Below are 57671 nucleotides of genomic sequence, written 5' to 3' on the forward strand. Positions count from 1 at the left end.
GTCGCAAACTCGTACTTCCACACCTACGGCGTACCGGTTTGCATCACCCGGTCCACGAACAACTACGGCCCGGGTCAGCACCATGAAAAGATCGTTCCTGCCTTCGTGACGAGCCTGCTCGCCGGAGGCCGCGTCAGCATCCACGGCCATGGTGAGCACATCCGGAACTGGCTACACGTCGAGGACAACTGCCGTGGCATAGAACTGGTGCTCCACAAGGGGATCCCGGGCGAGATCTACAACATCGGCGGCGGCACGGGGCTCACCAACAACGAGTTGGCCCGGACCGTCCTGCGCGCCTGTGGCGCAGACTGGAGTTCGGTCGACTACGTTTCCGACCGCAGGTCCAACGACATCCGATACTCGATGGACTGGACCAAGGCCGCCCGAGACCTCGGTTACCGGCCGATCCGGTCGCTCATCGAGGGCCTGGCCGAGACCGTGCAGTGGTACCGCAGGCACCCCGATCGCTGGGTGACTTCACCGACAGGCTCCGCCCAGGCGGCACAGGACGCCGCCCCCGACGTGGTGTCACCGGTCCCGTGAACGGCCGTCTGCTGATCACCGGCGGCAGCGGAACGCTCGGCCGACAGCTGTTTCGCCGAGCCGTCGCGGCGGGCTGGGACGTGGTGGGCACCTACTTCGCGACACCGACTGAGACCGCCGACCAGCAGCTGGACATCTGCGATCCGGCAGCCGTACGAGAGCTGCTGCGCCGGATCCGGCCGGACGTGGTCATCCACGCCGCGGCTGCCCGCGACCGAAACGACTGGGAAGCCACCGCCGACGGAGCAGCCAACGTAGCCGTCGCAACCGCTGGTGTTCGACTCGTGCACGTGTCCAGCGATTCGATATTCTCCGGGCGGGCGATGCACTACACCGAGGATGCCACACCCGATCCGATATACCGGTACGGTGCTGCGAAAGCAGCCGCCGAGACCGCCGTCCGAGCGGTGCACCGCAACGCCGTCGTCGTCAGGACCTCGCTCATTCTGGGCGACGGACGTGGCGACCACGAGCGGTTGACTCACGACCTGGCGGCTGGTCGTATCCATGGCGGACTGTTCACCGACGAAGTCCGCAGCGCGGTGCACGTCATCGACCTTGCCGAAGCACTGGTCGAACTAGCCGCCAGCAGCTACCGCGGAATTCTGAACGTAGCGGGCGCAGATGCCGTGAGCCGGTATGAGCTCGGCCTGCTGGTGGCGGCGCGGGACGGCCTCGACCCGGCGACAATCCGGCCGATTCGCAGCGCGAATCCCCATCGACCGGCCGAGATTCGATTGACCATCCAACGGGCACAGACGCTACTCGGTACCCGGCTGCGAGGCGCCCATGAGTTCCTCGCCGAACCCCTCGACACACGGCCTGCGGTACTCAGAGCACGCCATACATGATCGCACGAAACCCCAGGCCGGGCTCGCGTCGCCGGTGCGCCCGGCACCACCGTGGTCACCGCGTTTGTTTGCGGTACCGGGCCCGGACCGCCTCGGTGTCGGCGACCGTCATCGTGGTCCCGTCGATCGCGGTCATCAGCATGCCCGCCAGCGCTCGGCGTGCTGCGCTGTGGTGACCGCCGGGCCGCGTAGCAGCTCGAACAACGCCCGCAACAGCGCCGGCCCGAGCCGCTACCGGCACCGGTTCCCCGTACTAACCTCGGTCTTTCGTCCGGGTGGTCTTTCATAGCTGTTGGCGGATGGCTTTGGTTCGGGGGTTGGTCGGTCGGTTCGCTGGCATGCTGATGGTCACCCTGCGGCCAACAGCGTCGCGGTGAGGCGATCGCGACCGCTCAGGGAGCATGGCGTACCGCAGTGACCAGGAATGTGCGGATCTCGGGTGGGATCAGCGGTGACGGTTCGACGGCCACGGTGAAGTCGTACGCCTCGAGCAGGGCGGTGACGGCGGCCAGTCGGCCATCGAGGTCCTGGACCTCCAGGAGGAACTGGTCGATGAGTTTCCAATGATGCTGATCGATGCCACGGAGGACGTCGAGTTCGGCACCTTCGACGTCGATCTTCACCAGTCCGACGTGTTCGTCGGGGGCGAGGTAGTCGGAGAGGCGGTCGACTTGCACGGACACCGGTTCAGCGCGGTAGTGGCTCCGAATGAACGCCTCGGGCGCTTCGTGGGAGAGGACTGCGATCTGCAGTTCCTTGTCAGCCGGATAGCGGGTGGAATTGCCCGGTGCCAGCGGGTAGTACTCGAACAAGGCTCGTTCCTGTTGGGTGCCGAGTGCCCTCTGGTGTACTGACACTGCGCCGAGCTGCTGTTCCTCGATGTTTCGGCGCAACGCCTGCACCAGTTGCGGCATCGGCTCGAATGCGCGTACTCGCGCGTCAGGGAACTTGCGCTTCAGGAAGAGGGTGAAGAGCCCGATGTTGGCGCCGACGTCGATGACGATTCCGTCGGGCTCGATCTGGACGCCGTCGTAGCATCGATGGGAGAAGATCTCGTCGTACTGCCAGCGGGCTTCGGCTTCGTATGGCGCCCATACGGTCAGGCGGTCATCGAGAGTGAATGGGCGAAGCTCGGTCACCGTACCTCCAGGTCACACGTCCGGCCCGACGATAGGGGGACGCTTCGATGAACAGGTGCAGCACCGGCGTAACTTGGGTGGTCACCGTGCCGGGTGGGCGAACTGCGTGACATCGTCGAGATAGTGGGTCGGATCCGGCACACCGGCCTCACGGAACGCTTCCCGTCGCTCGTAGCACGTTCCGCACGTTCCGCAGTGCTGGTCGCCGCCCTTGTAACAGGACCAGCTCAATGACAGTGGGGCACCCAGCCGGACGCCGTGTGCCGCGACCTCCGCCTTGGTCCAGGTCATGAACGGCACCTCTACCCGGGGAGTATGGAATCCCTCGTTGGCGACGGTCACCAGCTCGCAAAGGGCCGTGACGAAGGCAGGACGGCAGTCCGGATACACGAAGTGGTCGCCGGAGTGCATGCCGAGCGCCACCACGCCGGCGCGGTGGGCGACGCCGACGGCGACCGCGACGTTGGCCAGGATCGCGTTGCGGTTCGGGACGACCGTGGCGCGCATGGACGCCTCCGCGTAATGACCGTCCGGGACGGTCATGGTGTCGTCGGTCAGTGCCGATCCAGGGAGCAGCCCGCCCAGACCACTGAGGTCGACCACTTGATGCACGGCGCCGTAGTGATCGGCGACGGCCCGAGCTGAGTCGATCTCGCGGCGATGCCGCTGACCATAGTCCACGGTGACAGCGATCAGGCTGAATCGCAATGCTGAGTAGTACGCCATGAGAGTAGTGGAGTCCATTCCACCGGAAAGGACTATGAGGGCGGAGGAAGAGCCTGATCGATTCTCGTCGTGGGTCATCGGATACCTCCAGGTGCGTCGGCACGAACAGGTGCAGTCGGCCCGAAGGGGCGGGGGCCAGAAAGGTGCTGTCCTGGATCACTGTCGTCCGGGTCGGGTCGGCATGCATCACGGCGGACGACCGAAGTTTTCGAGCCGAGCCACCGAAGCGGCCGAGCCGTCAGCGCCCCGTCGCGTTCTACGGTCGGCCGACCCTCAACCTCTCGGTCAACGCCGTGATGTAACGGGGCGCCCGGGTCGGCCATTGTTGGCGTAGGAGGTTCGACATGACATTCCGCATCAGCAAAGAGTTTCATTTCTCGGCCAGTCACTCGCTCGCCGGCCTGGCGGCAGAGCACCCGTGCGCTCGCATGCATGGACACAATTACGTCGTGGCATTGGAGCTGACCGTTGGCCGGGACGCCTTGAGCGACGTGGGCTTCGTCCGTGACTACGGCGACCTGGCCGACTTCTCCCGATGGCTGGATCAGAAGGTCGACCACCGTCACCTGAACGACGTGGTGGACCGGAACCCGTCGGCCGAGAATCTGTCGCGCTGGATTTACGACCAGTGGCACGAACGCTATCCGGAGTTGTCCGGGGTCCGGGTGTCCGAGACGCCTAAAACCTGGGCGGAGTACCGCCCGTGAACGCCGGTGTAGACGAGAACCGGGAGGCAGGTGATGCCGTGATGGAGCCGATACTCGTTGTGAACGAGATTTTCGGCCCCACCTGAGCACCGTTCAAGGCGAGGGCCCGTCATCAGGTCAGCGGTGCGCCTTCCTCCGATTGGGTGGCTGCAACCTGTCGTGTCACTGGTGCGACACGCCGTACACCTGGGACTGGACCGGTGCCGCCGACTCGGGAACGGCCTACGATCCGCGGGTCGAACTGCACCGGATGCCATGGCGCACGGTGCACGACCGGTTGGCGGCGATGGATGTGCCGCTGGTGGTCATCTCGGGCGGCGAACCGCTCAATCAACAGGCCCGGTTGCGACCGTTGATCGCGGCGTTGACGGCGGACGGCCACCGCCTGGAGATCGAGACGAACGGCACCGTGACCCCGGCCGCCGCGCTGGTCGACCTTGGTGTCCGGTTCAACGTCTCCCCCAAGCTGGCCCATGCAGGCGACCGGGAATCTCGCCGGCTGCGGCCGGAGGCGCTGGCCGCGCTGGCCGCCGTTCCCGGAACCGCCTTCAAGTTTGTTTGCCGCTCGGTGAGTGACCTGGACGAGGTGGCGACCGTGGTGGCAGCCTACGGAACCCGTCCTGTGTGGATCATGCCGGAGGGACGGACGGCGGACGGCGTTGCGCAGGGGCTGCGAGAACTCGGCGACGAAGTGGTCGCCCGAGGCTGGAATCTGACAACTCGGCTGCATATCGCCGTATGGGGCGAACGGAGAGGGAAATGACAACGACGGAAAGTGCATCCGGCGCACAGGATCCGCTGGAGCACATTGCGCGGCAGTTGCTGATCGAGATCGGAGAGGATCCGGACCGCGATGGCCTGAAGGAGACACCGGCACGCTTCGCTCGCTGGTGGCGGGAGTTCAGTAGCTTTCAGGCCGGCGACGTGGGTACGCGCTTCCCGTTGCGGACCGACGGGCAAATCGTCATGGTTTCGGATATCAAGGTGTGGTCGCTGTGTGAGCACCACCTGCTGCCGTTCTCGTGTTCGCTGACCATTGCGTACCGGCCGGACGGCGACGTGTTGGGCTTGTCGAAGTTCGCGCGCATCGCGCACCGCCACGCCCACCGACTACAGGTGCAGGAACGCCTCGTGCAGGACATCGCCACCGAAATCACCGCGATCACGGGTTCCGTCGACATCGCCGTGATCGGTCATGGCGAGCACCTGTGCATGAGCATGCGGGGGGTGCGCACTACCGCCCAGATGACGTCTTCGGTCTTCCGAGGCGTCTTCCAGGAACACGGCCCGGCCCGGCAGGAACTGGTGGCCACGGTCTTTTCGCGGCGCTGAACCCCGCCTGGAACGGAGCGCAGGTGAACATCGCCGGACCACAAATCTCGGTCGTCATCCCTACGTATAACCGGGCGGACCTGTTACGGGGAACCTTGGAGGCGTTGACCGCCCAACGGATGCCGGCGGGCACTGTTGAGGTCATTGTCGCTGATGACGGTTCCTCCGACGGCACTCGCGACGTTGTACAGGACTTCACCCGTAGGCTTCGCCTGCGGTATCACTTCCAGCCGGACCGGGGATTCCGGGCGGCGGCGGCGCGCAACGCGGGCGCCCGGCTGGCGTCGGCACCGGTGCTCGTGTTCGTGGACAGCGGCATTCTGCCCGGCCCGGATTTCCTGTCCTCCCACCTTGAGGCCCACGCCGCGGGGTCCGCCGCAGTTATCGGATACACCTTCGGCTACCGGCCGGGCGATCCGACGCCCGGCCTCGCCGCCGCCCTGCGGACCACACCGGTGGCGGAGGTGGTCCGGCGCTACGGCGACGCGGCGACGTTTCTCGACATCCGGCATCGAGCGTTCGAACGCTTCGCGTTCGATCTGGACCGCACCATCGTGCCGTGGCAGTGGTTCTGGTCGCTGAACTGTTCGGTGCCGGCTGACGCGTTCCGGGCCGTCGGCGGATTCGACGAGAGTTTCCGCAGCTGGGGTGGCGAGGACCTGGAACTAGGTTTCCGGCTCTTCCGGCACGGCCTGCGGTTCCAGGTCAACCGGGACGCGTGGGCGGTCGACGTGCCACACCCGAGGTCCGCCGACGTCGATCAGGCCAGCAACCTGATGAACCTGCTGACGTTCCTGCGGCGTCATCCGGAACCGGTGGTTGAACTTCTGTTCAGCTGGTTCGCCCGGGAACAGCATGGCTTCCAGATCAACCACCAATGGAACGTAGAGGACGAGTACCGGGCCCTGAACGCGGCGACCGTCGAAGCCCGGAGGCGGTCGGTCGTCGATGAACTCGACCAGGAGGTCGCCATGCTGGGGGACGCCACGCGCATCGCGGTATTGGGTTGCGGCCCGGAGATACCGGATCGGCTGGCCGGCGCCGTCCTTTTCGATTTCGATCCGCAGGTGGTCAATGGCATAGCCGGCCGGGGTCGCCGCGTCGGCCATGCTGTCGGACTACACACACTGTTGCCGGACAAGGCCGTGGATCTGGTGATCGTCACGTCGCGGTTGAGTGGTCTGTGGGAACGCTGGCAGCGCGAGATCCGCGCCGAGGCGCACCGCATCGGCCACACGGTCCGGACCCACCTGCCCGGTTGATGCTGTGGCGAGGGCCGCCGGGCCACAACGGCACGGCGGCCGGCTCGTCAGTTCGTCGGGCGCCCGCGCGCCGGCAGGCCATCGGCCAGCAGCGGCCAGAACGCCGGGTCGCGAAACAGTTGCGGCAGGTCGATACGCCCGGTGATACCGAGCTTGCGGTATGCGCTCGACAGGTGCAGTTCGACCGTCCGCCGAGTGATGTGCCGCGTCTGAGCGATTCCGTTGTTGGTGGCGCCCCGGATCGCGTCGATGAGAATTTGCCGCTCCCGGCGGGTCAGTGTGAGCACGCCTCGCAGGGACATCTGCCGTGGCGCTCGCTCGTGCGCGACGAGCAGTTGTTGGCGGGAGCGCAGCGCCAAGGCGCCGGCGGCGCACCGGTCGGCGATATGCACCGCCTGCGTAAGAGCTGTGATCGCTTCCTGGCGGGTCAGCGATCCGCTCAGCGCCGAACCCAGATCGGCGAGCGCATGCGCCGCGTCCAGGCTTTCGGCGGGACTCAGCAGAGCCACTGCCTCGCGTAGCAGACGGTGTTTCTCTGCCGTCCCGCTGGCACATGCCTGGGCCCGCAGTGCCCGGCCGCGCTCCAGGGGCGACCCGACCGCGTCGGCGAACTTGAGCTGGGCACAGGCTACCCGTACGGCCTGCCGTCGACGCCCCACCGCCACCAGCAGGTCGGCGCCGTACCGGCGCCACATGAGACTCCCCGGCAGCCGAATGCCTGCCTGGTACGCGCGGGCTCGCAGGTCGGCGAGGTCTCGGCGGGCTCCGGTGAGGTCACCGTCACCGGCCCGCATCCGGGCCCGGGCCAGCAGTAACTCGCTGTAGTGCCAACCGGGCGGCAGCTCGTCGATCAGCCGGTAGCGACGCAGCAGAGTACGTGCGTCGTCCGGCTCGCCGCGGCTGACGTGTACGTCGGCGAGCAGTCCCACCAGGATCACGGTGATCGGATCGTGCGGTGCTTCCGGCCGCTCTCCCGGCTCCCACAGTGCGTCGTTGAGACATCTGCCGGCCTCTTCCAAGTCTCCGACGGCCAGCGCGATCCGGCCCCGGACCGAGGCCAGCCACCCCTTCGGTGACGACCGGCCCTCGGACTCCGACCGCTCGAACCGGTTCAGCCAGGAGGTTGCCTCGTGATGATCGCCGGCGTCCGCAAGCACCGCCAACGCCGCGGTCCGTGCCAGCGGGTGAAGTTGCAGCCCCGTTCCGTCCTGACCCAATGCCTGCCGGGCTTCCCGCACCGCCTCCCGCGGGTCCGAATCGACGAGATAGCGGAGGAACGCATCCAGAGCAGACCACGCGGTCTGCACGGGTCGCCGGTCGGTGTCGTCGCCCTCGAGCACCGCCATCGCGTCCGGTGGGCTCAGCAGGCCCTGAATCCGCCGGCGCACCTGCGCTGGGCGGCCAAGGAAGGGCCGGTGCAACTTCTGGTACCCCTCGGCCCAGCCCTCGAACACCGTCCCGCGGACGCTCGTATCGATGCGGTCGAGCAGGTCGTGGTGGTGTGCGCCCAGCTCCGTTTCGTACAGGACACGGCCGATCTGCCCGAGCATCCCCGCCACCACGGCGCGGTCGTTGTCCTCCGACAGCACCGCGACGGCCGCGAGCAGCCCGTTTTCCGGATCCCGCCGGATTTCGAGATGAGCGAGCCGCAGCATGGCCTCCCGGTGCTGCGTACCGGTGGCGACGCGGGCCGCCAATTCCAGACAGCGTCCTTCGACGCCGTCCGCGCCGGTCTCCCGGGCGTGATCGGCGGCCTGCAGGAGGACCTGAACCGGCCATGACCCGCTCGGTGCGACCGTCGAGGCGGTCAGGTGTGACGCGATGCGATCCGCCGGAGCGTTCAGGACGAACAGGTACTCGGCGATGCTGAGGTGCGTCGCACTGCGGGCCATCGCCGTCATCGACGCCGCGATCGCGGTGCCCAGGGCCGGGTGCCGCAGGGGAAGACTCTCGGCGTCCCCGATCAACCTCATGCGGATCAGCAGGTCCAGAGCGGTCAGCACCTCGTGGACGTCGAGGCCGGTGAGGTGGGCGACAAGCGCCGCGTCGACACCGCCGTGGCTCTGGGCCACCGCGATGGTCTCCACGATTCGCATCAGCGCGGTCCCCAGCCGGTTCAACCGCCCGCGCACCAGTCGCAAGGCGTCGTGCAGTACGACCTCGTCGACACTATGAGGCAAACCGGAGCCGGCGGAGCGGCTGCGTAGGACCTGGGCGAGTTCCCCGATCATGTACGGGCTGCCGCCGCACCACCTGTGGACCTCGGCGACGAAGCGTCCGGCCGGCCGGGACGGCAACAGGGTGCACAACAGGTCGCCGGTCTCCGCCTCGGTCAGCCCGTCGAGTTCCATCCAGGTCGCGTCGGTCAACATCTCCGCCAAGTGCTCCGGCGCGGTGGGCGGTTCGCCGGCGCGGATCGACACCAGCAGAAGGATCGGTAGTCGCGCGCACGCCTCCAACACCTGCCGCAGCCACTGGAGTGCCGGGCGGCCGGCATACGTGATGTCGTCCACCGCGACGACCAGCGGCCCCCGCTCAGTCAGCGCGGCGACAGCCGCCCGTGCCGCGGACACCTGCCGGTCGCGGTCTGCCCAGTCGTCTGTTCCGGTGGGTTGCCAACCCAGCAGGGGTGGCCGCGTCTGGCAGGTCGACTGCCGCGCATCGGATATCGGTGAGACCTCTTCGGCGAGGCATCGAAGAAGGTCGGTGACCAGCGCGGTCGGCACCTGACGATCCGCCAGCCGGCAGCGGACGCGTACAGCGAACCCGCCTTCCTGGCGGCAGGCTCCCACGAACTCGTCGAGCAGCGCGCTGCGGCCCACTCCGGGTCCGCCGGTGACCGCGACGCGGACGAGCCCCGCATCCGCACTCACTGCCCTTGCCTGCCTCAGCGCCCGCAAGTGGGCCAGTCGTCCCACCAACCGGGGTGGATTGTCCCCGGGCCACAAGCCGCTTCCTCCAGTCTCTGGATCGGCGGTCAAGCGGACTCCCCAGGCCGGGCGACGAGGACCAGCCCTTGATCCCCGATGGCATGCGGTCGTCGGGCGAAATGGCGGTTGAGGGCCGGCACGAGAGCCTCCCGCATGTCGGCGGCACGCGGATGTCCGTCGTACCAGAAATTCACCAGCAGGTCCGCGGCTGCGCGGATCCGCTCAGCCAGACTCGGTTCCGTGAAATGCAGGGCGGCTTCGGTGCGGCTCAGAGAGAGCCGGCCGAAACCATGTTCGGACAGCGTCTGGGCCGCGGTCGCGAGCAGATAGCCCTGGTGATCGTGGGATTCCCCGGCGATCGGCACGCAGACCTCGTTGAGTAGGGCTACCACCTCGTTGTCCGGCGATCCCCCGATGAGCACCACTTTGGCCTCGCCATGCGTGGGGTCGCACACCCGGGCGATCTCCCGCACGGCCTTGACCGGATTGTCGACGTAGGGCAATACCCAGGCGGAGAACACCGCGTCGAAGGTGCCGTCCGAGAAGGGCAGAGCCTCCGCCCGTCCGGGATGGACCTCCAGTTCACCCACGTCGGTGCTGCCCAGGCCCAGTCGCAGCCGCTCGACACGGTTGACGTGCGGCTCGACGGTGACGCATCGACCGAGGTCGCCTGCGACGGCACGGGTGATCTCCCCAGTTCCACCGCCCACGTCGAGGACCTGATGGTTACCCGTCAGGGCCGCTCGGACGACGGCCATCTCCTCCCGGCGCTCCAGCCGATCGACAAAGTTCTGCCAGCCTCCGGCGCTCAACCGATGCGGTCCCCGATAACGCTGTGGTACCCGGTCCAGGGGCCCACACCAGGGGTGTGTCCGAACCTCGGCCGCGCTGAGGGTGTTCGCTGCCGCACGTGCCCCCTGCTGAACATGCATGATCTTCTCCTCACGCGATCCGGAACCTCCGGCTTCGGCCGCGCACCCACTGACCGCCGAGTTCGGTACCTTCACGGAGCCTCCTCAGTTGGCGGTGTTGAGTCTTTCAATCCAGCAGGCGAGAGACATCTGTCAACTGACGCATCCTCCGGTGGCTCGGCGGGCTCACGCCGCCTGCTTTCCCCCGCGATCTCCGCGCGGCTTCGCAGCTCCAGCTTGGTGAGGATGTGCGATACGTGGGTCTGTACCGTGCGGGGGGAGAGAAACATGGCCCGTGCGATGTCGGCTGTCGAATGGGCCTCCGTAACCAGGTGGGCGATCTCGATCTCGGTCGGGGTCAGCGCCCCCCACCCCCGCTGCGGGCGAACAGGTCTGCGGCCACGGACACCACGGCGAATGCCGGCACCACGCAGACGCGACTCTGCCCGGCGGATGTCCCAATGGGCACCGAAACTCGCGAAAAGATCGATCGCCTCACTGGCCGCGCGCCGGGCGCCGGTAGTGTCCCCGCACCTGGCGAGGACCACGGCGAGGTCTTCCAGAGTGCCGGCGAGCTCGATCAATGCGCCCGACGTCCGATAGTGCGACTCCGCTTCGCGCAGCGGAACGGGGTCGACCTCGGCCAGACCGCGACATCGGTCGTAGGCAGCGCCAGCCCGTGCCCTCGGCGCCTCTGCCTCCGCCTCCGATCGGCAGGCGGTGAGGGCTGCGGCGAGCGCCGCGTGGTCGTCGACGGCCAGCGAGAGCCGGACCAGATCGGGTAGCCACTGGTGGCTCAGCGTCATCTCGCCAGGCCGCCGGTCCAGCAACGCGGTGAGAAGTGACGTCGCTCGCTCCAGGTCGCCATCCTGCTCCGCCCGCAACGACTGCGCGGCGACCAGGAAATCCCTGTTCTCCCGGTCGGCAATGGTAGAGACCGGATACTTCAGCCCGGCCTGGATATGCGTCGCCGTGTCCCGCGCGTTGTGCTGGTGGGCGGCGATAAGCGCGGCGACCCCGTGGAGCAACAGGGCGGGGCCGCGCTCTCGCAGACCGTGGTAGGTGGCCGCGGCCAAGCTCCGGTCGCCCTCGCCGAGCTCAGCGAGGGCGTCGTCCCACCGACCGGTCCAGTACATCAGGACCGCTGCGGTGACGCCGGGCGCGACGTGGCCGGCTCTCTCGCCGCCCAGTTCCCGGAGGGTGGTCTCGGCCGCTGACCACCGGCTCAGGCTCTGCAGCGAGAAGATCCGTCCGTGCATCAGCAAGGCGCGCAAGTCGGCGTGTTCGTCGGAAAGCCCGAGAACCTCGATCGCTCGGTCGGCGCACGCGAGGGCGTCCGCATGCTTCCGGCGCACCGAATGGATGATCGACAAACTCGTCAGGGCGTAGGCGATCGTGAAGGCGTCGGCGGCGGCCTCGCCGACGGCCAGAGCCTCGCGGGCGGTGGCCTCAGCCAGTCCGATCGCGCCTACCCCGGCGCGCTGGAACATCGCCAGGGACGCCAGCAGCCGCCCACGCCAGACCGGTGGCAGATCGTGGCCCAGCAGTGCCTGGCTGAGGGCCGCCGCCGCGGCGTCGTTCTGCCCGCCGCTGAACCGGGAGCGGGCGAGGACCCAGAACATGCGACCCTGATCTTCGGGGTCGGGGGCGATGGCCAGTGCCTGACGTGCACATTCCTCCGCCTCCTCATGCTCGCCGAGTCTCATCAGGACCCATGCCAGGGCGACCAGCAGGGCCGGCCGCGCGCCGTCGGCGTCGACGCCGTGGCGCAGCTGTTTACGGAGAAGCTCGGCGGCGAGGCCCGGTGCCTCCACCGTCAGCGCGTTCGCCTCCCGGAACAGCCAGTTCCGAGACCACGGATCATTGGGCAGATCCGCCGTCAGCAGCTGTTGCGCCACCTGTACGGACGTGGCACCGTTCGCCGCCAGTGCCCGTGCCGCGTCGCGATGTAACGCCGTCCGTATCGCCAACGGCAGCCCATGGTAGATCGCCTGGTGAATCAGCGGATGCCGAAACGCCATCCGACGGTCCGCCGGCACAAGGATCCCGGCGTCCATGGCCCGCTCGACGTCCGCGGTCAAATCGATGGCCGGCAGGCCGACGAGCACTGCCAGATCTGTCACCGTGAACTCCGTGCCCAGCAACGCCGCCAGACGCACCAGGTCGGCCGTACCCGCAGGAACGTCAGTCAACCGGCTGCTCAGCGCATTGCCGAGGGTGATTCCCACTGCCGCGTCCGGCACGTCGGCCGTACCGGCCGCCACCCGTATGAGCCCCTCTCGCCGTAACGCGTCGACCAGCTCACAGAGAAACAGAGGGTTACCCAGCGCCTGCGCCGTGACCTTGGTGAGGCCGCGGCCCGGTGGCGCGCCGACCATGCCTGCGACGAGGTCGGCGACCTCTGGCGCCTGCAGCGGGCCAAGCCTCAGCTCGGCCCCACGGTTGTCCCGCATCGCCGTCCGCAACTGTCGCAGCAGCGGCCGGCGGGGATCCGGCCGACTTGCGAAGACAAGCGACAAGGGAAGTTCAGCCGCGATCGACATGAGGCGATGCATCAACATCAACGAGACGTCGTCAGCCCAGTGCAGATCGTCCAGCACCAGAACTGTGTTCTTCGCGGCGCAAGACTCCTCGACCAACTCCATGAGCAACTCGGCGGCGGCCGCTTGGGCAGTGTCCACACCGGCCATCAGGCCCGGACGGCGCAGGAGCACGAGGTCGGCGATCCGCGCCCGGCGTGGGTCTGGCGAGTTGGACCGCACCTGCAAGCAGTCCATCATCAGACGCAGCGGGAGCGACCGTCCGAGAAGATCGGCTGTAGCCCACAGGACCTCGCAACCCCGCTCTCGAGCGATATCCAGCCCCACGGCGAGCAGGGACGACTTGCCGATCCCCGGGTCACCTTCCACCCACAGCATGCCTCCGACGCCGCCGCGCACCTGGTCGATCACGTGGTGCAGCGCCGACAACTCGGCTTTACGCCCCACCCACACATTCGGAGATCGAACCCGCATCGCGATTTCTCCCAAAGATAAGTTCGGTCACGGACAGCCCGGCGGAACGGCCGGTGCATTAGTCGGGCAGCCGGATCGGCGTACGCCACGGAGCAGGGAAAGGGGCGGCCCGGTTGCCGGTGATGAGCAGACAGCGGCGAGTAGCGCGCTGCGGTCCCCCGAAATCAGCCGGTGATCCGCGACAGTGGCACCTCCTTCGATTCAGGACTGTTTCAACCGTGGTTCGCCACATCACCCATTCATGTTGGTGATTTCTGCTGCAGCGTATGGGTGTCGCTGTCCCGTCCGACAAGGTGAGGGTTTCAAGATTGTGGTGTGATCCGAGGATGATGAAGGACCTGATCATGCTCCGGCTGGTCCCTCGGGTGGCTTCGGTGGTGTGACAGTGTCTGGCCAGGCGAAACGCGTAGATTGAGGTTCCCCCTCTGGGTCGGGCACCCTGAGCCCAGACAATGCTCTGGGGGAAGGACGTCCTGGTGCCCCGTCTGTCGAAGTGCCCCGAGCAATTCTGCCGGGACGCGGTCGAGTTGGTCCGCTTGTCACCGGAACGATGGGTGAGATCGACCGAGAGCTAGGCGTGAACCATGAGGCCGTGTGTGGTTGAGTCAACGCTGCCAAGCGTGCCGAGCAGAGCAGCGCGGGCCGCCGTGACAGCAAGGAGGAGGTCGGCGCCAGCGAGCGCGAGGAGCTACGCCGGCTGCGTACGAGGGTGGCCGAACTGGAGATGGAGAAGGACATTCTCCGCAAGGCAGCCGCCTATTGTGCAAAGAGATGGGTCGCTGATCCACCGCCTACCGGTTCAGCTCTGGACGCGGCGTCGCGCGGCTGTGCCGCGTCCTGGCGGTGAAGCGTCGGCAGGGCTACTACGAGTGGCTGGCCGCCCAGCCAGCCCGAGCGCGGCGTGCCGAGGTCGACGACGAGTTGGCCGGCGAAGATCCGCGCCATCCACGCCGAGCGCCGCGGCTCGCACGGCTCACCACTGGTGGCCGACGAGTTGCGTCGCCGTGGCCGGCGCATCAACCGCAGGCGCATCGGGCACCCGAGCGAGGAGATCCCCACCGGCAGCCTCGGCGCTGACCGCATCAGCCATCGCTTCGCCGTGAGCGTTCGTCACGATTGTCATCAGAGAAACCTCCTGTCTGATTTGCGCCGCTAATGTTATAGTCCACGATCCGCGGAGTGAGGTCTACTTCGATGTCGTGCCCGGCGATGGTGGCGACGACGCGTGGCCGATCGCCTGCGGCGGCGAGATCGCTGGCAAGCGTTGAGAGCAGCATGTCAGGCGACTCTCGACGCGGCTGATCTCCGACTGCGCCACCCCCATGGCCTTGGCCGGCTCGACCTGAGCAAGGTCCGCTGCCTTGCGTATGGCCGCCAGGTTTTCGGCGTAAAGCCGGTCGGCTTCGGCCATCTCGGCGCGGATAGCGTCGGCCCGCTGGGCGGCGCGGCGTCGCAATCGTGGGCGTGCGATGCGCGCTCGCGCGGCGTCGGCGCCGACGAATGTGGTGGGTTCGGGCCGGGTGGACTGGCTAGTCAACGTCGCCTCCGTCGGTTCGCCTGAGGTAGGCCGCGATTACCTGGTCGGCGCGGCTGCCGACGCTGTTGTAGAACACATCACCCATCTGGGCCTTGTCGTTGCCGAACAAGACGATCACCGGCGGGGCGTCGGGCGGGAACCACACGATTCAGGCGGTCGGTCGTACCTTTCGGAACGGGTGCGAGACCTGCCAGACCAGGTACATGCGGGACTGCCGCCCACTATTGAGGGTCTGTGTCGTCCGTCGGCGACTCCTTGAGGTCTTGCAGGTAGTCCAACATCGCACTGACAGGGTCGAACTGCCCGTCTGCCCGACCATGCCCGTCGGCTGCTCGGCGTTCGAGTTCAGTCAGCTTCAGCCAGCCAACCGTCGAACTCGCTCGACCAGTCGATCAACACACGCAAATATATCATCAAAGCATGCTCTGTCACCCTCGAGCGACTGTGGTCCCTACGAGCCACCGAACCGGTTGGCGAGGCGATTCAAGCCGTTCGGGAAGCCGGTGGGTGCTCCTCGCGGACGCCGAAGGGCTGCTCGCGCCGGTTGCCGGATTGACTGAGTTCACGGACCGCTGCGTAACCCAAGCATCATGCGGTCTTTGAGGACATACAGATCCTGAAGTCGGCAGCGAGTTTCATCGCGGCGGAGTTGGACCGTCCGTCGCGATGAGGGTCGACTTCGTCGACTCCCGGAAGGCCGAACACGGTGTCCAGCCGGTCCTGCGGGCGCTGCACGACACGCCGGCGCAGATCGCACCGTCGACCTACTACGCCGCCGAGACCCGCCCCGCCAGCACCCGATCGATCCGCGACGAGGAGCTGACCGCGATGACCGTTGACCACCTTGACCTTGACGGCCGGGTACTTCTGCTCGAACAGCGCCACCTCTTGCGCGATGTCCGGAACCCGGGCCCAGAACGTCAGCCCGGTCGCGGCCGACATCGCCTTGTCGATGTCGGTCTGGCTCACCGCCGCGACGGCTGAGGTGCCGCGCCGCCCTTCCCGTCGCCGCCGCACGCGGCCAGCGCGGCACTCAACGACACCGCTCCGGCCGCGGCGAGCAAGGTTCGGTGGCTTACCGGGAACTGTGGGGACGATGTGGCCATGCTGAACTGCCACCCAAAGGGCAGGGGGACCGGCGCGCCGGGGACAGGGGGTATCGAGAGAGGTGCGCGTCCGCGCGGGTGCCACCGCCGCTCGTCAGCGGCGGGCGGTGCGGGCCTCGGCTGACGTGCCGCCTTAGGGGGACAGATCGACCCTGATCAGGGCTGGGTGGAGGGGACTTCGCCCCCGGCGGGCTGACCGTGCGGGCCACCGTGGGCATGGGGGATCGCTCGGCGGCCACGTCCCGGGATCGGCCGGGGCGGTGGTGGCGCCGTCGAGGCGCGGACGACGAGCTCGACCGGTTGGTCGGCCGCCGGTGGAAGCTCGACGTCCGGCTTCTCGATGACCTGTACCAGCAGCGCGAGGCCCTGCCGCGCGACCTGGTCGAACGGCTGCCGCAGGGTGGTGAGCGGGGGAGTGACGTAGGCGGCGACCGGGATGTCGTCGAACCCGACGACGCTGACGTCCTCGGGCACCCGGCGCCCGGCCTCGAGCTGCGCGCGGATGAGACCGATCGCCATGTCGTCGTTCGCGGCGAACACCGCGGTCACGGTGCCGTCGCCGGCCAGTTCCCGGCCCGCCGCGTAGCCGGACGCGGCCGACCAGTCGCCCTCGACGACCGGCGGCTCGTCCGCGCCGTGGGCTCGCAGCGCCTCGCGCCAGCCGGCGAGACGGTCCTGTGCCGAATACCACCGCTGCGGACCGGCCAGGTGATGGACGGTCGCGTGCCCCAACTCCAGCAGGTGCTCGGTCGCGGCCCGCGCGAGCCGGCCCGCGCCGACCCTGGCGGTCACCACCTGCGGCGCGGTGAAGGTGGGCGGCGCGCCGAGGACCAGGACCGGCACGTCCACGCTGATGACGCCGACGCCCTCGTCGATCGGCTCGGAGATGACGACGCCGTCCACGCCCTGGTCCAGCAGCGACGCCAGGGCGCTTGCGATGCCGCCCGGGTCGCCCTCGATCGTGGTGGCCACCCGCAGCGTGTAGCCCACCTTCCGGACCGCGCGCTCGATGCCGATGAGCCACGACGCCGGCCCGTACAAGGCGCTGCCGAGCGTCACCACGCCGATCGACCGGGTCCGCCCGGAGGCCAGCGCCCGGGCCGCCTGGTTGCGCCGGTAGCCGAGCTCCTCGGCGGCGTCCAGGACCCGCCGGCGTACGTCGGCCGAGACATACGGCTCGTCGTTGAGGACCCTGGACACCGTCTTCTGGGAGACGCCGGCCAGCCGCGCGACGTCCACGCTGCGCGGCGTCGGGGGGCTTCCACCCGGCCTCGCCAGTCGCGTCACGGCACCTCCCGTCGCCGGCCATAGTCCTGTATGATTGCGCTGTCATGTCTACGCAATCAGACAATCGCCACCAAGGTCTCGCAACCCGCCCCTGAGGCTGGCGAAGCGCGTTCCTCGCCACACCCTAACCCCACTTTCGAACCGAACAAGTCAGGCCGGGCCGCCCGCCGACTTCGCCGAGGACCGCAGCGCTGTCCATGCCTACGACGTGCCCACGAGGTCGGGCGCCGTAGCGGCGAATCGGTTCGCTGCCCGACCGGTGCAGCGTCGGTGGGCCGGCGACACGGAATGCCCTGAGCGCGATGCCCTGGCACTCCGGAAGGGTCGCACTCACCGGCGGCCGGTCGACACCTGCATGGCGTCAGGAGCAGGAAGTAACCGTCTTGAAACCTTGACTTCACGCCCGCTACACGCATTAATACATATCTATGTATCCGGGCTGCAGCCATCCCTCCCGGGTGGTCGGCGACGCCGGCAGATTTGTCGAATCGGTTCGAGTATCGGCCTTGAAGGCTGCGCCCTGAACCGGTGTTGCGTAGCGGGCGGATGAGTCACAGGAGGTTACCGTGCATCGTAAGAACGTCCACTGGGGTGGCCGGTTGTCGGCGTCGGCCAGGGGGCTTGCCGCGACCGTGGCGCTCGGCCTGACCCTGACGCTGGGCGGCCTGCCCCTGGCGAACCCCCGGCCTGCCCTGGCCGCGCCGGGCGCGCCGGGGGCCGTGGCGGCCGCCGGTGCTGACGGTGTGGCGGCCGGGAACGCCGCGATCGCCTCGGTCGACCTGAGCGGGACCTGGGGCTTCACGCCCGCGGGTCGGGCGGCGACCACGATCGCGGTGCCCGGTGGCGGCTGGTACAAACAGGGCTTCACCACCGTGAACGAGGCGGTGTACTCGCGCAGCATCACCGTGCCGGACTCGGGGCAGCCGCAGTCGGCCTGGATCGAGTTCGGCGCCGTCAACCACCAGGCGACCTTGTCGGTCGACGGCCGGGTGGTCGCCACCCAGACGACGGCGTTCACCCCGTCGAACTTCGACATCAGCGCCTACGCGGCGCCCGGCACCACCCACACGATCACGGTGAACGTGAAGGGCCGCGGCGCGTTGAAGGCATCCAACGGCCGGTACCTGGTGCCCGACGCCGCCACGTGGTCCGAGGCGGTCCCCCAGGGGATCTTCGGGTCCGCGTTCCTTCGGGTGTACCCGGCCGTGTACGTCAGCGACACGTTCGTGCGTACGTCGGTGGCGAACAAGACGCTGACCTACGACGTGACGGTGCGGAACACGTCGGGCAGTTCCCGGTCGGTGACGCTGACCGGGTCGCTGGCGTCCAAGAACGGAACGGCTTTCAGCTACCCGGAACTGCCCAGCCGTACGGTCACCGTGGCGGCCCGCTCGACCGCGACCGTGACCGTCGGGCCGGTCGCGTGGAACCTCGACAGCACCTCGTACTGGTGGCCCAACGTGCCGTACCGGTCGGGGTACCGGGCGCAGCTGCACGGGCTGACGGTGCATGCCGTCACCGACGACGGCCGGACGAGCGACGCCGAGTACCGGTTCGGGTTCCGGGAGGCCACCCAGAACGGTGACTACTACTACCTCAACGGCGTGCGCGTGAACTTCCGCGGCGACAACCTCCAGGGTGCCGACTATGACCGGATCAACAACGGCGGCAAGGGCGACGCGTACCACACCCTGCCCGGCTTCCTGCCCCCGTCGTCCGGCAACGGCGGCTGGCCGCAGGCGGTGGACAACTACCAGCGGCTGAACTACAACGTGGTGCGCATCCACCAGGAGCCCGGAAGCCCGTACATGTTGGATGTCGCCGACGAGATGGGCCTGATGATCATCGACGAGGTCGCGATTCGCGGCTCCCAATCCTCGCAGGAGTGGAAGGAGCCCGTCGGGCACGACAACATGGTCAACCACGCCCGTGCGCTGGTCCTGCGCGACCGCAACCACCCCGCGATCATCCGCTGGAGTCAGAACAACGAGCCGAACCAGAGCGGCCAGGATTCCGAACAGTTCGAGAAGGAGCTGTACGCGGCAATGAACGGCGCCGACGGAACCCGGCCGATCATCGCCGAGGTGGGTGTCGGCGGGAATGTCAGCCTGTATCCCGGGATGACGTACGCCAACTTCGCGGTGATCCCGCACTACGTCGACGGCTTCGGCAGGTACGGGGAGGGCCTGATCACCGTGAACGGGCGGCCCGACGGCGAGGGCGAGTACATCTGGCCGGCATGCAACAACAAGCAGGGCTTCGAGTGGTTCGCCACGGCAACCCTGGCCAAGCGCGGCAAGGGCGCCACCGACCTGCGTCCGTACACGCTGCTGTCCGCCTGGGCCAGCGTCGTGCCCGGCGTGCGGAGCACCGACTTCACCCCGGAGGAGGGCGGTCACCCCATCTACGGCGCGGACAACCTGCCCGACCCCTGGAGCAACCCGCAGATCCAGCGCGTGCAGGCGGCGTTCAACCCGGTGGCCGCGGTCGACCTCCCCTTCTGGTCGGCCTCCGGCAATTCGGACTCGAACGGCACCTTCCCGCTGCCGCAGGCGGTGCCCAGCTATGCCCGCAACGCCACGGTGACCCGCAACATCACCGTGTTCAACGACGACTTCGTCGACACGTCGGTGGGCTTCACCTGGACCGCCCGGCTCGACAGCCCGACCGGCGCGGTCGTCGCGTCCGGCAGCACGACCCTGACCGTCCCGCTCGGCTCACGGGTCACCCAGCCGGTGTCCTTCACCACCCCCGCCACCGGCAGCCGCGTGTACCTGCAGCTGTCGACCACGAAGTCCGGTAGCCCCGTCTTCACCGACGCGGTGGAGTACTTCAACCTCGCCGGAGGCAGCGGGACCGGGCCCGCACCGGGCACCTACCGCATCGTCAACCGCAACAGCGGCAAACCCCTGGCCATCGTCGGTAACTCCACCGCCGACGGCGCCAAGACCGTCCAGCAGAGCGGCACCCCCACCTGGACGATCAGCACCACACAGGACGCCTACACGCTGCGCTACACCACCTCCGGAAAGATGCTCGACGTCAACGGTGGCAGCAGCACGCAGGGCCTGCAACTGCAGCAGTGGTCGGCGAACGGCGGCACCAACCAGATGTGGTACCTGCGGCCCACCGGTGACGGCTACTACACCATCGTCAGCCGCAGCAGCGGACTGGCAGCCGACGTCTCCGGCGCCTCGACCAGTGACGGAGCGCAGGTCGTGCAGTGGACCGCCAACGGCGGCACCAACCAGCAGTGGCAGTTCGTGCCCGCCTGACAGAGAACAGAGGTGGATGTCAAGCCCGACCGGCGGTAACGGGCTGCCGATCGTTGCGCCGACTCGGGGGTGCGGTTCGTACGCCCGAGTCGGCCACGATCCGATCGCGGTGGGACACGAGCCACCGATCCGGACAGACGCCAGCCTGGTCCGCTCGCTACCCGTACGTGAGCCAGGCCCAGGGCGTCGCGGCTGAGCCTCGCCGCCGCTGCTACCCCGGCCCTCGCCGCCGCCCCGGCACCCTCCTGCGAGTCCGGTGCCTCGCAGTTCTACTGCGAGGGCAGCACCGGCACGACGACCTGGGGCATCACCTGGTACTCCGGCAGCGTCGGCACCTTCACGACCGCCGGGTCGACCCTCTTCGCCCCCTGCCCGGCCAGTAACTCAGGACCGCGATCGTGACCTGGATCGAACGGGCCTACCACCACCGCCGACGACGCCGACGACGCCGACGATCCCTGTCCCGGTTGACCCCTATCGAGTACGAGATCATCATGACCCCACCGGCCAGTCAGGCCGCGTGACTGCAACTGTCACCTACCGGTGCAGCAGACCCCGACGACCGGAAGGGCTTGTCGTTCACTGTCCGAGGGGGCGGTAGCGGAGGTGTACGACGCCGTTTCGGAACCGGCGCTCCTCGATGAGCTCAAGCTCGGCGCGCATGCCGGTCGGCAGCCCTGGTCTACCCCCACCGACGACGATGGGCAGGATGAACAGTTCGCACTCGTCGATCAGCCCGGCATCGAAGGCCTGTGCCGCGAGGTTGGCGCCTCCGACCATCAGGTCGCTGCTGGCTGCGGCCTTCAGTCCGCGGACGGCGGACGGGTCGAAACGGCGTTCGATTCGGGTGTCGGCAGTCGACACCGCGGTGAGGGTGGTGGAGTAGACGATTTTGCTCGCCGCCTGCCAGGCGCTGGCGAAGCCGGCCATGAGGTCCGACTTCGCCGCCAGAGCGGGGTCGGTCTCCCAGACAGCCATCGCCTCGTACAGGCGCCGCCCGTAGAGAAACGTGCCTACAGGCCGTACGAGTTCGGTTTGGAACGCGAACACTTCGTCGTCGATGGGGAACCAGGCGAAGGCGCCACGTTCGTCCTCCATGTAGCCATCGAGCGACATGTTGTTCATGTAGATCAGCTTTGCCATACCTCTACCTCTCAGGGATCAGCTGCACATTCAGCAGGTCGGCGTCCAGCTTGGTGAACGCTTGACGCCAGCCCTCCTCGCTCGGCCGCGCCAGATGTTCGGGGAGCCACTGGCGGATCGCGAGTCGCGTCCGACCGTCCGCCTCGTCGTGGAACTCGATCCGCAGTCTCGTCTCGAACGGCTCGACGCCCTCCTGCAGCCGCCCGCTGACGCGCATGATCCCGTCGATCAACTCGCCGTCGACGACGTCGGTGAGGTCGACGTGGACGTGGACGCGAAGGCCGGGGTCGGAGGCGTTGACCTCGGTCCACCGTTGAAAGCCGCCGGGGCGCACGTCGAACTCGATCTCGTCGCGCGGCAGTGAGTTCCCGATCGGGCCCCACCACGCCGCCAGGTGCTCGGGATCGGTGAAGGCGCGGTAGACGAGCTTCCGCGGCGCGTCGAACACACGCGAGATCGCCAGCTGCGGTGTCGTCGTTCTCATTCCATCTCCTTATGGTCGTCGGCCGTCCGGTCCGTCGCCCGCTCAGCGGCCTGCACAGCAGCGAGGTGGGCGTCGAGGCGGGTGAGGGACGAGTCCCACAAACGCCGGTAGCGCTCGATCCAGTCGGCCGCCTCGCGCAGCGGGGCAGCCTCGAGGTGGCTCGCGCGCCACTTACCCGACCGCGACCGCGAGATGAGCGCGGCGCGCTCAAGGACCTTCAGGTGCCGGGACACCGCCGGCATCGAGATCGACAGAGGAGCGGTGAGCTCGGTGACCGTGGCGTCGCGTGCGGCCAACTCGGCGATGATCGCCCGTCGGGTGGGATCGGCGAGCGCCGAGAACACCGCGCTGAGTTGATCGGTGGCTACCATCGAAAGCCCTCTCACTTAACCAACATGTTAAACGTATGGCGTCGCGAACGATACTGTCAACGGAGGAGTCGACCGCCATGCGCGCTCGCCTGTCCGACATCGCCCTGCAGGTCGAAGTCGGCGAGGCCACGGTGTCGCGGGTGCTCAACGACCGCCCCGGCGTGGCCACGGAGACCCGAGGGGCCGTCCTGACCGCCCTCGACGTACTCGGCTACGAGCGCCCCGCCCGGCTACGCAAGCGCAGCGCCGGCCCTGTCGGCCTGGTGGTGCCGGAGCCCAAGAACCCGATCTTCCCCGCCTTCACGCAGGTCATCGAGTCGAACCTGGCGCAGAGCGGGTTCACCCCAGTGCCCTGCACCCAGACCGCAGGCGAAATCACCCAGGACGAGTACGTCGAGATGCTGGCCGTGGCGCACCTGGTGGCGCTCGGCCACCGGCGGATCGGGCTGATCACCGGTCCGGTCCCGCAGGACGGCGAGATAGCCTGCCGGGCGGGTGTGCGTCGTCCCTGGGCGTGGCCCGGCGACGACCCGGCGTCCCACCGCCGGTGACTGATCAGGATCAACATCGGAGCCGTTTACGTCAACGTGGCCAGGAGATAGACGGCCTGAAAGGTGACAAGCCGGGAAGTGTCGACGATCATCCCGGCGATGAGCCCGCCCAGACCGAGACCGAGATTGAGCAACGCGAATTCCAGGCCGAAGACGCGCTGCCTTTGCCCGCCGTCCGTGACTGAGGTGAGGAGGGTGGCCTGCCCCGCCCGGATCGCCGAACTGCCCAGCGCGATCCCCGAGACGGCCAGCAGTGTGGAAACAAACGAGTCGACGAATGCCAGCGAGCCGACGACGGTGGCTTCCACCAGGTAGAAGACAATCAGGGACCGGCGGGAGCCGAGGCGGTCGATCAGGATTCCGCCGACTGGCGCGAGGCAGAGAACGATTGCGCCGTACCAGCCCACCACCAGACCGACGTGGGTGGCCGAGAGACGTGCTTACCCGCCTGCGCTTGGCGTTTACCACTCCTGACTCATGCGCCGACAGCCGAGGACGGAGTTTTCCCCGACCGGGGACATCGTGGATGCGGGCCTGTGCACGGGAGTGTTCGACGCCCAGGGCGTGTCTGACAGAGGTTCAGTGTTCTGGCTTGAACTCTGGCCCCGTCGTTTTTCAGTTGCTCTCGGATGCCCAGTGGGCGTCGTTCGAGGGGATGCTCCTGAAACCGGCGGGACGCTCGGGCCGGAAGGGATTGGTCGGCGACGTATGATCGCGGTGGTGGCGAAGCGTCAGGCTGAGATTCCGGCACCGGTGTGGGGGAGTGGGTCAGGGTGTTCGGTTGGAAGAAGAAGCTCGACGATATGATGGGGCAGCTCAGGCCCGACCTGAGTCGGGAGTCGCTCGGCGTCGGGCCCGACTTCCCCGGCGTCGCCCCGAACCCGCTCCTGAGCGGCGATGCACGGAAGCGCAATGCGGAACTGCGTACGGGGGCGCTTGCGCTCGGTGTTCTCGTCGACTGGCGGGAGGTGAACAGCAACCCTCGCGTGGTCCTGATGTTCGACGTGGAGACCGCCGACGGCATCTCGTTCCGCGGTATCGCCGACGAAGACCTCACGATCACCGAGCTCACCCGACTCGCCCCGGGACAGACGTTGCCCGTGCGCTACCGGCCGGCCGTCATGGACCACTACGTCGCCCTTGCCCGGGACGCGGACCCGGCCCGTGTACAGCAACTCGCTGACGAGATCGCGAGCCGCAAGCGGACCTGACCCGAAGCCCCTGGCCGGGTGCGGCTGTGCCGTGACCAGAAACGTTCACGGTGGTGGTTGACCCGCCGTCCGGCGTGTCGGTCGGGCGGCGTCGTGTCGGTCAGGCTGTGACGGTGGCGGATCTTGTACGCGTGCGGCGGCTTGGTGATCAAGAAGGTCAGCAGCTGCTCAGAGTCACCCGCCGGGGAACCGGCTCACCGATCCGACCGAGGCGGGCGATGGTCGTGCTCGCCTCGGCCGGCGGGAACACTGTGCCGTCCATCGCCCGTCTCGTGCAGGCCGACGAGGACACGGTCCGGCAGGTCGTCCACCGGTTCAACGAGATGGGGATGGCCAGCCTTGGCCGGCCGAACGCGTCCACCCTCGACCCGGCTCGGGTGAAGTGTCTGCCCCAGAGCCGGGTCGTTCAGGTGGGCGATGTCGGGGAGGGCGACAGGTGGGCGCGTTCGCCCTGGGCGCCGAAGAGCGTGAGCAGCTCCGCGGCCTGAGCGCCGGCGCTGCCGATCTGGTGCGGGATACGGGTGTCGAACTCTGCGGCTTCGCCGGGGCCCAGCTGGTATTCCTGGTCACCGAGGACGAGCCTGACGTATCCGTTGAGTACGTAGAACCATTCGTACCCCTCGTGGGTCTGCAAAGTCGTCGTAGCCGACTTCCCGGCCGGCGGATAGATCACTTTGTAGGCCTGGATGCCTCCGGGACGTCTGGTCAGCGGCACGACGGTGAAGCCGGATCGCCGTACCGGCCGTAGGTGGATACGTGGATCGCCGGTGGGCGGGGCCGCGACCAGTTCGTCGAGCGGGACGTCGTGCGCCCACGCCAGCGGCAGCAGTTGCTCCAGTGTCGGGCGCAGTTTCCCGTTCTCTAGACGCGACAGCGTGCTTGCGGTCAGGCCGGTCTCTGCCGCCAGGGCGGCCAGTGAGATGTTCCGGGCCTGGCGTAGTGCGCGCAGGCGCAGTACCTGCACACCCCCTTCGCGCTGGATCGCGCGCGAGCACTGCGTACCGCGGCGCACGCACTGCGCCCCGGCGGTCATCTCCTGATCGTCGACCACGGCTCGACCGCACCCTGGTCGTGGGACAAAGATCCCGACACCCGTTACCCCTCACCCGGCGAGACCGCAGCCGAGCTCGCCCTCGACCCGGCCCGGTGGTCCGTCGTACGCGCCGCGATGGCGGCAGCCGGACCGCTATCCGGGCAAGGACTCCGACGCGAGAAGGGCGAGTAGCTTTTCGATTCGCTCCGTGCCCGGCTGGTGGCCGGTCAGGGCGTGCGACTGTGCCGCCAGCCGCGCGCTGCGCCAGGCGGCGGTCACGTCACCAGCCGAGTACTCGGCTGCGGCGCGGGCGGCGAGCGTCCGGCCTTCGAGCAGCAGATAGCCGCACTGCCGCGTGATGGACAGCGCCGCATGGCACCAGGAAGGTGCCGCAGGCTCGTCGATTTCGGCGAGGCTGACGGTGATATCGGCCTCGATATAACGATCCGCAGTGGTGCGCGCAGTTCTCAAGGCATCCAACAGGATTCCGGTTCTCCCCTCGACGATGCCCAGGACGTGGAGAGCGAGCGCTTCGACCCGGGGCTCGCCCGGGGTACGCGCCATGTCGAGCGCCTGCCGGGCGAGGCTGGCCGCGTGCGGACCGTCGCCACGATCGCAGTGGACCCGAGCCAGCGCACACAGGGTTGTGGCACGGCCCCGGCTGCCCATCTGCTCATGTAGTTCCAGTGCCTCGGTCAGCGTCCGTAGTGCATCGTCGGACCGGCCGAGTAGGTGGTGGACGACGCCCAGGTTACTCAGGATGAGTGCCCGACTGGAGGCTGCCCCGCCCTGGTGTGCCAGGGTGAGCGCCGCGTGATGATGGTCCGCGGCTTCGCGGAGCCGTCCGAGGTCGGCGCAGACCAAACCGAGATTGTTGTGGTTGACGGCGACGCCCGCGGTCCGGCCGTTGCGCCTGTTGAACTCCAACGCCTGCTCCATGACCCGCAGGGCTTCACCCGGCTGGCCGGTCATGCGAAAGACCGGGCCCAGGTTGCCCAGCGCGGCTGCTTCGCCATCGCGCCATCCTGAACGGTTCGCGGAGACCAGCGCCAGCTGATAGTCGTCGATCGCCTCGGGGAACCGTTCCAGCCGCCAGTGCAGGGCGGCGAGACTCAGCCGGGCCGCCGCCTCGGCCTGCTCGTGTCGGTCGGCCCGGGCCGCGGAAAGACCGATCCTCGCGACCTCGGACCATTCCGTGGTGTGCATTCCCAGCCACAGGTATCCGCGCAGCGCGTCCGCCAGCGACCAGGCGACGGTGTGCAGTTCCTGGTGCGCCGCATGGCGTGTAACGGCGACGAGGTTGTGCCGGTGCGCGTCGAGCCAGGCGAGAGCGTCGACATGGGTGGCGAATCGCATCGGTGGCCCAGCGGGCGCGGGTAGCTGCGTGGGCACGCGTAACACTTGTGGATACAGTCGGTCGGCTGCGGCGTACACGCTGAAGAGGTACCAGGACAGCAGGTCACCCAGGCTTTCCCGATTGTCCTCGATCTTCGCCAGCTCGGTCACGTACCGGCCGAGCAGGTCGTGTGTGCCGTAATGACCCGGCGTCCGCTCCTGCGCCAGGTGCGCATCGGCGATACGAGAGAGCATGTCCGCCGCCTCGCCGGCTCCGCATCGCAGCATCGCGGCGGCCGACTCCGCTGTCACGTCGCAGCCGGGCACCAGGCCGAACAGCCGGAAAAGCCGCTGGAGTCGCGGTGGCAGAGTCTGGTACGAAGCGGCGAACGCCGAACGCACCGCAATCTGTTCGTCGTCACGGACGGTCAGCACGGTCAGCGGGTCGCCCGCGCGAAGCCGCGCCAGGTACCCACTGACCATCTCGTGTGGGCGGCCGTGCAGGTCCGCTGCGGCGATACGCAGGGCCAGCGGCAGATGTGCGCAGTCATGGGCCAGTTCCGCGAGAGCGTCCCGCTGCTCGGCGACCCGTTCCGCGCCGATGACGCGGGTCAACAACTCGGTGGCCTCCTGCGGCGCGAGCACGTCCAACGACAGCCGTTGCGCGTCGTGCCGAGCGGCCAGCCCACCGAGGCGGTCACGGCTGGTCACGATCACCAGGCAGCCGGCGCCGCCGGGCAACAGCGGCCGGACGTGCGCGGTGTCGCGGGCGTTGTCGAGCAGGATCAGCACCCGCCGGTCGGCGAGCACGCTGCGGTAGAGATCCGTTGCCTCGTCGACGTCGTCTGGCACCCGTGCGGGCGGCACACCGAGCGCGCGAAGGCAGCGCGACAACGCGTCCAGCGGGGCTATCGCCGCTCCGGGCGAGTAACCGCGCAGGTCCAGGAAGAGCTGACCATCGTCGAAGAGCGGCCGTACCCGGTGCGCCCACCGGATCGCCAGCGCCGTCTTGCCCACCCCGGCCGTCCCGATGATCGCGACGACCGCCAGGGCGCCGCTTTCCCGAGCCTGGCTCAGCATCGTGTCCATCGCGGCGAGTGCGTTGCCACGGCCGGTGAAGGTGGACAGGCCGGCGGGCAGTTGGGCGGGACGCAGAGCAGATCCGGGTTCCCGGACCGGTGGCGCGGGCCTGTTCGGCGGAAACTGTTGCCGCAGCACCCGGACGTGGGCCTCCGCGAGCCGCGCTCCCGGCCCGATGCCCAGCTCGTCGGCGAGTAGGCGGCGGATCCGCTCGAACACCCGCAGCGCCTCGGCCTGGTGCCCCGATCCGGCCAGCGCCGTCATCAGCCGCACGGCGAGACCCTCGTGCCACGGGTTCCCGGTGACCAACTCGCGCAACGGCGCCACCACGGCGGCGTGCCGACCGAGCGCGAACTCGGCGTCGAACAGGTCCTCGGACGCGGCAAGCCGCTTGTCGTGCAGGCTAGCGGCGGCCGCCGGTACGAACGCGGCGGACGCGCCCGCGAGTGCCGGGCCACGCCACAACGCCAACGCCTGCCGCAACAGGGTGGTGGCCCGCTCGTGCTCGCCGGAGTCGGCGTACCGACGCGCAGCTTCGGTCAGTCCGGAGAAGACCACCACATCCAGGTCGTCGCCGGTCAACTCAAGGCGATATCCCCCAGAATCCGAGTAGATTGTTTCGGGCATACCGGCCGCACGGGTCAGTTGTCGCAACCGGGAGACGCAGACCTGGACCTGTGCTCGTGCGCGGGTGGGGAGAGCTCCGCCCCACAGCGCCTCGGTCAACTGCTCCGCCGACACCACCACGTTGGCATTGAGCAACAGATACGCCAGCACAGCGCGTTGTTGGGGTCGCCCCAGCGGCACTCGCTCGCCCCGCACCACGGCCTCAACCGGGCCGAGTAAGCGCCATGTCATCCGGCCCCCACATCGATGTATCGAACTTTATTCTATGTGTCGCCGCCAGGGCGGCTATCGGATGGCTAGCCGATGGCAAGCCGGGCAACGCAGCCTGATGGAGCCGGGCGGATGGCCCGGGAACATGGGTAAAGGAGCTTCAATGAGACGAAGAATCCGCGCGGCTCTCCTCGCGGTGACGACGCTCAGCATGGTCGTCGCGTCGGTCGGGGTCGCGCAGGCCGACGAGTCGTCGCAGCCATCGCAGTCGTCACTGCGCGACGCACGGGCCGCCGCAGCGGCGTCGGGCGGACTGAGCCATGCCGCGAAGGGCGGGATCGGCATCGCCGCGACGTGGTTCACCGGCACCCTCTCGGCCGGCGGCACACAGGGCTGGACCTGGACCAACGCCCCAGCCGACGCCGCCTATGTGGTCGGCTACAACCCGGCCGGCGCCACCACCTCGGCCACGTGCCAGTTCGAGACGATCAACAGCCGGTATGTTCAACTGCCCAGTGGGGAGCGGCAGTACCAGTTCACCCTCAAGAATGTCGGTTCGATCGCCTGTGGTGCGACGGTGCAACTCACGGCGGTGACCAGTTCGGTCCTTGCCTCGACCGGCGGCGTCAGCCCGGGTGGCACCCAGACAAGCCTCTGGAACGTCCCCTGGAACACCATCTGGGTGGCCGCTCTCAATCCGAGCGGCGCCACGAGTTCGGCAGCCTGCCAGTTCCAGGTGACACGCGTCTGGACCGTGCAGCCGGGCAGTTCGCTCCGGCAGATCTGGGTGGAGGTGAAGAACGTGGGGACAATCACCTGCCAGGCCGACATCCGGCTCGGCTCCACCACCATCGGTTCGCAGTTCTCCATGGCAACAGTGGGCCCCGGTGGCACCTGGTCCACGACCTGGAACAACGCGAATCCCGTCACCTCGGCCTACGTGATCGGCCCGTCACCCCAGGGCAGCTTCCCCACCTACTGCCAGTTCGAGGTCACCCGCGTGGTCTACATCCAGCGCATCAACAGTGACGGATCATCTCAGCGCCAGCTCGCGATGTGGTTCAAGAACCTCAGCACGCTGTCCTGTGGAGGGACCGCCTACCTGCAAACCATCGCGGCCTGATCCGCACCCGTCCCCGCGGTCATCGCGCGACAACCATCGTTGTCGCGCGGTGGCCGCGCCCTTTTCGCCGCCACTCTTCCCCGGGACCGCATAGAGATTTCGACACCCTCCCGTGCGAGTGCAATGCGGCGACCGCGCCCGATCGGCCGAGAACCAGGAATTCGCGATATTACGAAATCGCTCCGGATCTCGAATGGCCAGGTTCGTTCGATGTGGTGGGGCGCTGGCCGGCGGCGACGTATTCACGGACCGCGGTCCGGGCTTGGGCTGGGGTCACTCGTGCAATGTCGGCGGCGATGTCCACCAAGCCTGCGCCGGGTGACCCGTACACGGTGATGGGTGTGTCTGCTTCCCTTTCGGCGGCGTTAATCCGCCTGCCCAAACCACGCATCGTGGACAGCGCGCAAGCCGTCGTCCGAGGAGTCGGTCAACCGGAAGAACTTCCACGCATACCCGTACGGGTCCTCAAACTCGACGTACCTTTCCCCCCACGGTGCGTCCATCGGACCGGCACTGATGACGCAGCCAGCAGCCCGGCACCGTAGGGCCGCCTCGTCGATGTCTTCAACTTCGAGCCCGATGACAACGCCAAGCCCACGCGGACCGGCCTTCGTCCGACGTTCCCGCACGCTGTCCGGGAACGGGATGCCTACCAACGCGTCGACCAGCAACTGCACCGGACCCCTGCGGAGGATTGCCATCACGACACCACCATCCGCGCCAGGCACCGTGCCCACCGGGACAAAACCGAAGCTCCGATACAACGTCGTCGCCGCAGTCACGTCACCGACCCGCAACCCCACCCGAACCGACGGCTCACCGCTCATACAGCGACGGTAGCTAATCACCACACCGCATGAGCGCCTCACTCAACCCGTCCCTTCAACCTCTGTATGAAGTGCGCCTCACCCACCTCGCCGGTCGCTCCCGGGGGCGGGCGGCACTCGCGCCTGGAACCGTTCGTACTCCTCGCTGCGGGGTGGCCCGCCGCAGCCGCTCTCGAATCGCGCGGTGCGGTCGGGGGATACCTACCACGCGACTCTCTGATCAGGGAGTTGGCCACAGGCTGCCGCGCTTTCCACGGGCCGGACGCAGACGCGCGCTGGCGGAGGATTCGGCAGACGGATCGAACACCTCGGCGAGGTCGCCGTCCGGCTCTCCGGGATGGCGACGGTCCAGCAGTCACTCCAGGACACACCGGACGAGGTCCCGGAACAGTGGGCGGCCTGCCTGTCGAAGCGGGTGGCCCGGGCCCCGCCCCCACCGGCGACCCCGGGGTGTCCGGCAGGTCCACCGCACTCAGCCGGGCGGCCTGACCGGTGCGGTGCCTGCGGGCGGGGCTCGGTGTGCCCACCGCTCCGCCGTGCAGCAGCACCGACACGCCCTACCAGTTCTTAAAGGACAAAATAGACGAAGATGGTGTGACCCTTGCCTCATCATCGACCAGCCTCTATGGTCGATGGAAAGCGCTTTCCCGTACAAGGTGCTTATGCTCGAAAGGGTGAAATCAGATGAGACGCAAAGTCGCCTCGCGGTGGCTGGCCGGCGGTGCCACCGTGGTCGCCGGTGCCGTCATCGCGCTCGCGCTGCAGATGCCCAGCGCCTCCGCCGCCACGAACCTGAGCCTCGGCGCCGGCGCCGACGGCTCCAGCAAGGCCAGCGGTACCAGCTACGGCAACGTCATCGACGGCAACGCCAGCACCTACTGGTCGCCGAGCGGCTCGACCGGCACGGTCTCGGTCAAGTGGGGCAGCGCCACCACGGTGTCCTCGGCCGTCATCGTGCAGGCCTCGGGCGGCGGCTCGATCAGCGGCTGGCAGCTCAAGAACAACGACACGGGCTCCGTCCTGGCCAGCGGCAGCAGCGCGCCGAGCACCGTCAACTTCTCCTCCACGTCGCTGAAGAAGGTCTCCTTCGTCATCACCAGCGCGTCCGGCACTCCGCGGATCGCCGAGTTCGAGACGTACTCCAGCGGCGGTCCGACCCCGACCACCGGTCCGACCACCGGTCCCACCAGCGGCCCCACGTCCAGCCCGACCAGCAACCCGGGCACGCCGACCGGCGCGTGGCCGTCGTCGGCCGGCTCGGTCAGCATCTCCGGCACGGTCAACGTCTCCGGCACCTTCGACGGCGGGATGAAGACCTACTGCTGCATCGGTGACGGTGGGCAGAGCGAGTCGCAGGACCCGATGTTCAAGATCGCCAACGGTGGCACGCTGCAGAACGTCATCCTCGGCTCGCCCGCCGGCGACGGCGTGCACTGCGAAGGCACCTGCACCCTGCGCAACGTGTGGTGGAACGACATCGGTGAGGACGCCGCCACCTTCAAGCAGACCAACGGCGGTACCTCGTACGTCATCGGTGGTGGCGCGCGTAGCGGCAGCGACAAGACCTTCCAGCACAACGGCAACGGCACGGTCAACATCTCCGGCTTCTACCTGAAGGGGTCCGGCAAGCTGTACCGCGGCTGCGGCAACTGCACCACCTCGTACACCCGCCATGTGCGTATCGACAACGTCCTGGTCGACGACATCGACATGCTCGCCGGCATCAACAGCAACTGGAACGACACCGCGACGATCACCCGCGTGGTCGTGATCGGCTCGGCCACCATCTGCGGCAAGTACAAGGGTGTGCCCAAGGGCAGCGAACCCAGCTACCTCGGTGAGGGCTGGAACGACGCCAACTGCAAGGTCAACAGGAGCGACGTCACCTTCCGGTAGTCACCCCGGACGGGTTCCTTCCCGGAGGGGCACCCGCCGCCGGGCGGGTGCCCCTCCGGGCTGCAGCCGCCCGACGGCTGTCACACCCGGGGCGACAAACCCGAGCGCCGGTGAGAGGCGTCGCGCCGACGTTTCGATGTGGAACGGCCAGCTCAACGAGTGGAAATCGGCGGCACGTGGTCCCCGACCCGGGTCTGCGTAAACTCCACGGGCGGTTCGGCACCGCGGCGCGGTGCCAGTGAATGGCGCTCACCACGGCGACGCCCTTGCATTCCTGAGCGTTGACGAGTTGACTCGACATTGACGGTGAATAATATGTGGGCGGGTTCGGTCCGTCCTGGGCCGATCGACGGCGGGAGTCTTCTGATGGTGCAACGACGGCGCGAGCCACGTTCGGCCACGGTGATCGGGGTGGCCGGATCTCTCGTGGTGGGGCTGTTGACCACCCAGGCGGGCGTCGGTCCGGCGGCAGCCGCCGCCGACGGGCTCACCCTGGCTGTGGACGTGTCCGCCGCCCGGCACCGGATCAGTCCCGACATCTACGGCATGAACGGCGGCGACCCCGCGCTCGTCGCCGAACTCGGCACACCGGTGGCCCGGTGGGGCGGTAACGCGAGCAGTCGCTACAACTTCAAGAACCACACCTACAACACGGGCAGCGACTGGTACTTCGAGAACATCGTGGCCGGCCCCGACAACACGGTCGAGGCGTTCGTCCAGCGCAACCGGGACCAGGGGACCAAACAGGTGGTCGCCGTGCCCTTGATCGGCTGGGTGGCGAAGGACTCGCCCTCGTCGCACCCGTTCGCCTGCGGCTTCCCGGCCACCCGCTTCCCGGAGCAGGACTCGTTCGACCAGTGGGACCCCAACTGCGGCAACGGCCGGCACGCCGACACGAACCTGACCGGGGCGGTCCCCACGGACACCTCGATCCCGGCCGGCGCGTCGTTCGCGGGCGAGATGGTGTCCCATCTCGTGGACCAGTTCGGCCCGGCGGCACGCGGCGGCGTGTCGATCTACGAACTCGACAACGAGCCGGTGCTGTGGAGCTCCACCCACCGCGACGTGCATCCCGACCCGGTGGGCTACGACGAACTGGGCGGCAAGGGCACGGCGACCGCTGCGGCCATCAAGGCCGCCGACCCGCGTGCGGCGGTGCTCGGCCCGTCCGGCTGGGGTTACTGCGAATGGGTGGCGTCGGGTGTGGACGGATGCGCGCCGGGCGCGGACGCGGCGGCGCACGGCGGGCTCAACCTGTCCCAGTGGTACCTGAAGAACATGAAGGACTTCAGTGACGCCCACCGTGGGAAGCGCTTCCTCGACTACTTCGACCAGCACTACTACCCGCAGATCAGCGGGGGTAAGGACCCGGACGCCAACGCGCTGCGGCTGCGGTCCACCCGGTCGTTGTGGGATCCGACGTACGTGGACGAGTCGTGGATCGGTCCCGGTGGGGTGAACGCGCCGCCATTGCAGTTCATCCGCCAGATGAAGGCGTGGGTCGCGCAGTACTACCCTGGCACGAAGATCGCCATCACCGAATACAACTGGGGTGCGCTGGACGACATCAACGGCGCACTCGCGCAGGCCGACGTGCTCGGCATCTTCGGGCGTGAGGGTCTGGACCTGGCCACCATCTGGGGCGAACCGAAACCGACCGACCCCGGCGCGTACGCGTTCCGGATGTACCGGAACTACGACGGAGCCGGGAGCAGGTTCGGGGACGTGAGCGTGTCGGCGGCCAGCAGCGACCAGGGACAGCTCGCGGTCTACGCCGCACAACGCTCGTCCGACAAGGCACTCACCGTCATGGTGGTCAACAAGACGGGCCAGGATCTGACGTCACGGATGGCACTCGCCGGATTCCACGGCAGGGACAAGGCGCAGCGGTTCACCTACGGACCGGCCGACCTCACCTCGATCGTCCGGGGTGAGGATCTCCCGGTGACCCGGGGCGGCGTCAGCGCGACGTACCCGGCGAACTCCGTGACGCTGCTCGTCCTGCCGCAACGCCGGCACTGAGCGGTCGGCGGGGGCGGCCGGGGACGGAGGCGTGGCGGGCTGCCGTGCTGCCGTCCCGGGCCGGACTGCTGCGGTCCGCCGGGCCGGAGGTGGACGACCTCGTGGTCACGCTGCACGACAAGGGCACCGGACCGGACGACAGTTGCGACCTGGGTCGGACGTGCCCCCGCTGCCGGTCCGACAGCGGGGGCACTGCCTGCCTACCGGGTTACGGCAGGGTCCATTTCTGGTTGGCGGCGGCCAGGCAGGTCCACAGGTGGACGGCTTGGCCGTCGGTGGCGCTGTTGTTCGACACGTCCAGGCATTTGTTCGACTGTGGGTTGCGGAGGGTGCCGTCGGCCTGGGCGGACCAGTTCTGTGCGCCGCTGCCGTTGCAGGTCCAGAGTTGGATCTTCGTGCCGTCGGTGGAGCCTCCGCCGGAGATGTCCAGGCATTTGCCCAGTGCCTTCACAGTGCTGTTCGGGGTGACCGACCAGGTCTGGGCGGCGGTGCCGTTGCAGGTGTAGATCTGGATCTGGGTGCCGTCGTCGGTCGCCGCGTTGCGCACGTCCAGGCACTTGCCGCCGAGCCCGACGACCGGCCCGGTGCCCGGGGTACCGGGGATGCCGCCGCCCCGCACCAGGGTGAAGTCGTCCAGGTCGAACAGGCCGGTCCCGGAGCCGGTGAAGGTCAGGTACACGGTCTGCGTACCGGTGGGCACCCCGGCCAGGGCGGCGCTGACGTCGGCGTACGTGGTCCAGCTTCCGGTGTTGGGCACCGCCACCTGGCCGAGCAGCGGGCCGGTGGCCGAGCCGGTCCGGATGCCGATGGTGCCGCCCGATCCACCGGACACCACCCGGGCCCGCAACGAGGTGACCCCGGTCAGGTCGAGACCCGGGTACGCGGCCCAGTCGCCCGGGTCGACGTAGCCGAGGGTCTGCCCGCCGTTGGCCCCGGCCTTGGTGAACGCGCTGACCCCGTTGGCCGAGCTGAACGCCTCGGCCTGCACGGTGGTGGTGCCGCCCGGTGGCGGGGTACCGCCCAACTCCTTGATCCGGACGTTGCGGAACGACACGTCGTCGCCCGTGCCGTGGTTCTGGAGCCCGACGTGGCCGGCGAGCGAGCGGGCCGGGTCGGTGTTGGTGAAGTCGTTGATCTTCCGCCCGTTGAGGAAGACCTGGAGACGTTCCCCCTCGACCAGCAACTCGTAGCTGTTCCACTCTCCTGGCGGGTTCAGGGCGGCGTCCCGGGCGGCCAGGTCGGCTGACTGGAAGGTGTAGACCGCACCGGTGGTGCGGTCGGCCGCGTCGGTGGCGTCGATCTGGATCTCGTACCCGTTGTCCACCGCCGACCAGGGGTCGGTCGACGGTGGGAAGCCGATGAAGACGCCCGAGTTGTCGTCGCCGGGCATCCGCCAGTCCAGTTTGAGGGAGTAGTTGGTGAACTGCTTGGCGCTGTACCAGTACAGGCCCATGCCACCGGCGGAGGTGAGGGTGGCGTCGGAGTTGCTGAAGCTGCCCGGACCGGCCTGCGACCAGCCGGTGGTGGACCCGTTGTAGAGGTTGCTGTAGCCGGTCTCCGGACGGCAGTCGGCCTTCGCCCGACCGGCCGCGTAGCGGATGCCGCCGAGCAGGTGGCTGCGGAACGCTGCCTCCGCGTACGACCCCTGGGTGTGCCCCAGGCCGGTGTAGAACGACCGACCGGAGCTGACCGTCTTGCACCAGGAGATCGGATGGTCACCGCCCATCGAGCCGCCCGAGTACGACGACTCGTCCAGGGTGGCGAGGACCCGGGTGCCCGCGCGCGGGTTGGTCTGGTAGTTGTACCACTCGTCGGTGCGGGTCCAGGTCTGCGGCAGCTGCCCGGTGGCCGGGTGCGCCCGGTTCTCGATGCGGATGTTCGCCTGCTGGATGGCCGGGTGCGAGGCGAAGTAGCCACCCACCAGGCTGCCGTAGTACGACCAGCCGTACTCGGTGTCGGCGGCGGAGTGGACGCCGACGTACCCGCCGCCGCCGTTGACGTACGACTCGAAGGCGGACTGCTGTGCGGCGTCCAGGACGTCCCCGGTGGTGTTGAGGAAGATCACCGCCTCGTACTGGGCCAGATTCGCGGTGGTGAACCGGGACGCGTCCTCGGTCGCGGTCACGGAGAAGCCGTTCGCCGCACCGAGCTCCCGGATCGCCTGGGTGCCGACGGCGATCGAATCGTGCCGGAACCCGGCGGTCTTGGAGAAGACCAGCACGTCGTACGGAGCATCGGCCGCACTGGCCGGAGTCGCCGACGTCGTGCCGGCAAGAACTGCGGCAGCGGCGGTCACCGCGCCGAGGACGGGTCGAAGGAGTCTGCGCATGTCACTCTCCCGAACGGGGTGGAGGGTGGTGCCGGGGCACCCCGTGGGTGCCCCGGCAGGCGGGTTACGGCAGGGTCCACTTCTGGTTGGCGGCGGCCAGGCAGGTCCACAGGTGGACGGCTTGGCCGTCGGTGGCGCTGTTGTTCGACACGTCCAGGCATTTGTTCGACTGTGGGTTGCGGAGGGTGCCGTCGGCCTGGGCGGACCAGTTCTGTGCGCCGCTGCCGTTGCAGGTCCAGAGTTGGATCTTCGTGCCGTCGGTGGAGCCTCCGCCGGAGATGTCCAGGCATTTGCCCAGTGCCTTCACAGTGCTGTTCGGGGTGACCGACCAGGTCTGGGCGGCGGTGCCGTTGCAGGTGTAGATCTGGATCTGGGTGCCGTCGTCGGTCGCCGCGTTGCGCACGTCCAGGCACTTGCCGCCGAGCCCGACGACCGGCCCGGTGCCGGGAGTGGTGCCGCCGGTGACGAACGTGAACGTGTCGAGGTCGAACAGTGCCCCGGTGCCCCCGGCGAAGGTGAGGTAGAGCGTGCCGGTGCTGGCCGGCGCGCCGGAGATGGTGCCGGTGACGGTGGTGAAGGTCTCCCAGCCACCGGTGACCGGGACCGTCGCCTGGCCCAGCACGGTGCCGGTGGGCGAACCCATCCGCACCTGGAGGGTGCCGCCGACGCCGTTGGAGGAGACCCGGGCGCTGAACGAGGTGGCCTTGTCGAGCCGGTACGGCTCGAACGCGATCCAGTCGCCGTTGTCGATGCTGCCGACGGTCCGGCCGCCCTCGGCCGGGGCCTTGTCGTAGAGGGTCACCCCCGAGGACGTCTTGAGGTGTTCGGCCTGGCGCTTGCGCGGCTGGAGGGTGTGCTGCTTGTGGGTGGTCAGCCCACCGGCGTCGGTGTACTCGGCGTCGAAGATCGCGAAGATGTTCGCCGCGTCGTCGTGCTCGCCGTCGACCGGGATGGTGATCGAGCCGGAGCAGCCGTTGACCGAGGTGATCTGGTGACCGTGCTGGTCGTGGCCGAGCACGTAGGTCATTCTGACCTTGGTGCAGTCGATGGTGCCGTCCTCGGGGTCGGTGACGGTGATGCTGAACGGCACCGTGTCGCCGTAGGAGAAGAGCGAGCCGTTCGCCGGGCCGGTGATGGTGACGGTCGGGGCGGTGTTGCCGACGCCGATCTGCACGCCGGCGGTACCGGTCGCGCCCTGCGGGTCCCTGACGGTCAGGGTGACGTTGTAGGTGCCGTTGGCGGTGAACGTCTTGCTGGGGTTGGCCGCCGTGGAGGTGGTGCCGTCGCCGAACGCCCAGGAGTACGTCAACGCTCCGCCCTCCGGGTCCGACGACCCGGCCGACGAGAAGTTCACCGTCAGCGGAGCCGCCCCGGAGGTCCTGTCGGCGGCAGCGGCGGCGGTCGGCGCGCGGTTGCCACCGGCGACGTAGTCGTACCGGTACAGCGCCGAGTTGGCGTCACCGTTGAAGTAGCCGGTGCCGTAGTCGAGGACGTACAGCGCGCCGTCCGGGCCGAACGCCGAGTCCATGACCTGCTTGCCGGTCCAGGGGAACGACGCGTCGATGGCGCCCCGGGAGCCGTCGGCGTTGACGTGGATGGGCTTGATCCAGCCCCGGCCCAGCTCGGTGGCGAAGAACTGGCCGTCGAAGGACTGCGGGAACTTCGTGGTGGACGGGTTCGACGCGCTGTAGCGGTAGACCGGACCGGCCATCGGCGACTCGGAGCCGCCACCGAACTCCGGCGGGCTGCCGGCGTCACCGGCGTACCGGATCCAGGCCGGTTGCGCCCCGGGCAGGGTGGGCAGGCCGGTGTTGCGGAACGAGTTGTTGGTCGGCCCACCGGTGCAGTTGTACTTGGCGCCTGCGGTGCCGGCGGCGAAGTCCCACTCCGCGTACGTCTCGGTGGCGGTGTTGGTGCCGGTGCAGTACGGCCAGCCGTAGTTGCCCGGCCCGGTCACCCGGTTGAACTCGACCTGCCCACTGGGGCCGCGCGTGCTGGTGGTACCGGCGTCCGGGCCGTAGTCGCCGACGTAGACGACCCCGGTGGCCTTGTCCACGCTCATCCGGAACGGGTTACGGAACCCCATCGCGTAGATCTCCGGACGGGTCCGCGCGGTGCCCGGGGCGAACATGTTCCCGGCCGGGACGGAGTAACTTCCGTCCGCGTTCACCTTGATCCGCAGGATCTTGCCGCGCAGGTCGTTGCTGTTGGCCGCGCTGCGCTGCGCGTCGTACGCGGGGTTACGGTTGGTCCGCTCGTCGATCGGCGCATACCCGGCGGAGTCGAACGGGTTGCTGTCGTCGCCGGTCGACAGGTACAGGTTCCCGGCCGCGTCGAAGTCGATGTCCCCGCCGACGTGGCAGCAGATGCCCCGGTCGGCCGGCACGTCCAGGACGTTGACCTGGCTGGACGTGTTCAGCGTCCAGTTGGCGTTGAGGGTGAACCGGGACAGCCGGTTCACGCCCTGCCAGGCGGAGAAGTCCGTGCCGGTGGCCGGAGCGTCCCCGGCGGGGGTGGACAGCGGCGGGGCGTAGTACAGGTAGACGTGCCGGTTGGTGGTGAAGTTCGGGTCCACCCCGACGCCCTGGAGGCCCTCCTCGTCGTGGGTGTAGACGGGGATCGTGCCCACCACGGTGGTGGTGCCGGCCGCGTCGGTGCGACGCAGTGTGCCGTTACGGGCGGTGTGCAACACCGACCGGTCGGGCAGCACCGCGATGGTCATGGGCTCGCCGACCTCGGCTACCCCCTTGGCCAGGGTGACCTGCTGGAAGTCGGTGGGGGTGATGGTGTGGGCCTGGGCGGGTGCCGGGCTGCCGAGGGCGACCAGCCCGGCGGCGGCCACCAGTAGTAGTGCGGAGCTGACCGACGCCATTCGTCGGCCGGTTGCGCCATCGTGTGTGGACACTGGCTGTCCGTCCCTTCCTGACGTGCGAATGCCAGGGCGGGGCGCGTGTCGTCGCGCCGGATGCCGTAGCGGGGGAGGGGTCGATGGATCACCGCGCCGCCGGTTCACCTCGCCGAAACACTTTCGTGATGGCGAAGACATTAAGCCGTTTCGATCCTGCTGTCCATGCCTTCTGTCGAACCACGGCGGACTTTCGCTTGAACCTTGAAAAGTCCCCACCGTTGCAGCACGGGGCCGAGACGACGGCGACGACTGTGGAGCGCAGTAGGACCGGCACCCGTGCCTGCGCAGGGCCGCCGCGTACGCCTGTTCCAGGGCGTGCCGCGCACCTGCCGGGTCACCCCAGCTCCAGGCGCAGCGCGGCCCGGGTCGCGCCGGCCACCGCCCGTACGTGGTGGTGGGGGAACGCGATGTCGCCGGGTGGGCCACGCCCGGCGGCGTCGAGGAGCTCGCTGGCCCGGCTCAGCTGAGGCCGGCCTCCCGAACGGCGACCAGGCCGACGGCCACCCCGTTGTTCCTCGACGGGAAGGACCAGCAGACGATCGACCACCTCGCCTCGCTGTCGCCGCTGCAACGGCTGGGCCGGCCTGACGACGTCGCCTTCGTTGCCGGGCCGGCGCGCTGGATCAACGGTCAGGTCATCTACACCAACGGCGGAATCGTCTGACCGTCGAGACTCAAGTGGAGGTATGCCATGCCCGCCGGAAGGGTGACACATACGCGAGTGTCAACATCACTGTCGAATGTCGATGTCGACCCATCTCTAGGTGAGCAATGAGATGCCATCGGCATTCTCTGAATCGCTCGAGTTCGGGGTCACGGAGTGCCCGGCCGGCGGCGGGTGCGTTTCCGGCCGCAGGTCGCGGCACCCATCCCGGTACGCCGCAGTGGGCACGTCCTCACGGCGTCGGTACGCGCACCGCGTCGTCCTCGGTGCCGCCCTGCCGCGTCACCACAGGGTCTGCGCTGTCGGCCGATCCCGCCCGGGGCCGGACAGGCTCACCAAGGCCCTGGCCGACCGCTTCGACCGCCCTGCGCTGGGCGGCCGATCGCGGATCTCCGATCCGGTCCTGGCCGCCGAGCAGTTCCTCGCGCTGATCACCGGGCCGTTGGAGAGCCGGTCGTGCTACGGCAACCGCAGCGTCTCCGCGCAGAAACAGCGGGTCGTCACACCGTGGCCGCCGTGGATACGTTCCTGCTGGCCTTCGGGTTGGCCAGACGCATCGACAACACCACCGTCAGGGGTGGCCGGGCACTCCTGGCGGAGGCGCTCTGTCGATCAGCGCCGCCAGGTCCGAGCGCGTCAGGCTTGAACCTCCGCCCGGTCACCGCACCCGTGGAAACCAGCTAACCCACTCTCCAAAAAATCGGCGCTTGACGTACGGCCAGGTCGGACGCACCTCAATCGACTACGCAAAGAGCCTGCCGCGATGGACGGCGTTCCAGGCACCCCACCACGAGCTACTCCATACGGCGGTCAAAGCCAACCCGCCGATTGGCCACCTGATCAGTCGGGACACCCAAGGTGAATTCCACATCGTGGGAAGCTGGTTCCGCTGCTGGCAGTAGATCGACAGACTTGATCGCGGAACAGTGCTGTAGAGAATGTACTACTGTGTCTCGGGGGCTCAGGTGGGGTATTCGAACTCCCTCCAGGAAATGGCGGGGGATGCGTCCGATCAGACGGAAGAATCACGTCTCTGACCGTTCTATTCGCCGGACGCGGTGGCACGCGCGCGTCGGCCCGGATCGCAGCCGGAGACCTGTCGGGCACGTACGAGTGAGCCGTCTGGACGTTACCAGCGTCAACCTCGCCTTCGAGGCGCCGATCGCCCGTCTGGTGGAGCGCCTCGGCACCGCGCGACTGCCGGTGGCTGCGACAACCTTCGGCGCACGTGCCGCGCTGCTGATACCGGCCGGCGGCGGGCGGCGCTCCGGTGATCTTCTGTGCCGGCACCACCGGTCTCGCGGCCGGCGTGACGACGCTGAGCGTGCTGTTGCGTCCCCACCGGCAGCAGGAGCCGCCACCGGAGCTGCCGACCCAGGTCAGGGCTTCAGTCCGGTCCATCTCCTGGGGCACCATTCCGCTCGGCTCATTGCTGGCGGGCCTGTTCGCCCAGCTCCGGGAGCCCCGCGCCGGCCTTGTGCTGGGCGCCGGCAGTGCTCTCCCCGCACCGTGGTGCAGCCAGGTGCGGCACTGCGCAACCTCGACGAAGTAAGGATGGCAGCCCATGCCTGAGCCCGGCGGCAACCGCACGATCGTCCTACGCATCGTTTCCGATGTGCTCGAGGTGCCGGGCGTCACGGCGGCCGACAGCTTCTACGACTTCGGTGGGTCCTCCCTGCAGGCCATGCGGATCTGCGCCCGGATCGGCAGAGAACTGGGGATCGAGATCCCGGCGCAGGTTCTCTTCGACAGCGACACGCTCGCCGACGTCATCTCGATGACCGAAGCCTGATCCGTTCCCACCGGCCGAGGGAGCAGTCTCCGTGCCCTGGACCACTCGCCCGCCGTCCCCGCCGATCCACGAAGCGGTCGCGGCCCAGGCCCGATCGCGGCCGAACGCGGTTGCCCTGATCCACCGGGATGAACACGTCAGCTATGCGGCGCTGGACGCCGCCGCGGACAGTTACGCCACCGACCTCTGGTCGAACGGGGTACGGCCGGGGCACAGGGTCCCCGTGCTCCTCCCGCGGACGCCGCGGTTGATCATGGTTCTTCTCGGCATCCTCAAATGCGGCGCGGCCTACGCCGCCATGGACCGTCGCTGGCCGCCGGCCCGCGTCGCCTACCTCGCCACCACCCTGCGGGCCCCGCTGATGGTGTCCGATGTTGACGTGACCGGCAGCCCGGCGAGCTGGACCCCCGCGGACCCGATGCCCGGCCGTGTCGGCGCACGGCACGGCCGGCCACCGAGCGTCCCGGTCAGTGGCACGGACCCCGCCGCGATCTTCTTCACGTCGGGGAGCACCGGCGTCCCCAAGGGCGTGCTGTCACCACATCGCGCGACCACCCGGCTGTTCGGTGGCGGTGGGTTCGCCGACCTCGGCCCGGGCAGGGTCGTCCTGCAGGCCGCACCTCCGTCCTGGGATGCCTTCAGCCTCGAAGTGTGGGGTCCGCTGACGAGCGGCGGGTCGTGCGTCCTCGCCGAGACCGACCACCTGTTGCCCGCGGAGCTCGTCCGCCTGACCAGCCGGGCCGGGTTGGACACGGTCTGGCTCACCTCGTCGCTGCTCAACTTCCTCATCGACGAGGACGATCCCGGCCGGTCCTGCCTGACCGGACTGCGGCACGTCATCACCGGCGGCGAGCGGCTCTCACCGACGCACGTGGCCCGGTTCCTGCTGCGCCACCCCGGCTGCCGGCTGACCAACGGGTACGGCCCGGTGGAGTCCTGTGTCTTCGCCACCACCCACCGCATCACGGCAGCCGACTGCGACCGCCCGGACGGCATTCCGCTCGGCCGGCCGGTGCCCGGGACGACAGTGCACATCCTCGACGGCGACGAGAGCGTCGGCGCCGGAGGAGTCGGCGAGATCTGCCTGGCGGGAGACGGACTCGCCCTCGGCTACCTCGACGACGACCACGCCACCTCGGCCGCGTTCCCGTACCTCACCATCGACGGCGTGCCGCAGCGCGTATACCGCACCGGTGACCTCGGATGCCTGGACTCCGATGGGCTTCTGCACTTCCGCGGCCGGGCGGACCTGCAGATCAAGATATCCGGGCATCGGATCGAGCCGGCGGAGGTCGAGAATGCCGCACGACGGCTGCCCGGAGTCCGGGACGCCGCCGTGCTCCCCGTCCCGGCCGAGGTCACCGGCTATGACCGGCTGGCGCTGTTCTACGTCACCGACGGGGCCGTCGCGACCTCGCCGGCGGTGATCCGGCAAGCGCTGGCCGACGCGCTCCCACCGCATCTCGTACCGCACGTCCTGCGGGCCCGCGACGAACTGCCCACCACGATGACCGGCAAGATCGACCGTGCGGTCCTGCTCCGATCACTCTGAGATCCTCGCGTCCGCACATCGGAAGGGTTCAGTCGTGACTCACCCGGGGGCTACCTACCCGATGTCGTTCGAGCAGGAGTCGATCTGGCTCAACGACCAGATGCAGGAGGACGGCTCCCGGTATGTCGAGTCGTGGTCCTATCGGCTGCGTGGCGTCCGCGTCGACACCGGCGCCGTGAGCCGGGCGCTGAACGGCATCGTTGCGCGCCACGAGGTGCTGCGCAGCCGGTTGTCGTTCACGGGCGGCGAGGCGTCACAGACCGTGATGCCGCCGGACGCGGTGGAGGTGGAGGTGCAGGTGCAGGAGGTGACCCGGCGGGGACTGGCCGAGGCGCTGGCCGCGGCGGCGAGCCGCCGGATAGACCTCGACCGGCCACCGCTGCTGCGCGCCACCCTGCTGCGGCTCTCCGACGACGACGCGATCCTGGTGGTGGCGATCCATCACGCGGTGGTCGACGACTGGAGTTTCCGCGTGCTCAGCACCGAATTCAGCGCGCTCTACCGGGCCGCACCCACCGGCGGGGAGGTCGCGCTGCCGGCCATTCCGCTCCAGCACGGGCCCTATGCACGGGAGCGCCGTCGCGCCTCTCGAAGCACCCTCGACGAGTCCACCGAGCACCTGCGGCGGGCACTGCGCGCCGCGCCGGAGGAGTCCACCTTCCCGGCCGATCGGCCCCGGCCGGAGCGGCTCAGCTGCCGGGGGGATCGCGTCGAGTTCCGGGTGGCCCCGGAGGTCGGTGCTGGTCTGCGTCGTCTTGCCCGGCGGGGCCGGTGCACGCCGTTCACCGTTCTGGCGGCCGCGTTGGTCGTGCTGATCTCGCGACACACCGGAGCCGGTGACGTGGTGATCGGCATCCCCGTGTCGCGCCGCGGCGATGACATCCTCGATCCGATGATCGGCTGCCTCTCAGACGTCATGCCGCTACGTCAGGAGGTGCCGTCCGACATCGCGTTCGCCGATCTGGTCCTCCGGGTCAAGGAACAACTGTGGACGACCATCGCACACCGTGCCGTGCCCTTCGCCCATCTGATCCGCGACCTGAAGCTCTCCCGTACACCGAACCGTTTTCCCCTGTTCCAGGTGGTCCTTGGCTACGAGGACACTCCGGCACCGGACCTCGACCTGCCGGGTCTGACCGCGGAGCGGCTCTACCTGCCCTCCGGTACGGCGAAGTACGACATCTTCCTGCACGTGGCGCCCAGGGACGGCGGTTTCCAGTGCTATCTCGAGTACGCCGTGGATCTCTACGACCGCCGTACCGCCGAGCTCCTGACGGCACGCCTCGGGACGCTGCTCCGGCACGTGGCAGGCGCCCCGGAGACACAGATCGGGCAGCTGGACGTGATCCCGCCGGCCGAGCGGCGGATCATCGACACCTGGTCGCGGGAGGCAGCCGCTCCGGGCGGGCGACCCGTGCCGCGCTCCGCGACCGACGCTTTCGCGGTCCAGGCCCGCAGGACACCTGACGCTCCGGCGATCGTGGACGCGGCCACCAGGTTGACGTACGCCCAGGTCGACGTGGCCGCCACGACGATCGCAGCGCATCTGGCCGCTCGTGGTTTCGCCGGCGAGCCGATCGGCGTGAGCCTGCCCCGCTCGGCGGCGATGGCCGTGGTGGTGCTGGGTGTGCTCCGCGCGGGCAGCGCCTGCCTGCCTCTCGACCCGGCCTACCCGGCCGACCGGATCGCGTACCTGGTGGCCGACAGCGGCATCCGGGTCGCCATCGTCCAGGGCGATCAGACCCGTGCCGCCCTTCCGGCGGAGACGATCACCGTCGAGGAGTTCGGCGATCCACCGGCCATGCCCGGCTCGGCCCGCCCGCCGGTCGGGCCGGACGACATCGCCTATCTCATCTACACATCGGGCTCCACCGGCCGTCCCAAAGGGGTGGCCGTTCCGCATCGGTCTCTGACCAATCTGCTGTCCTGGCAGTCGGCCCGGTCGTCCGCCGGGCCGGGTACCCGGACGCTGCAGTTCGCAGCCCTCAGCTTCGACGTGGCGTTCCAGGAGCTCTTCGGTACGTGGGCCACGGCCGGCACCCTGGTCGTGGCGGACGACGAGGCGAGGCGTAACCCCGCCCGTCTTCTCGACCTGCTTGACCGGGAGCGGATCGACCGGGTGTTCCTGCCCTTCGTGGCGTTGCAGCAGTTGGCCGAGTACGCCTGTGCCACCGGCCGGTCGGTACCCCGGCTGACCGAGGTGATCACCGCCGGCGAGCAGTTGCATGCGACACCGGCGGTGCGTGAGTTCTTCCGCAAGCACGCTCAGAGCGCGTACCTGGAAAACCAGTACGGCCCGTCGGAGACCCACGTGGTCACCGCCGAACGTCTCGGCGCGGACCCGGACCGCTGGCCGAGCCTCCCGCCGATCGGCCGTCCCGTCGGGGGTGCCCGGGTGACCCTGCGCGACGGGCGGCTGCGACTGTGCCCGGTCGGGACGGTCGGGGAGATCTGTGTCGGCGGCTCCCCGGTGGCGCTGGGCTATCTCAGCCGACCTCAGCTGACCGGCGAGAAGTTCGTCCGCGATCCTCTCGACCCCTCCGACGTGATCTACCGGACCGGCGATCTCGCCCGCTACCTCCCGGACGGGAGCATCCAGTGGGTCGGTCGCGGAGACGACCAGATCAAGGTACGCGGCTACCGGGTCGAGCTCGGCGAGGTCACCTCGGCCGTTCAGGGCGTCCCCGGCGTCGCCCATGCCGCGGTCCTGCCCGAGGACCGCGGCCCGGACGGCAAACGCCTGATCGCGTACTACGTCCCGGCCACGGGCCAGGTGCCGACGCCGGAGACACTCCGCACGGCACTGGCCGGCCGGCTGCCGGAGTACCTCGTCCCCTCGGCCTTCGTCCGGTTGACGACCTTCCCGCGGAGGCCGAGCGGCAAGGTGGACCTGGCGGCGCTGCCGCGGATCGTGCCGATCGACCGCGACGCCACGGCATCGGCCGCGACCCCGACCCCGACCGAAGCGAGGATCGCCGACATCTGGCGCGACATGCTCGCCGTGTCCTCGGTGGATCCGGACGACGACTTCTTCGCACTGGGCGGGCATTCGCTGCTGGCGACGCGCCTGCTGCTGCGGGTTCGTGCGGAACTCGGCGTGGAGATCCCGCTGAGCGCGATCCTGACGGCGCCGACCGTCAGCGGCCTTGCGGCGATCGTCGACCGGGTCGAACCGCCCGCCGCAGGTCCGGACGGCGCCCGGCCGGACCTGGCGTCCGAGGCTACGCTGCCGGCCGACATCGTGGCCGCGCCGGAGGTGGTCCGGCACGTGGCTGATGCCGGCCGGGTGCTGCTGACCGGGGCGACCGGATTTCTCGGAGCGTTCACCCTCCACGCCCTTCTCCGGCGTACCCGTGCCACGGTGTGCTGCCTGGTGCGCGGCACCGACCGCGACCAAGCCGCGGCACGTCTGCACAACGCTCTCGAGGGGTACGGCATCCGGCCGGACGACCAGGAACACCGGATCGAGGTCCTTCCCGGCGACCTTGCGCAGCCACGCCTGGGACTGTCCGAGAGTGGTTTCGACGAGCTCGCCCGCCAGGTCGACGCGGTCTACCACGTCGGCGCCGCGGTGCATCTCACCGCGCCCTACCCGCTGCTCAGACCGGCTACGGTCGGCGGAACGACCGAGATTCTCCGGCTTGCCGCCCGGCATCGCAGCGTCCCGGTGCACTACGTCTCCACGGTCGGCGTGTACGCCCCGTCGGCGGGCGGGACGCTCCGACCGGACGACCGGACCGGTCCGCCCGACGCCCTCGTACATGGTTACACCCAGAGCAAATGGGTGGCCGAGCAGCTCGTGGAGGAGGCGCGCCGGCGCGGTCTGCCGGCCACGGTCTACCGGCCGAGTCGGATCACCGGACATAGCCGTACGGGGGCCTGCCAAAGCGGTGATTACCTGTGGCTCATCCTCAAGGGTTGCATTCAGGCGGGGGCCGCGCCGACCGGCGTGGACACTGCTTTCGACCTGGTCCCGGTGAACTACGTCAGCAACGCCATGGTCGCGTTGTCCCTCCGGGAGGACTCGACCGGCCGCAACTTCAACCTGGTTGCGGGCATGCCGGTGCGACTGGGGAAGATGGTCGGCTGGCTCCGCTCGCGGGGCTACGCCCTGCGGCCGGTGCAGCCCGACGAGTGGCTGCGACGCGTCGAGGCCGATACCGGCAATGCCGCTTTCCCGCTGCTCGGGACCCTCGGCATGGAATTCGGGGGAGCCGGTTCGGAAGGCGGGCTGAGCTTCGACACCGCCGCCACCGACAGCGCGTTGTCAGGTTCGGGTGTTCTTCGCATAGAGTACGGAAGGGAATTGTTCGACGCTGTGCTCGACCATTTCCTCCGCCTCCGCTGGCTTCTCGAGCCGACCCTGACAAGCAGCGCGAACGTGCGGGAAGAGCGTTGACGCGGTCGACGCGTTCCCGCCGGTGCGGTTGACGGTCGGTAGGAGCGACGATACGATCAGTTTCATGATCTACTGACACCGCGCCCGCTCGTGCCTGTGGCGACCCTGCCTGATCAGGAGACGCCCGCACGGGAATCCGGATACGAATCGCCTTTCAGGTTCGATCTCTTCTGGTGGCAGGTGTCCAAGTGTCAAAGAGGGTCTTTCTGTATGCCCGTGATGTGGCGAAATCATATGGTGACCGGCAGGTCTTCGATGGGATGTCGTTGTCCGCGTCCCCGGGACAGCGCATCGGTCTGGTGGGGGAGAACGGCGTCGGCAAGTCGACGTTGCTGCGACTGCTGGCCGGGATGGAGGAACCCGACGCCGGTGAGGTGCAGCGCCCCGCCGACAGCGGTTTCCTGCGGCGGGAGTTGCCGTTCGCGCCGGATGCGACGGTGCAGGATGTCGTCGACGACTCGCTCGCCGAGCTGCGGGCCGCCCGGGCCGGGTTTGAGCAGCTCACCGGGGAGCTGGAACGGCGGCCGGACGACGCCGACGTGCTCGCCGCCTACGGCGACCTGCTGGAGTGGGCGCAGGACCACGACCTCTGGGACGCCGACCGCCGAGCCGAACTCGTGCTGGCCGGGCTCGGGCTGGCCGACACGGAGCGGTCGCGACCGCTCGCCACGCTCTCCGGCGGCCAGTGCTCCCGACTGGGTCTCGCCGCCCTGCTGATCCGGCAGCCGCAGGCGATGCTGCTCGACGAACCGACGAACCACCTCGACGACGAGGCGGTCGGTTTCCTGGAGCAGCGGTTACGCGGACTGCCCGGGGTGGTCGTCGTCGCCTCGCACGACCGGATGTTCCTGGACGAGGTCTGCACCGACATCGTCGACCTGGACCCGACCCGCGGCACGGTGACCCGCTCCGGCGGCGCGTACACCGAATACCTGGCGGCCAAGCGTCGGGAGCGGATCCGCTGGGAGGAGCAGTACGCGGCCGAGCAGGAGGAGCTCGAAGAACTCCGCGAGGCCGTGCGGACCACCGCGCGGGCCGTCAACCACGCGCGGACCATCAAGGACAACAACAGGATCGGGTACGACCGGCACGGCGGCCGGGTGCAGCGGCAGATCTCCCGGCGGGTGCGCAACGCCCAGCAACGCCTGGACTTCCCCGATGACGAACAGACCGCGCGGCAGGTGTACGACGCTGCGGCCGGCGCCGACGCGGTGTCGCTGGCGCAGCTCGGTCTGCTGGCTCCGTGTGACGTCGACCGCCCGCTCGGTCACCTCTCCGTCGGGCAGCGGCGGCGGTTGGCGCTCGCGCTGCTGGTGGCCACACCACCGGACGTGCTGTTGCTGGACGAACCGACCAACCATCTCTCCCTGAGCCTGGTCGAGGAGCTGGAGGACGCGCTCCGGACGGCACCCGGCGCGGTGGTCGTGGCCTCGCACGACCGCTGGCTGCGGCGCGGCTGGGGAGGCTCCGAGCTCTCCCTGGTCAGCGGCAAGATCGTCTGAATCGACAACCCTCGCGCGCGGATCACACCCCGGTTCGATCGCTGAACACGGGATGTTCGGTCCTCCGCGCCCGGCGATCGGAGGTTTCCATGTCAGCTCAGCTCACACTCCGGGACGTCAGCAAGTCGTTCGCCCACCGCCGCGTGTTCGACGCCGTCTCGCTCACCATCGCGCCCGGCGAACGGGTCGGCGTCGTGGGGGAGAACGGCTCCGGCAAGTCCACGCTCCTGCGGTTGATCGCGGGCCGGGACCATCCGGACGACGGCGAGGTCATCGTGCTGGCGGACGGCGGGGTGGGGCACCTGGGACAGGTGCTCGACCTGCCGGACGACTCGACCGTCGGCGACGCGATCGATGCCGCGCTCGGCGAGATCCGCGATCTGGAACGGCGGATCGCCGTCGCCGAGCGGGAACTCGGGTCCTCGGCCGAGCGGATGGCCGACTACAGCACACTGCGCACGGCCTTCGAACTGCGTGACGGATATCGTGCCGACGCCAGGGTCGAGGCGGCCATGTCCAAACTCGACATCGGCGACCTCGACCGGGACCGTCGGCTCGGCACGCTCTCCGGCGGTCAGCTCGCCCGGCTCGGCCTGGCCGGAGTGCTCTCCGCCGAGCCGGAACTGCTGCTGCTCGACGAGCCGACGAACGACCTCGACCAGCAGGCGGTGTCCTGGTTGGAGAACCGGTTGCGGCGTCACCACGGTACGGTCGTGGTCGTCACCCACGACCGGTTGCTGCTGGAACGGGTCGCTACCGCGATCGTCGAGGTCGACGGCGACCGGCGGACGGTGCACCGGTACGGCAACGGCTACACCAGCTATCTCGCCGAGAGGCGTGCCGCCCGGCAGCGCTGGGAGCAGGCGTACGCGCAGTGGGTGGGCGAGAGCGCGCACTGGTCGGAGTGGGGTGCGACCACCGCCTACCGGGTGGCGCCCGGCCGGGCGATCAAGGACCACAACAAGTGCAAGTACAACGGCGACGGCAGGCGGGTGCAGGAGTCCATCTCCACCCGGGTCCGGAGCGCAGCCGAGCGGCTCGAACGGCTGCGGGCCGAGCCGGTGCCCGAGCCGCCCGAGCCGTTGCACCTGCACGCTCCGCTGGACGCCGACGACTGCGAGGGGCCGGTGCTGGAACTGCGCGACGTACGGGTCGACGGACGGCTCGACCTGGACGAACTGGTGCTGTACGCCGGCCAGCGACTGCTGGTGTCGGGCCCCAACGGGGCGGGGAAGTCGACAGTGCTCCAGGTGGCGTCGGATCGGCTGCGCCCTGACCGGGGCACGATCGACCGCCACGGTCGGATCGGATACCTGCCCCAGGACGTGCCTTCGCCCCGTGCGGACGTCAGTCTCCTGACCGCTTTCGGCCAGGGACGGGTGGGCACCATGGAGGAGCACGGGGACCGCCTACGGTCACTCGGGCTGTTCCGGCCGGCCGACTTCCGTACCCCGGTCGGCGCGTTGTCGGTGGGGCAACGGCGTCGGCTCGCGCTGGCCCGCCTGCTGGACCACGACGTCGACCTTCTGCTGCTCGACGAGCCGACGAACCATCTGTCCCTGGCGTTGGTCGAGGAGTTCGAGGCCGCCCTCGCGGTCTACACCGGAGCGGCTGTCGTGGTCTCGCACGACCGGATGCTGCGCGAGCGGTGGCGGGGCGGCGAACTCGTCCTGGGGGCCGGGCGGGTCGTGCGGTGGGACGCCGACGATCGGGTCCGCGTCGACGCAGGGAGCGGTCCGGCATGAGCGGTCCGGCATGAGCGGTCCGGCAATGAGCGGTCCGGCATGAGCACGCTGACCACACCGTCGGCCGAGGTGGACTTCGTCGTGTCGGGACCAGGTGCCCTCATACGACGTGCGACGGGCTCGGATATGAGATCAAGACCGTACCTTCCGGATTCTCACCATCCGTCGCGACGGTGCCGAATGCACCTTCTCTCCCGAACTGGCCTCCACACCGAGTCGGGAGGACAGGGGGTCGTGCCGGGCAACGTCATGACCGACACGCCCGCCCGGATCGCGTAGGGCGTCGCGTTCCAGCGGCTGTCTCGGGACATCGCGTCAGGTCGGAACCGGGATGAGCTGTACAGCGAAGCTGTCCATGATGGACGGAATGGGTGTGGTGGTGCGGCCGTGGTGGTCGCGGACCCCCCGACCCGCTGCCTGACCCCCACTCCTACCGCACGGGCGACGGCACGGAACCCCACCGGCATCGCCAACTGCTTGCTGGTGCGGTGTCCGTGGGCGTCCACCGGGCCGCGACACCGCCGACATCGCCGGACGTCGCCCCAGCGGCGGTGGGGCGGTGGGGTTGGTGCCATGCCATCCGGACACCCGGCTTCGAACCCGGGCCGGGACGCGGCGTGACTACCTGCCCGGTCATCGTCACTGGGCTTCCGCGTAGGCGGCGAACTGGTCGAGCAGGCTGTGCGGGGCCCGGTCGTCGAAGCAGAGTTCCAGGTTGCGGGCGGCTTCTTCGGCGGCTTCGGCACTGCGCGGGAACAGGTCTTGTTCGTACGCGGCGAGCGCGACCTCGATGTCGCCGGGATGGGCGGCGATGGCCTTGCCGAGCTCGGCGCCGTCGAGCATCGCGAGGTTGGCACCCTCGCCGGCGAACGGAGACATAACGTGGGCCGCGTCGCCGAGCAGGGTGACGCCGGGGACCCGGTTCCAGCGGTGGTCGACGGGCAGGGCGTTGATGGTCCGCGGGACCAGGGCGCTGTCGGCCTCGCTGATCAGGGCGTGGAACTCCGGCGCCCAGTCGTGAAACTCCTCCCGCAGGACGGCCTTGCCCTTGTCGGTGTCGGTCCAGTCGACGCTGTCGACCCAGTCCGCCGGTTTGGTCAGCGCGGTGTAGATGTGCAGGCTCCCGTCGGTCTCGCTGTGAGCGAGGAAGCCCTGCCCGGCATCGAGCGCGAACAACATGCCCGCGCCGACCGTCTTCGCCGGCCCGGGATGCCGCTCAGCCGCGTCGTGGTGGGCGACCTCGATGAACGACATCCCGGTGTACGCGGGCCTGGCGTCCGACAGCAGCGGCCGGATTCGCGACCAGGCGCCGTCCGCGCCGATGAGCAGGCCGGTGATGACGGTCGAGCCGTCGGCGAAGGTCAGCTCGTGCTTGCCGTCATCCAGGCTCTTCACTGCGGTGACCTTGCTGCCCCAGCGAATCGTGCCCTCGGGCAGCGAGTCGAGCAGCATCTTCCGTAGATCGCCGCGGTCGACCTCCGGCCGGCCGCCGACACCGTCGCCGTCGTCGCCGGGCTCGTCGGTGTACACGGTGCCGTGCTTGTCGAGAATCCGGGTCGCCTGACCGCCCGGGTGGATGATCTTCTGGAACTCGTCGAACAGTCCGGCGGCCTTGACCGCGACCTGGCCGTTGTAGTCGTGGATGTCGAGCATCCCGCCCTGCGTACGCGCTTGCGGTGAAGCGTCAAGCTCGTAGATGGTCGACGGGATACCGTGAACGTGCAGCACACGGGCGAGCGTCAGGCCGCCCAGGCCGGCTCCCACGATCGTGATGGGTGTGGTGGTCATGGCTTCCTCCAAGATCTCTTGCGTGCCGGTTCGTCGGTAGGGCCGAGATGAACGCTGAAGAACTTGTTCCTGACGAACATGTTCTTCGCGGGTGTCGCAATCCTCCCGCCGGTCACGGCAGGAGAGGTTCCCGGGTCAGCTCGCCGCAGGCTCCTGTGCGGGCACCGCGACGGTGGTGATACCGGTGATCAGGGCGTCGAACATCCAAGTCAGGCGTTGCCCTCCAGTGCCGGAGAACAGGTCGTGGCGGGCCCGGGCGATGTTCGGGCAGTCGGCGTCGGCGGCATCGTTCAACGCCTCGACGAACGCGTCCTGCTCGTCCTGCGCCTCAACGGCCTCGTCGCGCACACCCTGCTCGGCGGCCGTGGCCGTGCCGTGCTGGAGGAGCAGGTCCACGCCCCACGCCGCCTGCGCCACCGGCACGCCGCCCTCGTGGAGCAGCCCGAGCAGCGTGTCTATCAGACGCACGTAGTGCGGGCCCGACGGCCGCAGGGCAAGCACCGACCGTGCCAGGCTCGGATAACCGAGCAGCAGTTGCGTGTAGCCGGTAAGCAGCCGGATCAGCTCACCACGCCAGGTCTCGCCCGCGCCGGCCGGGTCGGGCAGGCGAAGGTCGGCGAGCAGTTCATCGAGGATCGCGCCGTGCAACTCGGCCATGTTCTGCACGTAGACGTAGAGCGAGGCCGGGCCGGTGTCGAGTTCGGCGGCCAACCGGCGCATCGTCACCCGCTCCAGGCCCTCCTCCCGCATGATCTGCAACGCCACGGCGACGGCGCCCGCGCGGCTGAGTGGCGGCTTGGCGGGACGGTCGCGGCGGCTGACGGGGGCTCGGCGGGGACTCATAACGTGATCGTAGCGAACGTGTTCGTGATTGCCAAGGGATGGTTGCTGCCGGGTCGCCATCGTGTCGACCGGGAGGGCGACGTGCTTGCCGGGTCGCCGGCCGCCGAGTGGGTCAATCGGTTACGCATCCGCCACGCGGGGTCGCTGCCGAGGAGGACCCCGCCCGGGGTCGTGTCCTTGAGCTTCTGTACGCCCTCGCGCAGATCGCCGGCGATGTGGTGGCTGTTGGCCCACGGGAAGTCCTGACGCGTGGACGACACCACGTAACTGGGTTGGCCTCCAGCTCGACCGCCCACTCGCGCATGGCCGCCGTCGCCGCAGGCGACGGCGGGCCAGTAGCTCTCCCGTCATCTCGTGGGTGACGCGCCCCCACAGCATCGCCCCGCCCTCGTCCATGAGACGGGTATAGAAGGCGCGCGTCTCGTCGTCGGCGATCCCCTCCTGGTGGTCGACACAACCGCCCGGCCACGACGCCGACCTTCTCTCCGTCACGCCCTGATCCTGCGACGGGATCACGCACCCGAGGCACGGGTGCATGCAGACGATGGTTCGACCGCCCTAGGCTGGGATGGTGCGGGAGGACGAGCTGCGGGCCCTGGTCCGGTCCAGCCCGTGGTGGAACCGGGCGCTGGACGTCGTCCGGGGCTGCGGCCTGCCGGCTGCGTGGATCGGCGCGGGTGCCGTGCGGGACCTCGTCTGGGGCGAGCGGTACGGCGACGGCTTCGACCCCTCGTCGGTACGGGACGTCGATGTCGTCTTCTTCGACCCGACGGACCTGACCCGCGCCAACGACGACCGGGCCACCGCCCGGCTGGTGGCGGCCTGGCCGCAGCTGCCGTGGGAGGCGAAGAACCAGGCCGCCGTGCACACCTGGTATCCGGCGAAGTACGGCGGCGACCCGGTGGCCCCGTTCCACACGGTCGCCGACGCGGTCGCGACCTGGCCCGAGTACGCCACCGCCGTAGCGGTACGCCTCGACGCGGACGACCAGCTCGCGGTGTGTGCGCCGTACGGCCTCGACGACCTGCTCGACGGGGTGTGGCGGCGCAACCCGGCCAGGGTCGACCCGGAGATCTCGCGGCAACGACTCGCCCGCCACCGCCCGGTCGAACGCTGGCCCGGCGTCCGCGTCGTGACCCCCGCCGCCGACCGCACCTCCGCGACACCGCCGTGACCAGCGACCGGTGCCTGGAAGCACGTGACACTCGATTGCCCGGCGGCTCGGCACGCACCTCGGGCGTCGGTGTATCTGCCGACCGGCGCAAGCCGCGACGCCCGCCGGTAAAGCACGAATGAGCTTGGTGTCGGCGTTCGTGCCGATCTGGATCCTCACCGGGGTCGGCTACGCGGCCTGTCGTCGGGGCCTGCTGGGCGAGGCGGTGGCGTCGGTGCTCGGCCGGTTCGTGTTTCATCTGGCGATGCCGGCCGCCCTGTTCCTGGCCCTGTCCCGGATGCCGCTGTCCGGGTTCGCCGGCCGTCCGCTGCTCGCCTTCGGGGTGAGCACGGCCGTGGTCGTCGGGTTCGGGTGGGTCGGCGCGGGCAGGCTGTTCGGACGCCAGCCCGGCGAGTGGCCGATCTGGGGCATGGCCGCCGGGTATGTGAACTCGGCGAACCTCGGCATCCCGATCGCCACCCAGGTCCTCGGCGACGTGTCGTTCCTGGCGCAGGTGGTGCTGCTACAGGTGCTCGTGGTGACGCCCGTGATCCTGACCGCCCTGGACCGGCACAGTGACCCGGCCGGGCGCGTCCGGGTCCGCCGTATCGCCTCCCTGCCGGTCCGTAACCCGGTGATCCTGGCGTCGCTGCTCGGCGTCGGCTGCTCGGCTGCCGACCTGCGCCTGCCGTCGGCGGCCGACGCGTCGCTCACCCTGCTGGCAGGCGCCGCGGTTCCCGCCGCCCTGATCGCCCTCGGCGCGTCGCTGCACCGCACCGCGCCGACCCGGGCAGAGCCGGCCGAGTTCGCCGCCCTGGCCGTGATCACCGCGCTGAAGCTCGTCGCACAACCGGTCATCGCGTACGCGACCGGACTCGCCCTGCACCTGTCCGCGCCGCAGTTGCTGACCGTGGTGGTGTGCGCGGGCCTACCGACAGCGCAGAACACGTTCATCTTCGCCCAGGAGTACGGCGTCGGCGAGACGGTGGCCAACCGGGCGGTGGTGGCCACCACGACGCTGTCCCTGGCCACCCTGTACACGGCGGCGACGCTGCTCGGATAGATCCGCCAGCCAACTCACCCCACGACCTCGGCGAATAGCCGACCATCGTGCTGGCGGCCAGATCTGCCGCCAGCATCGTCGCCCGGAGGCTGTGACGTGCGGAGGTGTCTCATCCGGACCAAGACCCCCTGCTCACCCGCATGTACGCCGCCAGCGCGATCGAGAGGTTGCGTCCGTAGATCGCCGGATTCGTGTGCGCCACCTGCCGGTAGATGGTGACCGACTCCTCGGCCGGGGCCAGGGCCTCGTTCCGCCGTCCCAGCTCCGCCAGCCGGAGACCGAGGTTGTACAGCGACTGCGCGAGGTGTGGCAGGTAAGCGTCCGGATCGGTCTCGGCCAACTGCCGGTGCAGGTCCGCGGCTTCTCGGCAGGCGGCGAGAGCGCCTTCGCGCTGGTGCGCCAGTGACAGGAACACACCGAGGTTGTTCAAGGACTGTGCCAGGTCGGGTAGGTGGGCGGTGGGATTGCTCTCCGCCAGCTGTCGGGTGACGGCGACGGCTTCCTCGGCGAACCCCGGGGCCTCCTCGTTGCGCCCCAGGATGGCCAGGAATCCAGCAATGTTGTTCAGCGACTGTGCCAGGTCGGGTAGGTGGGCGGTGGGATTGCTCCGGGCCAGTTTCCGGGCGATGGTCACCTCTTCCTCGGCGCAGGCCAGGGCCTGGTCCGACTGACCCTGCCTGTCGAGGACCACGCCGAGGTTGTGCAGCGCTGTGCAGAGGTTTCCCAGATGGGCGGCGGGGCTGGCCGCAGCGAGCCGTCGATGGGCGTCCACGGCTTCCCGAAGGTGGACGAGGGCCTGTTCCTGACGACCCAGCTCCGCCTCCGCTGAACCGAGGTTGCCCAGCTGCCTCGCGAGGTGCGGCAGGTAGGCGTCGTCGTCGGCCTCGGTCAACCGCCGGCCGATGGTCACGGCTTCCCTGAAGAGGGTGACGGCCTCCTGTCGCCGGCCCAGCTCGGACTGCACCTCACCGAGGGCGTTCAGGGACCTTGCCAGGTCGGGCAGGTTCGTGACGGGGTTGGTCTCGGCCAGTCGTCGGAACGTGTCCGCCGCTTCCTGGGTGTAGGCGAGGGCCTCCTTCCGCCGCCTGAGTTTGACCAGGGTGTTGCCGAGGGCGACCAGGGACCTTGCCAGCTCGGGCAGGTAGGCGACGGGGTTGGTCTCGGCCAGTCGTCGGAACGTGTCCGCGGCTTCCTGGCTGTGGACCAGGGCCTCCTCGGGCCGACCCAGTTCGACCAGGGCATTACCGAGGTTCTGCAACGATCTCGCCAGCTCGGGCCCGCGGGCGGTGCGGTCGGCGTCGGTCAGCCGGCGGCTGATGGTCACGGCCTCCTCGGCGAGCCCCAGGGCTTCCTCGTGGCGCCGCAACTCCACCAGGACCTTGATGGCGCTGTTCAAC

Annotated in this window: 42 protein-coding genes and 5 pseudogenes (2 of these 47 cut by a window edge); 24 read left to right on the forward strand and 23 right to left on the reverse strand. The window is 69.0% G+C overall.

The window, feature by feature from the left end:
- Both rfbB and OHQ87_RS05150 read left to right on the forward strand, forming a co-directional pair.
- Window positions 1–546 carry the 3' portion of a dTDP-glucose 4,6-dehydratase gene (rfbB, locus tag OHQ87_RS05145; RefSeq protein ID WP_328345410.1) on the forward strand. Its footprint begins 471 nt before the window's first position, so only the last 546 of its 1017 coding nucleotides appear in the window; the start codon falls outside the window, past its left edge; the stop codon is at window positions 544–546.
- Entirely contained in the window at window positions 543–1397 is an 855-nt protein-coding gene (locus OHQ87_RS05150; protein ID WP_328345411.1) for an SDR family oxidoreductase, read from the forward strand. Before rfbB ends, OHQ87_RS05150 begins: the two co-directional genes overlap by 4 nt.
- Window positions 1398–1789: 392 nt before the next feature.
- Here the strand turns inward: OHQ87_RS05150 and OHQ87_RS05155 are convergent, their stop codons facing one another.
- The gene (locus OHQ87_RS05155; protein WP_328345413.1) at window positions 1790–2536 is read right to left on the reverse strand and encodes an FkbM family methyltransferase; all 747 of its coding nucleotides are present in this window, start codon (window positions 2534–2536) and stop codon (window positions 1790–1792) included.
- An 81-nt stretch (window positions 2537–2617) separates the two neighbouring features.
- Window positions 2618–3340, reverse strand: coding sequence for a 7-cyano-7-deazaguanine synthase QueC (queC, locus tag OHQ87_RS05160; RefSeq protein ID WP_328345415.1), 723 nt, complete (start codon window positions 3338–3340; stop codon window positions 2618–2620).
- A 266-nt stretch (window positions 3341–3606) separates the two neighbouring features.
- Here queC and OHQ87_RS05165 point away from each other — a divergent pair, with 266 nt between their 5' ends.
- From OHQ87_RS05165 to OHQ87_RS05180, 4 genes are all read left to right on the forward strand, one after another.
- Window positions 3607–3969 carry a 6-pyruvoyl trahydropterin synthase family protein gene (locus OHQ87_RS05165; RefSeq protein ID WP_328345417.1) on the forward strand — a complete coding sequence of 121 codons (363 nt, stop codon included), beginning with the start codon at window positions 3607–3609 and terminating at the stop codon, window positions 3967–3969.
- A 139-nt stretch (window positions 3970–4108) separates the two neighbouring features.
- On the forward strand, window positions 4109–4732 hold the full coding sequence (locus OHQ87_RS05170; protein ID WP_328345419.1) for a 7-carboxy-7-deazaguanine synthase QueE: 624 nt from the start codon (window positions 4109–4111) through the stop codon (window positions 4730–4732).
- Window positions 4729–5301, forward strand: coding sequence for a GTP cyclohydrolase I (gene folE / locus OHQ87_RS05175; RefSeq protein ID WP_328345421.1), 573 nt, complete (start codon window positions 4729–4731; stop codon window positions 5299–5301). Before OHQ87_RS05170 ends, folE begins: the two co-directional genes overlap by 4 nt.
- 23 nt (window positions 5302–5324) lie before the next feature.
- Entirely contained in the window at window positions 5325–6563 is a 1239-nt protein-coding gene (locus tag OHQ87_RS05180) for a glycosyltransferase family 2 protein (RefSeq protein ID WP_328345423.1), read from the forward strand.
- Between the two features lie 47 nt (window positions 6564–6610).
- Here the strand turns inward: OHQ87_RS05180 and OHQ87_RS05185 are convergent, their stop codons facing one another.
- The 8 genes from OHQ87_RS05185 to OHQ87_RS05220 form a co-directional block, all read right to left on the reverse strand.
- Window positions 6611–9481: a helix-turn-helix transcriptional regulator gene (locus OHQ87_RS05185; protein ID WP_328345425.1), complete on the reverse strand. Its 2871-nt coding sequence runs from the start codon at window positions 9479–9481 to the stop codon at window positions 6611–6613.
- A gap of 59 nt (window positions 9482–9540) precedes the next feature.
- The gene (locus tag OHQ87_RS05190; RefSeq protein WP_328345427.1) at window positions 9541–10500 is read right to left on the reverse strand and encodes a class I SAM-dependent methyltransferase; all 960 of its coding nucleotides are present in this window, start codon (window positions 10498–10500) and stop codon (window positions 9541–9543) included.
- Window positions 10497–13391, reverse strand: a complete 2895-nt coding sequence (locus OHQ87_RS05195; RefSeq protein ID WP_328345429.1) for a helix-turn-helix transcriptional regulator — start codon at window positions 13389–13391, stop codon at window positions 10497–10499. The genes OHQ87_RS05190 and OHQ87_RS05195 overlap by 4 nt, the downstream gene beginning before the upstream one ends.
- 1000 nt (window positions 13392–14391) lie before the next feature.
- On the reverse strand, window positions 14392–14541 hold the full coding sequence (locus OHQ87_RS05200) for a hypothetical protein (protein WP_328345430.1): 150 nt from the start codon (window positions 14539–14541) through the stop codon (window positions 14392–14394).
- 63 nt (window positions 14542–14604) lie between these two features.
- Window positions 14605–14955 (reverse strand): helix-turn-helix transcriptional regulator, encoded by a 351-nt coding sequence (locus OHQ87_RS05205; RefSeq protein ID WP_328345432.1) that lies wholly within the window; start codon window positions 14953–14955, stop codon window positions 14605–14607.
- The gene (locus tag OHQ87_RS05210; protein ID WP_328345434.1) at window positions 14948–15073 is read right to left on the reverse strand and encodes a hypothetical protein; all 126 of its coding nucleotides are present in this window, start codon (window positions 15071–15073) and stop codon (window positions 14948–14950) included. The genes OHQ87_RS05205 and OHQ87_RS05210 overlap by 8 nt, the downstream gene beginning before the upstream one ends.
- Window positions 15074–15543: 470 nt before the next feature.
- Window positions 15544–15924, reverse strand: a complete 381-nt coding sequence (locus OHQ87_RS05215; protein ID WP_328345436.1) for a hypothetical protein — start codon at window positions 15922–15924, stop codon at window positions 15544–15546.
- A gap of 293 nt (window positions 15925–16217) precedes the next feature.
- Window positions 16218–17300, reverse strand: a complete 1083-nt coding sequence (locus OHQ87_RS05220) for a LacI family DNA-binding transcriptional regulator (RefSeq protein ID WP_328345440.1) — start codon at window positions 17298–17300, stop codon at window positions 16218–16220.
- Between the two features lie 614 nt (window positions 17301–17914).
- On the opposite strand from OHQ87_RS05220, the gene OHQ87_RS05225 reads away from it, so the two are divergent.
- Complete coding sequence (locus tag OHQ87_RS05225; protein ID WP_328345442.1) at window positions 17915–20623, forward strand: RICIN domain-containing protein; 2709 nt, start codon at window positions 17915–17917, stop codon at window positions 20621–20623.
- A 398-nt stretch (window positions 20624–21021) separates the two neighbouring features.
- Window positions 21022–21147: a hypothetical protein gene (locus tag OHQ87_RS05230; protein WP_442930683.1), complete on the forward strand. Its 126-nt coding sequence runs from the start codon at window positions 21022–21024 to the stop codon at window positions 21145–21147.
- 55 nt (window positions 21148–21202) lie between these two features.
- On the opposite strand, the gene OHQ87_RS05235 is transcribed toward OHQ87_RS05230, so the two are convergent.
- From OHQ87_RS05235 to OHQ87_RS05245, 3 genes are read right to left on the reverse strand one after another with little or no spacing between them, the layout of a single operon-like run.
- Window positions 21203–21766: a dihydrofolate reductase family protein gene (locus OHQ87_RS05235; protein WP_328345444.1), complete on the reverse strand. Its 564-nt coding sequence runs from the start codon at window positions 21764–21766 to the stop codon at window positions 21203–21205.
- Window positions 21767–21770: 4 nt separating this feature from the next.
- On the reverse strand, window positions 21771–22250 hold the full coding sequence (locus OHQ87_RS05240) for an SRPBCC family protein (protein WP_328345446.1): 480 nt from the start codon (window positions 22248–22250) through the stop codon (window positions 21771–21773).
- A complete protein-coding gene (locus tag OHQ87_RS05245; RefSeq protein WP_328345448.1) occupies window positions 22247–22621 on the reverse strand; it encodes an ArsR/SmtB family transcription factor in 375 nt (124 codons plus the stop codon). The genes OHQ87_RS05240 and OHQ87_RS05245 overlap by 4 nt, the downstream gene beginning before the upstream one ends.
- A gap of 77 nt (window positions 22622–22698) precedes the next feature.
- On the opposite strand from OHQ87_RS05245, the pseudogene OHQ87_RS05250 reads away from it, so the two are divergent.
- Window positions 22699–23082 (forward strand): annotated as a pseudogene (locus OHQ87_RS05250) (LacI family DNA-binding transcriptional regulator); the annotation flags it as partial.
- A gap of 116 nt (window positions 23083–23198) precedes the next feature.
- Here the strand turns inward: OHQ87_RS05250 and OHQ87_RS05255 are convergent.
- Window positions 23199–23594: pseudogene (locus tag OHQ87_RS05255) on the reverse strand (MFS transporter); the annotation flags it as partial.
- 351 nt (window positions 23595–23945) lie between these two features.
- On the opposite strand from OHQ87_RS05255, the gene OHQ87_RS05260 reads away from it, so the two are divergent.
- Both OHQ87_RS05260 and OHQ87_RS05265 read left to right on the forward strand, forming a co-directional pair.
- On the forward strand, window positions 23946–24383 hold the full coding sequence (locus tag OHQ87_RS05260; RefSeq protein ID WP_328345450.1) for a hypothetical protein: 438 nt from the start codon (window positions 23946–23948) through the stop codon (window positions 24381–24383).
- A 218-nt stretch (window positions 24384–24601) separates the two neighbouring features.
- On the forward strand, window positions 24602–24871 hold the full coding sequence (locus OHQ87_RS05265; protein WP_328345452.1) for a helix-turn-helix domain-containing protein: 270 nt from the start codon (window positions 24602–24604) through the stop codon (window positions 24869–24871).
- Here OHQ87_RS05265 and OHQ87_RS05270 read toward each other — a convergent pair.
- Window positions 24790–25434, reverse strand: a complete 645-nt coding sequence (locus tag OHQ87_RS05270) for a helix-turn-helix domain-containing protein (protein WP_328345454.1) — start codon at window positions 25432–25434, stop codon at window positions 24790–24792. The genes OHQ87_RS05265 and OHQ87_RS05270 overlap by 82 nt on opposite strands.
- Between OHQ87_RS05270 and OHQ87_RS05275 the strand changes: the two are divergent.
- A pseudogene (locus OHQ87_RS05275) lies at window positions 25333–25608 on the forward strand (hypothetical protein); the annotation flags it as partial. The gene OHQ87_RS05270 and the pseudogene OHQ87_RS05275 sit on opposite strands and share 102 nt — an antisense overlap.
- On the opposite strand, the gene OHQ87_RS05280 reads toward OHQ87_RS05275, so the two are convergent.
- Complete coding sequence (locus tag OHQ87_RS05280; RefSeq protein ID WP_328345456.1) at window positions 25570–28689, reverse strand: AfsR/SARP family transcriptional regulator; 3120 nt, start codon at window positions 28687–28689, stop codon at window positions 25570–25572. The pseudogene OHQ87_RS05275 and the gene OHQ87_RS05280 sit on opposite strands and share 39 nt — an antisense overlap.
- Before the next feature lie 142 nt (window positions 28690–28831).
- Here OHQ87_RS05280 and OHQ87_RS05285 point away from each other — a divergent pair, with 142 nt between their 5' ends.
- A complete protein-coding gene (locus tag OHQ87_RS05285) occupies window positions 28832–29791 on the forward strand; it encodes a hypothetical protein (RefSeq protein WP_328345458.1) in 960 nt (319 codons plus the stop codon).
- A gap of 365 nt (window positions 29792–30156) precedes the next feature.
- Here OHQ87_RS05285 and OHQ87_RS05290 read toward each other — a convergent pair whose 3' ends face one another.
- Window positions 30157–30618 (reverse strand): VOC family protein, encoded by a 462-nt coding sequence (locus OHQ87_RS05290; protein WP_328345460.1) that lies wholly within the window; start codon window positions 30616–30618, stop codon window positions 30157–30159.
- A 684-nt stretch (window positions 30619–31302) separates the two neighbouring features.
- Between OHQ87_RS05290 and OHQ87_RS05295 the strand changes: the two genes are divergently transcribed.
- Window positions 31303–32514 (forward strand): pectate lyase, encoded by a 1212-nt coding sequence (locus OHQ87_RS05295; protein WP_328345462.1) that lies wholly within the window; start codon window positions 31303–31305, stop codon window positions 32512–32514.
- Window positions 32515–32925: 411 nt separating this feature from the next.
- Window positions 32926–34536: a glycoside hydrolase family 44 protein gene (locus OHQ87_RS05300; RefSeq protein WP_328345463.1), complete on the forward strand. Its 1611-nt coding sequence runs from the start codon at window positions 32926–32928 to the stop codon at window positions 34534–34536.
- Window positions 34537–34744: 208 nt separating this feature from the next.
- Here OHQ87_RS05300 and OHQ87_RS05305 read toward each other — a convergent pair whose 3' ends face one another.
- Window positions 34745–36865 carry a ThuA domain-containing protein gene (locus tag OHQ87_RS05305; protein ID WP_328345464.1) on the reverse strand — a complete coding sequence of 707 codons (2121 nt, stop codon included), beginning with the start codon at window positions 36863–36865 and terminating at the stop codon, window positions 34745–34747.
- 64 nt (window positions 36866–36929) lie between these two features.
- On the reverse strand, window positions 36930–39737 hold the full coding sequence (locus OHQ87_RS05310) for a PQQ-dependent sugar dehydrogenase (RefSeq protein ID WP_328348750.1): 2808 nt from the start codon (window positions 39735–39737) through the stop codon (window positions 36930–36932).
- A 520-nt stretch (window positions 39738–40257) separates the two neighbouring features.
- Here OHQ87_RS05310 and OHQ87_RS05315 point away from each other — a divergent pair.
- From OHQ87_RS05315 to OHQ87_RS05340, 7 genes and pseudogenes are all read left to right on the forward strand, one after another.
- Window positions 40258–40437: pseudogene (locus OHQ87_RS05315) on the forward strand (3-ketoacyl-ACP reductase); the annotation flags it as partial.
- 112 nt (window positions 40438–40549) lie between these two features.
- Window positions 40550–41083: a TetR/AcrR family transcriptional regulator C-terminal domain-containing protein gene (locus OHQ87_RS31330; protein ID WP_442930793.1), complete on the forward strand. Its 534-nt coding sequence runs from the start codon at window positions 40550–40552 to the stop codon at window positions 41081–41083.
- A 918-nt stretch (window positions 41084–42001) separates the two neighbouring features.
- On the forward strand, window positions 42002–42229 hold the full coding sequence (locus tag OHQ87_RS05320; protein ID WP_328345466.1) for an acyl carrier protein: 228 nt from the start codon (window positions 42002–42004) through the stop codon (window positions 42227–42229).
- Window positions 42230–42260: 31 nt separating this feature from the next.
- Window positions 42261–43781, forward strand: a complete 1521-nt coding sequence (locus OHQ87_RS05325) for an amino acid adenylation domain-containing protein (protein WP_328345468.1) — start codon at window positions 42261–42263, stop codon at window positions 43779–43781.
- A 34-nt stretch (window positions 43782–43815) separates the two neighbouring features.
- The gene (locus OHQ87_RS05330) at window positions 43816–48180 is read left to right on the forward strand and encodes a non-ribosomal peptide synthetase (RefSeq protein ID WP_328345470.1); all 4365 of its coding nucleotides are present in this window, start codon (window positions 43816–43818) and stop codon (window positions 48178–48180) included.
- A 188-nt stretch (window positions 48181–48368) separates the two neighbouring features.
- Window positions 48369–49682 (forward strand): ABC-F family ATP-binding cassette domain-containing protein, encoded by a 1314-nt coding sequence (locus tag OHQ87_RS05335; RefSeq protein WP_442930684.1) that lies wholly within the window; start codon window positions 48369–48371, stop codon window positions 49680–49682.
- Window positions 49683–49771: 89 nt separating this feature from the next.
- Window positions 49772–51427, forward strand: coding sequence for an ABC-F family ATP-binding cassette domain-containing protein (locus OHQ87_RS05340; RefSeq protein WP_328345472.1), 1656 nt, complete (start codon window positions 49772–49774; stop codon window positions 51425–51427).
- A gap of 639 nt (window positions 51428–52066) precedes the next feature.
- On the opposite strand, the gene OHQ87_RS05345 is transcribed toward OHQ87_RS05340, so the two are convergent.
- From OHQ87_RS05345 to OHQ87_RS05355, 3 genes and pseudogenes are all read right to left on the reverse strand, one after another.
- On the reverse strand, window positions 52067–53215 hold the full coding sequence (locus tag OHQ87_RS05345) for an FAD-dependent oxidoreductase (RefSeq protein ID WP_328345473.1): 1149 nt from the start codon (window positions 53213–53215) through the stop codon (window positions 52067–52069).
- A 135-nt stretch (window positions 53216–53350) separates the two neighbouring features.
- Window positions 53351–54058, reverse strand: a complete 708-nt coding sequence (locus OHQ87_RS05350) for a TetR/AcrR family transcriptional regulator (RefSeq protein WP_328345475.1) — start codon at window positions 54056–54058, stop codon at window positions 53351–53353.
- A gap of 143 nt (window positions 54059–54201) precedes the next feature.
- Window positions 54202–54550 (reverse strand): annotated as a pseudogene (locus OHQ87_RS05355) (dihydrofolate reductase family protein); the annotation flags it as partial.
- Between the two features lie 79 nt (window positions 54551–54629).
- Between OHQ87_RS05355 and OHQ87_RS05360 the strand changes: the two are divergent.
- Window positions 54630–55232, forward strand: a complete 603-nt coding sequence (locus tag OHQ87_RS05360; RefSeq protein ID WP_328345477.1) for a nucleotidyltransferase family protein — start codon at window positions 54630–54632, stop codon at window positions 55230–55232.
- Window positions 55233–55350: 118 nt separating this feature from the next.
- On the forward strand, window positions 55351–56274 hold the full coding sequence (locus OHQ87_RS05365; RefSeq protein ID WP_328345479.1) for an AEC family transporter: 924 nt from the start codon (window positions 55351–55353) through the stop codon (window positions 56272–56274).
- Window positions 56275–56383: 109 nt separating this feature from the next.
- On the opposite strand, the gene OHQ87_RS05370 is transcribed toward OHQ87_RS05365, so the two are convergent.
- Window positions 56384–57671, reverse strand: partial view of a tetratricopeptide repeat protein gene (locus tag OHQ87_RS05370; protein WP_328345480.1) — the 3' portion only. The gene runs 1991 nt beyond the window's last position; 1288 of the gene's 3279 nt are visible here — the last part of the coding sequence; its start codon lies beyond the right edge, outside the window; its stop codon occupies window positions 56384–56386.

This window comes from Micromonospora sp. NBC_00421 (genome assembly GCF_036017915.1).
In the GTDB taxonomy this organism is placed as follows: Bacteria; Actinomycetota; Actinomycetes; order Mycobacteriales; family Micromonosporaceae; genus Micromonospora.

What these genes read in the sequence shown, in the direction of transcription:
- OHQ87_RS05295 (WP_328345462.1), top strand. Translation starts at nt 31,303, where the DNA reads ATGAGACGCAAAGTCGCCTCGCGGTGGCTGGCCGGCGGTGCCACCGTG.
- OHQ87_RS05265 (WP_328345452.1), top strand. Translation starts at nt 24,602, where the DNA reads ATGGTCGTGCTCGCCTCGGCCGGCGGGAACACTGTGCCGTCCATCGCC.
- OHQ87_RS05340 (WP_328345472.1), top strand. Translation starts at nt 49,772, where the DNA reads ATGTCAGCTCAGCTCACACTCCGGGACGTCAGCAAGTCGTTCGCCCAC.
- OHQ87_RS05165 (WP_328345417.1), top strand. Translation starts at nt 3,607, where the DNA reads ATGACATTCCGCATCAGCAAAGAGTTTCATTTCTCGGCCAGTCACTCG.
- OHQ87_RS05290 (WP_328345460.1), bottom strand. Translation starts at nt 30,618, where the DNA reads ATGAGCGGTGAGCCGTCGGTTCGGGTGGGGTTGCGGGTCGGTGACGTG.
- queC (WP_328345415.1), bottom strand. Translation starts at nt 3,340, where the DNA reads ATGACCCACGACGAGAATCGATCAGGCTCTTCCTCCGCCCTCATAGTC.
- OHQ87_RS05240 (WP_328345446.1), bottom strand. Translation starts at nt 22,250, where the DNA reads ATGAGAACGACGACACCGCAGCTGGCGATCTCGCGTGTGTTCGACGCG.
- OHQ87_RS05245 (WP_328345448.1), bottom strand. Translation starts at nt 22,621, where the DNA reads ATGGTAGCCACCGATCAACTCAGCGCGGTGTTCTCGGCGCTCGCCGAT.
- OHQ87_RS05200 (WP_328345430.1), bottom strand. Translation starts at nt 14,541, where the DNA reads ATGACAATCGTGACGAACGCTCACGGCGAAGCGATGGCTGATGCGGTC.
- OHQ87_RS05285 (WP_328345458.1), top strand. Translation starts at nt 28,832, where the DNA reads ATGAGACGAAGAATCCGCGCGGCTCTCCTCGCGGTGACGACGCTCAGC.
- OHQ87_RS05235 (WP_328345444.1), bottom strand. Translation starts at nt 21,766, where the DNA reads ATGGCAAAGCTGATCTACATGAACAACATGTCGCTCGATGGCTACATG.
- OHQ87_RS05365 (WP_328345479.1), top strand. Translation starts at nt 55,351, where the DNA reads ATGAGCTTGGTGTCGGCGTTCGTGCCGATCTGGATCCTCACCGGGGTC.
- OHQ87_RS31330 (WP_442930793.1), top strand. Translation starts at nt 40,550, where the DNA reads ATGCCATCGGCATTCTCTGAATCGCTCGAGTTCGGGGTCACGGAGTGC.
- OHQ87_RS05345 (WP_328345473.1), bottom strand. Translation starts at nt 53,215, where the DNA reads ATGACCACCACACCCATCACGATCGTGGGAGCCGGCCTGGGCGGCCTG.
- OHQ87_RS05305 (WP_328345464.1), bottom strand. Translation starts at nt 36,865, where the DNA reads ATGCGCAGACTCCTTCGACCCGTCCTCGGCGCGGTGACCGCCGCTGCC.
- folE (WP_328345421.1), top strand. Translation starts at nt 4,729, where the DNA reads ATGACAACGACGGAAAGTGCATCCGGCGCACAGGATCCGCTGGAGCAC.
- OHQ87_RS05350 (WP_328345475.1), bottom strand. Translation starts at nt 54,058, where the DNA reads ATGAGTCCCCGCCGAGCCCCCGTCAGCCGCCGCGACCGTCCCGCCAAG.
- OHQ87_RS05280 (WP_328345456.1), bottom strand. Translation starts at nt 28,689, where the DNA reads ATGACATGGCGCTTACTCGGCCCGGTTGAGGCCGTGGTGCGGGGCGAG.
- OHQ87_RS05310 (WP_328348750.1), bottom strand. Translation starts at nt 39,737, where the DNA reads ATGGCGTCGGTCAGCTCCGCACTACTACTGGTGGCCGCCGCCGGGCTG.
- OHQ87_RS05320 (WP_328345466.1), top strand. Translation starts at nt 42,002, where the DNA reads ATGCCTGAGCCCGGCGGCAACCGCACGATCGTCCTACGCATCGTTTCC.